General features: G+C 52.5%; 56 protein-coding genes and 1 tRNA gene (2 of these 57 only partly in view). 29 read left to right on the top strand and 28 right to left on the bottom strand.

All coding sequences use genetic code 11. The annotated features are described in order from the left end of the window. Both OGX93_RS15855 and OGX93_RS15850 read right to left on the bottom strand, forming a co-directional pair. On the bottom strand, positions 1-1632 hold the 5' portion of the coding sequence (locus OGX93_RS15855; protein WP_286449023.1) for an acyl-CoA synthetase FdrA. 30 nt of this gene lie to the left of the window's left edge; only the first 1632 of its 1662 coding nucleotides appear in the window; it begins with the start codon at positions 1630-1632; the stop codon falls past the left edge of the window. A 13-nt stretch (positions 1633-1645) separates the two neighbouring features. Beyond that, complete coding sequence (locus OGX93_RS15850; RefSeq protein ID WP_012135031.1) at positions 1646-2869, bottom strand: MFS transporter; 1224 nt, start codon at positions 2867-2869, stop codon at positions 1646-1648. A 337-nt stretch (positions 2870-3206) separates the two neighbouring features. Here OGX93_RS15850 and OGX93_RS15845 point away from each other — a divergent pair, with 337 nt between their 5' ends. Further along, complete coding sequence (locus OGX93_RS15845) at positions 3207-4112, top strand: carbamate kinase (RefSeq protein ID WP_115181176.1); 906 nt, start codon at positions 3207-3209, stop codon at positions 4110-4112. A 132-nt stretch (positions 4113-4244) separates the two neighbouring features. Here OGX93_RS15845 and fbaA read toward each other — a convergent pair whose 3' ends face one another. The 3 genes from fbaA to epd all read right to left on the bottom strand — a co-directional run bounded on the left by fbaA (position 4245) and on the right by epd (position 7689). Next, positions 4245-5324, bottom strand: coding sequence for a class II fructose-bisphosphate aldolase (gene fbaA / locus OGX93_RS15840; RefSeq protein WP_012135034.1), 1080 nt, complete (start codon positions 5322-5324; stop codon positions 4245-4247). 100 nt (positions 5325-5424) lie between these two features. Then, complete coding sequence (gene pgk / locus OGX93_RS15835; RefSeq protein WP_024130932.1) at positions 5425-6588, bottom strand: phosphoglycerate kinase; 1164 nt, start codon at positions 6586-6588, stop codon at positions 5425-5427. A gap of 81 nt (positions 6589-6669) precedes the next feature. After that, on the bottom strand, positions 6670-7689 hold the full coding sequence (gene epd / locus OGX93_RS15830; RefSeq protein WP_012135037.1) for an erythrose-4-phosphate dehydrogenase: 1020 nt from the start codon (positions 7687-7689) through the stop codon (positions 6670-6672). Positions 7690-8063: 374 nt separating this feature from the next. Between epd and OGX93_RS15825 the strand changes: the two genes are divergently transcribed. The 5 genes from OGX93_RS15825 to OGX93_RS15805 are packed head-to-tail and all read left to right on the top strand — an operon-like array spanning position 8064 to position 11166. Then, complete coding sequence (locus tag OGX93_RS15825; protein ID WP_012135038.1) at positions 8064-8489, top strand: PPC domain-containing DNA-binding protein; 426 nt, start codon at positions 8064-8066, stop codon at positions 8487-8489. 25 nt (positions 8490-8514) lie between these two features. After that, on the top strand, positions 8515-9093 hold the full coding sequence (locus tag OGX93_RS15820; protein ID WP_012135039.1) for an ECF transporter S component: 579 nt from the start codon (positions 8515-8517) through the stop codon (positions 9091-9093). After that, positions 9093-9800: an energy-coupling factor transporter transmembrane component T gene (locus tag OGX93_RS15815; protein ID WP_012135040.1), complete on the top strand. Its 708-nt coding sequence runs from the start codon at positions 9093-9095 to the stop codon at positions 9798-9800. Before OGX93_RS15820 ends, OGX93_RS15815 begins: the two co-directional genes overlap by 1 nt. Next, positions 9788-10465 (top strand): energy-coupling factor ABC transporter ATP-binding protein, encoded by a 678-nt coding sequence (locus OGX93_RS15810; RefSeq protein WP_286449024.1) that lies wholly within the window; start codon positions 9788-9790, stop codon positions 10463-10465. Before OGX93_RS15815 ends, OGX93_RS15810 begins: the two co-directional genes overlap by 13 nt. Further along, a complete protein-coding gene (locus tag OGX93_RS15805; protein ID WP_134769081.1) occupies positions 10459-11166 on the top strand; it encodes an ABC transporter ATP-binding protein in 708 nt (235 codons plus the stop codon). Before OGX93_RS15810 ends, OGX93_RS15805 begins: the two co-directional genes overlap by 7 nt. Here OGX93_RS15805 and OGX93_RS15800 read toward each other — a convergent pair. The 7 genes from OGX93_RS15800 to tkt all read right to left on the bottom strand — a co-directional run bounded on the left by OGX93_RS15800 (position 11099) and on the right by tkt (position 18780). Next, entirely contained in the window at positions 11099-11833 is a 735-nt protein-coding gene (locus OGX93_RS15800) for a nucleoside/nucleotide kinase family protein (RefSeq protein ID WP_115625893.1), read from the bottom strand. The two genes, OGX93_RS15805 and OGX93_RS15800, sit on opposite strands and share 68 nt — an antisense overlap. After that, a complete protein-coding gene (locus OGX93_RS15795; RefSeq protein WP_047461374.1) occupies positions 11830-12339 on the bottom strand; it encodes an MltR family transcriptional regulator in 510 nt (169 codons plus the stop codon). Before OGX93_RS15795 ends, OGX93_RS15800 begins: the two co-directional genes overlap by 4 nt. Before the next feature lie 15 nt (positions 12340-12354). Further along, a complete protein-coding gene (gene glpX / locus OGX93_RS15790) occupies positions 12355-13326 on the bottom strand; it encodes a class II fructose-bisphosphatase (RefSeq protein WP_058668073.1) in 972 nt (323 codons plus the stop codon). Then, positions 13323-14600, bottom strand: a complete 1278-nt coding sequence (locus OGX93_RS15785; protein WP_286449026.1) for a zinc-binding dehydrogenase — start codon at positions 14598-14600, stop codon at positions 13323-13325. Before OGX93_RS15785 ends, glpX begins: the two co-directional genes overlap by 4 nt. Positions 14601-14624: 24 nt before the next feature. Then, positions 14625-16007, bottom strand: a complete 1383-nt coding sequence (locus OGX93_RS15780) for a PTS mannitol transporter subunit IIBC (protein WP_012135047.1) — start codon at positions 16005-16007, stop codon at positions 14625-14627. Between the two features lie 27 nt (positions 16008-16034). Further along, positions 16035-16475 (bottom strand): PTS mannitol transporter subunit IIA, encoded by a 441-nt coding sequence (gene cmtB, locus OGX93_RS15775; protein WP_286449028.1) that lies wholly within the window; start codon positions 16473-16475, stop codon positions 16035-16037. Between the two features lie 313 nt (positions 16476-16788). After that, positions 16789-18780: a transketolase gene (gene tkt, locus OGX93_RS15770; protein WP_024130933.1), complete on the bottom strand. Its 1992-nt coding sequence runs from the start codon at positions 18778-18780 to the stop codon at positions 16789-16791. Positions 18781-19057: 277 nt separating this feature from the next. On the opposite strand from tkt, the gene loiP reads away from it, so the two are divergent. Next, complete coding sequence (gene loiP, locus OGX93_RS15765; RefSeq protein ID WP_104868205.1) at positions 19058-19816, top strand: metalloprotease LoiP; 759 nt, start codon at positions 19058-19060, stop codon at positions 19814-19816. Positions 19817-20353: 537 nt separating this feature from the next. Then, entirely contained in the window at positions 20354-21622 is a 1269-nt protein-coding gene (locus OGX93_RS15760; protein ID WP_012135053.1) for an OprD family outer membrane porin, read from the top strand. A gap of 39 nt (positions 21623-21661) precedes the next feature. On the opposite strand, the gene speB is transcribed toward OGX93_RS15760, so the two are convergent. The 4 genes from speB to yqgG form a co-directional block, all read right to left on the bottom strand. Then, positions 21662-22582 (bottom strand): agmatinase, encoded by a 921-nt coding sequence (gene speB, locus OGX93_RS15755; RefSeq protein WP_012135054.1) that lies wholly within the window; start codon positions 22580-22582, stop codon positions 21662-21664. Between the two features lie 230 nt (positions 22583-22812). After that, a complete protein-coding gene (gene speA, locus OGX93_RS15750) occupies positions 22813-24789 on the bottom strand; it encodes a biosynthetic arginine decarboxylase (protein WP_024130934.1) in 1977 nt (658 codons plus the stop codon). 8 nt (positions 24790-24797) lie between these two features. Then, positions 24798-24929, bottom strand: coding sequence for an acid stress response protein YqgB (gene yqgB / locus OGX93_RS15745; RefSeq protein WP_047463939.1), 132 nt, complete (start codon positions 24927-24929; stop codon positions 24798-24800). 97 nt (positions 24930-25026) lie between these two features. Beyond that, the gene (gene yqgG / locus OGX93_RS15740; RefSeq protein WP_269475138.1) at positions 25027-25164 is read right to left on the bottom strand and encodes a small protein YqgG; all 138 of its coding nucleotides are present in this window, start codon (positions 25162-25164) and stop codon (positions 25027-25029) included. A gap of 415 nt (positions 25165-25579) precedes the next feature. Between yqgG and metK the strand changes: the two genes are divergently transcribed. From metK to ruvX, 8 genes are all read left to right on the top strand, one after another. Continuing rightward, positions 25580-26734: a methionine adenosyltransferase gene (metK, locus tag OGX93_RS15735; protein WP_012135057.1), complete on the top strand. Its 1155-nt coding sequence runs from the start codon at positions 25580-25582 to the stop codon at positions 26732-26734. A gap of 416 nt (positions 26735-27150) precedes the next feature. Continuing rightward, positions 27151-28545 (top strand): galactose/proton symporter, encoded by a 1395-nt coding sequence (gene galP, locus OGX93_RS15730; protein ID WP_012135058.1) that lies wholly within the window; start codon positions 27151-27153, stop codon positions 28543-28545. Positions 28546-28703: 158 nt separating this feature from the next. Further along, positions 28704-29201: a SprT family zinc-dependent metalloprotease gene (locus tag OGX93_RS15725; protein ID WP_058668076.1), complete on the top strand. Its 498-nt coding sequence runs from the start codon at positions 28704-28706 to the stop codon at positions 29199-29201. A gap of 94 nt (positions 29202-29295) precedes the next feature. Next, positions 29296-30003, top strand: coding sequence for a deoxyribonuclease I (gene endA / locus OGX93_RS15720; RefSeq protein ID WP_286449030.1), 708 nt, complete (start codon positions 29296-29298; stop codon positions 30001-30003). Between the two features lie 77 nt (positions 30004-30080). Continuing rightward, complete coding sequence (gene rsmE, locus OGX93_RS15715) at positions 30081-30812, top strand: 16S rRNA (uracil(1498)-N(3))-methyltransferase (RefSeq protein WP_049010798.1); 732 nt, start codon at positions 30081-30083, stop codon at positions 30810-30812. A gap of 12 nt (positions 30813-30824) precedes the next feature. Continuing rightward, the gene (gene gshB / locus OGX93_RS15710; RefSeq protein WP_047461353.1) at positions 30825-31772 is read left to right on the top strand and encodes a glutathione synthase; all 948 of its coding nucleotides are present in this window, start codon (positions 30825-30827) and stop codon (positions 31770-31772) included. 176 nt (positions 31773-31948) lie between these two features. Then, the gene (locus OGX93_RS15705; RefSeq protein WP_012135063.1) at positions 31949-32512 is read left to right on the top strand and encodes a YqgE/AlgH family protein; all 564 of its coding nucleotides are present in this window, start codon (positions 31949-31951) and stop codon (positions 32510-32512) included. Then, entirely contained in the window at positions 32512-32928 is a 417-nt protein-coding gene (ruvX, locus tag OGX93_RS15700) for a Holliday junction resolvase RuvX (protein WP_071257864.1), read from the top strand. Before OGX93_RS15705 ends, ruvX begins: the two co-directional genes overlap by 1 nt. 93 nt (positions 32929-33021) lie before the next feature. On the opposite strand, the gene OGX93_RS15695 is transcribed toward ruvX, so the two are convergent. Then, the gene (locus OGX93_RS15695) at positions 33022-34002 is read right to left on the bottom strand and encodes a type IV pilus twitching motility protein PilT (protein ID WP_110493835.1); all 981 of its coding nucleotides are present in this window, start codon (positions 34000-34002) and stop codon (positions 33022-33024) included. A 17-nt stretch (positions 34003-34019) separates the two neighbouring features. Here OGX93_RS15695 and OGX93_RS15690 point away from each other — a divergent pair, with 17 nt between their 5' ends. Genes OGX93_RS15690 through hemW form a run of 5 tightly spaced genes read left to right on the top strand, consistent with a single transcriptional unit; the run spans position 34020 to position 37326 of the window. Then, positions 34020-34724, top strand: coding sequence for a YggS family pyridoxal phosphate-dependent enzyme (locus tag OGX93_RS15690; protein WP_049010785.1), 705 nt, complete (start codon positions 34020-34022; stop codon positions 34722-34724). Between the two features lie 18 nt (positions 34725-34742). Next, positions 34743-35309 (top strand): YggT family protein, encoded by a 567-nt coding sequence (locus OGX93_RS15685; protein WP_012135068.1) that lies wholly within the window; start codon positions 34743-34745, stop codon positions 35307-35309. Further along, the gene (gene yggU, locus OGX93_RS15680; protein ID WP_012135069.1) at positions 35306-35596 is read left to right on the top strand and encodes a DUF167 family protein YggU; all 291 of its coding nucleotides are present in this window, start codon (positions 35306-35308) and stop codon (positions 35594-35596) included. The genes OGX93_RS15685 and yggU overlap by 4 nt, the downstream gene beginning before the upstream one ends. Positions 35597-35603: 7 nt before the next feature. Then, positions 35604-36197 (top strand): XTP/dITP diphosphatase, encoded by a 594-nt coding sequence (locus tag OGX93_RS15675; protein ID WP_286449032.1) that lies wholly within the window; start codon positions 35604-35606, stop codon positions 36195-36197. Then, positions 36190-37326 (top strand): radical SAM family heme chaperone HemW, encoded by a 1137-nt coding sequence (hemW, locus tag OGX93_RS15670; protein WP_060815921.1) that lies wholly within the window; start codon positions 36190-36192, stop codon positions 37324-37326. Before OGX93_RS15675 ends, hemW begins: the two co-directional genes overlap by 8 nt. Before the next feature lie 118 nt (positions 37327-37444). Here hemW and ansB read toward each other — a convergent pair whose 3' ends face one another. The 4 genes from ansB to trmB form a co-directional block, all read right to left on the bottom strand. Then, a complete protein-coding gene (ansB, locus tag OGX93_RS15665; RefSeq protein ID WP_049010789.1) occupies positions 37445-38491 on the bottom strand; it encodes an L-asparaginase 2 in 1047 nt (348 codons plus the stop codon). 182 nt (positions 38492-38673) lie between these two features. Further along, on the bottom strand, positions 38674-39393 hold the full coding sequence (locus OGX93_RS15660; RefSeq protein ID WP_012135073.1) for a YggN family protein: 720 nt from the start codon (positions 39391-39393) through the stop codon (positions 38674-38676). Positions 39394-39445: 52 nt separating this feature from the next. Continuing rightward, entirely contained in the window at positions 39446-39772 is a 327-nt protein-coding gene (locus tag OGX93_RS15655; protein ID WP_012135074.1) for a YggL family protein, read from the bottom strand. After that, complete coding sequence (gene trmB / locus OGX93_RS15650) at positions 39772-40491, bottom strand: tRNA (guanosine(46)-N7)-methyltransferase TrmB (RefSeq protein ID WP_024130937.1); 720 nt, start codon at positions 40489-40491, stop codon at positions 39772-39774. The genes OGX93_RS15655 and trmB overlap by 1 nt, the downstream gene beginning before the upstream one ends. 161 nt (positions 40492-40652) lie before the next feature. Between trmB and mutY the strand changes: the two genes are divergently transcribed. The 4 genes from mutY to OGX93_RS15630 all read left to right on the top strand — a co-directional run bounded on the left by mutY (position 40653) and on the right by OGX93_RS15630 (position 44657). Then, complete coding sequence (gene mutY, locus OGX93_RS15645) at positions 40653-41705, top strand: A/G-specific adenine glycosylase (protein ID WP_286449034.1); 1053 nt, start codon at positions 40653-40655, stop codon at positions 41703-41705. Between the two features lie 28 nt (positions 41706-41733). Further along, positions 41734-42009: an oxidative damage protection protein gene (locus tag OGX93_RS15640; protein WP_012135077.1), complete on the top strand. Its 276-nt coding sequence runs from the start codon at positions 41734-41736 to the stop codon at positions 42007-42009. A gap of 97 nt (positions 42010-42106) precedes the next feature. Further along, positions 42107-43189 carry a membrane-bound lytic murein transglycosylase MltC gene (gene mltC, locus OGX93_RS15635; protein ID WP_110493834.1) on the top strand — a complete coding sequence of 361 codons (1083 nt, stop codon included), beginning with the start codon at positions 42107-42109 and terminating at the stop codon, positions 43187-43189. Between the two features lie 211 nt (positions 43190-43400). Further along, the gene (locus tag OGX93_RS15630) at positions 43401-44657 is read left to right on the top strand and encodes a nucleoside permease (protein ID WP_275147571.1); all 1257 of its coding nucleotides are present in this window, start codon (positions 43401-43403) and stop codon (positions 44655-44657) included. Between the two features lie 72 nt (positions 44658-44729). Here OGX93_RS15630 and OGX93_RS15625 read toward each other — a convergent pair whose 3' ends face one another. Continuing rightward, complete coding sequence (locus tag OGX93_RS15625; RefSeq protein WP_153259019.1) at positions 44730-46865, bottom strand: ornithine decarboxylase; 2136 nt, start codon at positions 46863-46865, stop codon at positions 44730-44732. Between the two features lie 427 nt (positions 46866-47292). On the opposite strand from OGX93_RS15625, the gene OGX93_RS15620 reads away from it, so the two are divergent. Both OGX93_RS15620 and OGX93_RS15615 read left to right on the top strand, forming a co-directional pair. Continuing rightward, the gene (locus tag OGX93_RS15620; RefSeq protein WP_012135082.1) at positions 47293-48000 is read left to right on the top strand and encodes a DUF554 domain-containing protein; all 708 of its coding nucleotides are present in this window, start codon (positions 47293-47295) and stop codon (positions 47998-48000) included. 105 nt (positions 48001-48105) lie between these two features. After that, positions 48106-48181, top strand: a tRNA-Phe gene (locus OGX93_RS15615). Positions 48182-48316: 135 nt separating this feature from the next. Here the strand turns inward: OGX93_RS15615 and OGX93_RS15610 are convergent. The 6 genes from OGX93_RS15610 to OGX93_RS15585 form a co-directional block, all read right to left on the bottom strand. Continuing rightward, positions 48317-48811 (bottom strand): helix-turn-helix transcriptional regulator, encoded by a 495-nt coding sequence (locus OGX93_RS15610; protein WP_286449037.1) that lies wholly within the window; start codon positions 48809-48811, stop codon positions 48317-48319. Between the two features lie 62 nt (positions 48812-48873). Then, positions 48874-51570 carry an autotransporter outer membrane beta-barrel domain-containing protein gene (locus OGX93_RS15605; RefSeq protein WP_286487814.1) on the bottom strand — a complete coding sequence of 899 codons (2697 nt, stop codon included), beginning with the start codon at positions 51568-51570 and terminating at the stop codon, positions 48874-48876. A 422-nt stretch (positions 51571-51992) separates the two neighbouring features. Beyond that, on the bottom strand, positions 51993-52847 hold the full coding sequence (locus tag OGX93_RS15600) for a helix-turn-helix domain-containing protein (protein ID WP_286449042.1): 855 nt from the start codon (positions 52845-52847) through the stop codon (positions 51993-51995). A 190-nt stretch (positions 52848-53037) separates the two neighbouring features. Further along, the gene (locus OGX93_RS15595) at positions 53038-54174 is read right to left on the bottom strand and encodes an HlyD family secretion protein (protein WP_230009919.1); all 1137 of its coding nucleotides are present in this window, start codon (positions 54172-54174) and stop codon (positions 53038-53040) included. Positions 54175-54176: 2 nt separating this feature from the next. After that, on the bottom strand, positions 54177-54533 hold the full coding sequence (locus tag OGX93_RS15590; RefSeq protein WP_071257857.1) for a DUF3302 domain-containing protein: 357 nt from the start codon (positions 54531-54533) through the stop codon (positions 54177-54179). A 155-nt stretch (positions 54534-54688) separates the two neighbouring features. Continuing rightward, positions 54689-55342: a DUF3313 domain-containing protein gene (locus tag OGX93_RS15585; protein ID WP_153259011.1), complete on the bottom strand. Its 654-nt coding sequence runs from the start codon at positions 55340-55342 to the stop codon at positions 54689-54691. A 566-nt stretch (positions 55343-55908) separates the two neighbouring features. On the opposite strand from OGX93_RS15585, the gene evgA reads away from it, so the two are divergent. Further along, a complete protein-coding gene (evgA, locus tag OGX93_RS15580; protein ID WP_441302675.1) occupies positions 55909-56532 on the top strand; it encodes an acid-sensing system DNA-binding response regulator EvgA in 624 nt (207 codons plus the stop codon). Between the two features lie 23 nt (positions 56533-56555). Continuing rightward, positions 56556-57671 carry the 5' end (the start) of a response regulator gene (locus OGX93_RS15575; RefSeq protein ID WP_286449045.1) on the top strand. It continues 2043 nt past the right edge of the window, so the window shows 1116 of its 3159 coding nt (coding positions 1-1116); the start codon lies at positions 56556-56558; the stop codon falls past the right edge of the window.

Raw genomic sequence — 57671 nt, 5'->3', positions numbered from 1 at the left:
ACGGGCGTTGCCACCGGCAACGGGCGCCCACTGATAATGCACAACCGGCGTACCGCTGCTTTGCAGATCCAGCGCGAAGCTGCGCAACCCGGCGTTGATGACCTGCACGCCATCAAGAAGCGCGCTATGTGCTTGCGGTATGCCGCACTCCTGACGGCATGTAAGACTGATGGCGAGCAGGACGGCTTCTTCCAGCGTTTCCACCACCGCAATCCCGGCCTCGCGAAGTTTTTCCGCCTGCCCGCTGCGCCCCTGCGGGTCGGCATCAGTACCGGTCAGGGTGGCAATCACCACCAGCGGCGCGGCGCGTTTGGCGCGCACTTGCTCTATCGCCTCGACGACCGCTCCCGCCGGGTCGGCACAGGCGCCATAGCCCAGCACCACATCCAGCAGCAGCACGCCCACCGTCGGCATTGCGGTCAGTTTTTCAATTTCAATACTGCGGGTTGTTGGATCAATCATCGGATGAGGTCTGCCCAGGGTGTAACTGTCATCACCAAGGTCGACAATGCGATGGCCGCCAGCCTCCAGCATCACGCCCTGATCGTGGCTTTCGCTGACGGGGACGCCCAGCCCGGCGGAGAGCAGCATAGCGGCTTCGGCTGCCAGCGTGCCCCCGGCGTACAGGCCATAAATACCTTTCCCTGCCACTTCCGGCTGAATCCGTCGCTGTTGCGCCACGCGCATCAGCAGCACCGCCAACTGAGCGGCATCCGACAAGGAGTTCGCCAGCCAGACGTTACCTTCACGGCGCTGTTCCGGTTGACGCCCGAGGAACAACGCGACCACCGGTTTCCCCACGTTTTGCATGGCCGCAATGATGCGGGTTCGCACCTGCGGCGACGGCGGTTTGGAGACAAAAGCAATCACCCGCGTGGCGTCATCCGCAGCCAGCATGTCGAGCGCGGTCAGCGCGCTGATGCCGCCCACTTCCGCGCTCAGGTCGCGCCCGCCCAGGCCTATCGCATGGCTGATTCCCTGCTGATGCAGCGCAATCTGCGACGTCACTTCCTGAATCCCCGTCCCCGATGCGCCAATTACGCCAATCCCGCCTTCAGGCAGTACGTTGGCAAAAGCCAGCGGACTTCCGGCAATCATCGCCGTGCCACAGTCAGGCCCCATCACAATCAACCCCCGCTCGCGCGCCATTGTTTTCAGCTCGACTTCCTGTTCCAGCGGCACGTTATCGGAAAACAGCATCACGTTTTTATTCGCCAGCAGCCCCTCTCTGGCAACCGATGCGGCATATTCCCCGGCAACGGAAACTAACAGCAGATTGGCCTGGGGTAATTTTTGACATGCGCTCTCCCAGCGGCGCGCTTTGATCAACTGGTGCGAGCTGCCCGAGGCATTCGTCATTGCATTCAGTTCTTTCTCCAGTTGCTCACGAATCAAATCCAGAATGCCGGGCTGTTCGCCTTCGGTTCGCACCGCCACGCAAATATCGTTTGGCGTGGCATCGGCAAAATCGTCATGCCAGAACCCGGTTGAATCCAGCATCGACTTATTCGCTGGCGTGCCCATCATCACCGAGACCCGATCAACTTCCGGGCGTTCACTGAGTTTTCGGGAAATAATCATCAGGCTGACGGAGTCCTGAAAACTTCCCTTTTTAATAAAGGCGTAAATCATTACCGCTACCTCTTTATGTGCGTTTTTCTTTTAAAAACAACATGGCGAATAAACCGACAGCCAGCAGCGCGGCTGAAACATAGAAACTGGAAGCCAGACTTCCGGTGATATCACGCGCCGCGCCTGCAATAATGGGTGCCAGAATGGATGAACTCATGCCGATAAAATTAAATAAACCAAATGCCGTGCTGTAATTATTTTCATCGACGCTATCCGCCACCAGAGCGACCAGTACCGGGTCCAGCGCCAGTTTTCCGACAAGGCCATAAACGCACAGAGCGATAATGACGCCGGTCATATTTGGCATCCAGATAATTGACAGCATGCTGAGAATGGCAACGGGCACCAGGAACATAATTAATGGTTTACGCTTACCCAGTTTGTCAGACAGGCTGGAGAATAACAGCGCGCCAGGAATTGAAATCCACGCCACCAGCGAAGAAATAAATCCGGTTTCACTGCCCGCGATGCCACGTTCACTTTGCAGATAATAGGGAAGCCAGGTCAGAATAACGAAGAAACCAAACAGGCTACAGAACACCATAATATAGGTGATAATTAAATTACGGTTTTTCAGAAGGTCGCTGAAATTCCCTTTTTTTACCGGTTTGCCATCGGCTTCGGCCGTGCGCTTCTTCTCTTTCACAAACAACCAGATCGCAATCCCAACCAGCACGGAGGGGATCGCCATCGCGTAAAATGGCATACGCCATGAATACCCCTGGTCGTACACCAGCCAACTGGAGGTCATCAGGCCCAGCGCAATACCAAAGGCCATCCCGCTATTGATGATTGCGCTGCCCAGCGAGCGGTATTTTTTGGGGATCTGCTCGGAAGACAAGCCATACTGCGGGCCATAGTAAGTCCCTTCTCCCGCTCCCGTTACCACGCGGGCAAACAGCAGCGTATACCAGCTTTTCGCCCAACCGGTGACGGCGGTGAATACGCCAAAAAGAATAAACCCCGGCACCAGCACTTTCTTTTTGCCGATCTTATCGCCCAGAATGCCTGCAGGAACCTGAAGCAAAGCATAAGAAAAATAGAAAACTGAATTAAGAATACCTAATTGCGTACCACTTAAGCCAAATTCTTTTTCCAGCTCTCCCATTACCGGATTGAGTATCGTGCGGTCAGCGTACATAAAAATCCACCCTAACCAGAACAGGAAAACGGTGACCCACCAGGCCGGTATTCCTCTTTTATTCGTGACCTCAGTCACTTCATATGATCCAGACATAAGCAATCTCCCGGTAATATTTACCGCTGAACACCTCATGCTATCTGACATGATACGTGAGGTTTGATGTTTTAACTGAGGCTACCTTATCGGGGGAAAAATCCATTTCATTTGAACAAAATCACACAAAATCCATTGTTATAAATTCCTGGGAACTGACCGCTGCATTATTAAAAAAAGTCTAATAATCATTTTTAAAACAATTTAAATAAAAGAGATAAAAACGCCAAGGATTAGCGAGATATTTTTGTGGGTAAATGAGCTGTCGGTTACATCACATTATGAAAATAACAAGACGATATTTTTACCGCGAGATATTTCGCACAATGAGGTCATCATGAAAAAGAAAATCGTTATTGCCCTTGGCGGCAATGCGTTATTACAGCGCGGAGAAATTCTTAGCGCGGAAAATCAGCAGCGTAGCATTCAGGTATTCGCCAGAATGGCATCCGTACTGGCCCGGGATTATCAACTGGTGATTGTTCACGGCAACGGCCCGCAGGTGGGTCTGCTGGCGTTACAGAATGCGGCCTGTACAGACTCCCCCGCCTGGCCACTGGATATTCTGGTCGCCGAAAGCCAGGGAATGATCGGTTTTGCTATCGCTCAGGAACTGGCGTCATGCACCGGCGGCGCGCCCGTCACAACGCTGATGACCCGTGTGGCGGTCGATCTGCGAGATGACGCCTTTGCAACGCCCGGCAAGTATATCGGCCCGGTATATCAACCGGCGCAGCAGGCGGAGCTGGAAGCGCGCTACGGCTGGCAGATGAAAGCCGATGGCAACTATATTCGTCGGGTTGTTCCCTCTCCGACACCATTAAAAATTCTCGACAGTGACGCAATACAAACGTTGATAGATGCCGGACATACGGTAATTTGCTGCGGTGGCGGCGGCATTCCGGTTATCGCACAAGACGAGGGATACCAGGGAGTCGAAGCGGTCATTGATAAAGATTTAACGGCCTCGGTGCTGGCGCAGTCTCTCCACGCCGATCATCTGTTGATCCTGACGGATGCGGACGCTGTGTATGAGAACTGGGGAACGCCACAGGCGCGCGCGCTGCGCCATGCAACGGTAGAAGAACTGGCGCCGTTTGCCGCCCCCGATGGTGCGATGGGCCCCAAAGCCGCAGCGGTGATGCAGTTTGTTAAACAGACCGGGAACACTGCGTTTATCGGCGCGCTAAAAGATGCGCCACAGATTCTGGCGGGGGAAAAAGGCACCTGTGTGACGCGGTAAACTTTTTTTGCCGGATGGCGACGCGAAAGCGTCTTATCCGGCCTACGGGAAGCATGGTTGCCAATCGTAATCGCCATCCGGCAAAAAAAATGGCTTCCCGAAGGAAGCCATTTTTACAATCAGCAGGCTGAATTACAGAACGTCAATCGCGTTCAGTTCTTTGAAAGCCTGTTCCAGACGCGCGATCATGGAAGTCTGGCCGGCACGCAGCCATACGCGCGGATCGTAGTATTTCTTGTTCGGCTGATCTTCGCCTTTCGGGTTGCCCAGCTGACCCTGAAGATACGCTTCGTTATCTTTGTAATACTTCAGAACACCTTCCCAGGTCGCCCATTGGGTATCGGTATCGATGTTCATTTTGATTACGCCGTAGCTTACGGAGTCTTTGATTTCCTGAGCAGTAGAACCGGAACCACCGTGGAATACGAAGTTCAGGCTGTTGTGCGGCAGGTTGTGTTTCTTAGAAACATATTCCTGAGAGTCGCGCAGGATGGTCGGGGTCAGAACCACGTTACCCGGTTTGTAAACACCGTGTACGTTACCGAAGGAAGCCGCGATGGTGAAACGCGGGCTGATTTTGCTCAGCTCAGTGTATGCGTAATCAACGTCTTCCGGCTGGGTGTACAGTGCAGAAGCGTCCATGTGGCTGTTGTCCACGCCGTCTTCTTCACCACCGGTGCAACCCAGTTCGATTTCCAGAGTCATGCCCATTTTGGCCATGCGCGCCAGGTATTTGGAGCAGATTTCGATGTTCTCTTCCAGAGACTCTTCAGACAGGTCGATCATGTGAGAAGAGAACAGCGGCTTACCGGTCGCAGCGAAATGTTTTTCACCCGCGTCCAGCAGACCGTCGATCCACGGCAGCAGTTTCTTCGCGCAGTGGTCGGTGTGCAGAATTACCGGAACACCGTAGTGTTCAGCCATCTGGTGAACGTGATGCGCGCCAGAGATAGCGCCCAGGATTGCCGAGCCCTGAGGAACGTCGGTTTTCACGCCTTTACCCGCGATAAAGGAAGCGCCACCGTTGGAGAACTGGACGATGACCGGCGCTTTAACTTTCGCAGCGGTTTCCAGAACGGCGTTGATGGAATCGGTGCCCACGCAGTTAACTGCTGGCAGAGCAAAGTTGTTTTCTTTTGCTACCTGGAACACTTTCTGTACGTCATCACCAGTAATTACGCCTGGTTTTACGAAATCAAAAATTTTAGACATGTTTCGTTGTCCTGTATCGTCGGGCCTTAGAAAAAACACGAGCCGCCCTGAATGTCAGCACGGCAATAAATCAACGGGCAGGAATCCCTGCCCGTAACGATTACTTCTTAGCGCGCTCTTCGAGCATTGCTACTGCTGGCAGCACTTTGCCTTCCACGAATTCGAGGAATGCGCCACCGCCAGTGGAGATGTAGGAGATTTTGTCAGCAATGCCGAACAGGTCGATTGCCGCCAGAGTGTCGCCGCCGCCTGCGATGGAGAACGCTTCGCTGTCTGCGATCGCGTTGGCAACAATTTCGGTGCCTTTACGGAAGTTCGGGAATTCGAACACGCCAACCGGGCCGTTCCACAGAATAGTTTTCGCATTCTTCAGGATGTCAGCCAGTTTCTCAGCGGAGGTATCGCCCAGATCCAGAATCTGCTCGTCGTCTTTGATATCGTTAACAGATTTCAGGGTCGCGGTAGCGGTTTCGGAGAACTCTGTTGCTACGCGTACGTCAGTTGGAACCGGGATATCACAGGTGGTCAGCAGACGTTTCGCTTCGTCAACCAGGTCAGCTTCGTACAGGGATTTGCCCACATTGTGGCCCTGAGCGGCAACGAAGGTGTTTGCGATGCCGCCGCCAACGATCAGCTGGTCAGCGATTTTGGACAGGGAGTCCAGAACGGTCAGTTTGGTAGACACTTTAGAACCGCCAACGATAGCCACCATCGGGCGAGCCGGTTCTTTCAGCGCTTTACCCAGCGCATCCAGTTCTGCCGCCAGCAGCGGACCTGCGCAAGCGACGTCGGCGAATTTACCGATACCGTGGGTAGAAGCCTGGGCGCGGTGCGCAGTACCGAAAGCGTCCATCACGAATACGTCGCACAGCGCAGCGTATTTCTTAGACAGGGCTTCGTCGTCTTTCTTCTCGCCTTTGTTAAAGCGAACGTTTTCCAGAACCACCAGTTCACCGGCGGCCACTTCAACGCCGTCCAGGTAATCTTTTACCAGGCGAACCGGATTGGACAGTTTGTCTTTCAGGTAGTTAACAACCGGCAGCAGAGAGAATTCTTCGTTGTACTCGCCTTCGGTAGGACGACCCAGGTGGGAAGTAACCATCACTTTCGCACCCTGTTTCAGGGCCAGTTCGATGGTCGGCAGGGAAGCGCGAATACGCGCGTCGCTGGTTACTTTCCCTTCTTTAACTGGAACGTTCAGATCCGCACGGATAAAAACACGTTTACCAGCAAGATCCAGATCGGTCATCTTAATTACAGACATGGTGAATCCTCTCATTGATTCATAAAGTTTTGCAGACGTCATGCGCTTCATCCTTTTGAAGGATTTTGCGCATGGAATGTCCTACTTGAAACCAACTGCGGCCATCGCTAACGTCGTGTCGAGCATTCGGTTAGCAAAGCCCCATTCATTATCGCACCAGACCAATGTCTTGATCAGGTGGGCGCCACTGACCCGGGTCTGGGTGCCATCAACGATGGCGCTATGCGGGTCGTGGTTGAAATCTATCGAGACCAACGGCAATTCCGTATAGTCAACTATACCATGAAATGCCCCATGTGCTGCTTTTTGCAGCAACTGGTTGACTTCATTGGCTTTTACCGGCTTTTTCACCGTCACGCTTAAGTCGATCGCCGTCACATTTATGGTCGGTACGCGTACCGCAATCGCCTCAAAACGGTCGTTGAACTGCGGGAAAATTCGCGTAATGCCCGCCGCCAGTTTGGTATCAACCGGAATAATCGACTGGCTGGCGGCGCGGGTGCGTCGCAGATCGGAATGGTACGCGTCGATCACCTGCTGATCGTGCATGGCGGAGTGGATCGTCGTGACGGTTCCCGACTCAATGCCGTATGCATCATCTAACAATTTAATGACGGGGATGATGCAATTCGTGGTACAGGACGCATTCGATACGATGCGGTGTTCCGCACGCAATTGCTCCTGGTTCACGCCAAACACGACGGTGGCGTCAAGATCGTGGCTGCCGGGATGTGAAAAGAGCACTTTTTTCGCGCCAGCGGCAAGATGCGCCTCGCCGTGTTCACGATTACCGTACACGCCCGTGCAATCCAGCACGACATCAATACTCAGTTCGCGCCAGGGCAGCGCATCCAGCGTTCGCTCGTGCAAAATGCGAATCGTGTCGTCACCGACGATGAGCTGCTCGCGCTCCTGGCGAACATCCCATGCAAAACGTCCATGGCTGGTGTCATATTTCAACAAATGCGCCATGCCCGCAGCATCCGCAAGTTCGTTGATTGCCACCACGCTGATTTCCGCCCGGCGTCCTGATTCATACAAAGCACGAACCACGTTACGCCCGATGCGACCAAAGCCATTAATCGCTACGCGTACGGTCATAGGTCTCCTGCAAGGCTATCCCGATTCAGATGAGGCAGACAGAGTAATCCAGCAAATCGTCGAGGAAAACCTTACCTGTCGCAAACTGCGACTGATTGATTATTTGTCGAACATTTAATCGACTGAAACGCTTCAGCTAGAATAAGCGAAACGAGGAATAAAAGGAATGATTGTCCAGTCAAAGAAGCCAGTTATCTGACCTGCATCACACTTTCGCCCCCTTCAGCGCCCAATTTATTCCATATTCCAGAATGGCGAATAAGCGTAGCAATATCTTTTCGTTGCCGCGTCACAAATCCTGATTTATATCAGGAAGTACGTGAGCCAGCGTCTATATTATCAGCGCTACGTCCGAGTCTCGGAGTCCCCAAACCATGACAATGCCGCCAGTTCCCTCATCTGCCGCACGCTTTTATGCGCTGCGCCTGCTTCCCGGCCAGGAAGTTTTTTCACAACTACACGCGTTCGTCCAACAGCACCAACTGCGCGCCGCGTGGATAGCCGGGTGTACCGGCAGCCTGACTGACGTCGCGCTGCGATTCGCCGGGCAAGAGGAAACCACCCTGCTCACCGGAACGTATGAGGTCATCTCCCTGAACGGCACGCTGGAACTCACTGGCGAACACCTTCATCTCTCTGTTTCCGACCCAAAAGGCGCAATGCTGGGCGGCCATATGATGGCAGGCTGTACCGTTCGCACCACGCTTGAGCTGGTCATCGGAGAGCTTAACGCGCTGGCGTTTAGCCGCCAGCCCTGCGCTGTTTCCGGTTATGAAGAACTGGTTATCTCACCCCGTTAACGTTTCACTCAGTAAGAGGTTTTCTATGGCGCGTCGCCAGTTTTCCAGCCAGTCCCTGGCTTTGATCGTGATTGCTATCGCCATCAATATGATCGGCGGACAGCTCATCAGCATGTTGAAGTTACCGGTTTTCCTCGACTCCATCGGGACGTTGATCAGCGCCGTCCTGCTCGGCCCGATTGTCGGCATGTTAACCGGGTTGCTCACCAACGTACTCTGGGGATTATTAACCGATCCCATCGCCGCCGCCTTTGCGCCGGTCGCGATGGTGATTGGTCTGGTCGCCGGTTGGCTGGCGCGTGCCGGATGGTTTCGCACCCTGCCAAAAGTGGTGGCCAGCGGCGTGGTGATTACGCTGGCGGTCACAGTTGTCGCCGTGCCGCTGCGAACCACGCTGTTTGGCGGTGTGACCGGAAGCGGCGCCGACCTGTTTGTCGCCTGGATGCACTCTGTCGGTCAGAACCTGGTGGAGTCCGTTGCGATTACCGTCCTGGGGGCGAATCTGGTCGATAAAATCCTGACCGCGATTATCGTCTGGGTGCTGTTGCGCCAGTTGCCATTACGCACCACGCGCCATTTCCCAACGATGTCGCCCGTGCGCTAATGCACCCTTTTACCTCGTTAACGCTCTGGGCGCTGGCCGCCTGCACCACGCTGCTGCTTCCTGCCGGCATGGCGCTCACGCTGTACAGCGCGGCGACGTTTCTCTGTTTACTGGGGATAAGCGCCACGCGCCCGCGGGCGAAATATGTCGCGTGGCTGATGTTTTCTCTGGGGTTCGGCCTATGGCTGGTACACGGAGGCTGGCTGACCGAGTGGATCAGCGGCCAGCCGCGCGATCCGCAACGCTGGCAACACGCCGTCACGCTCTGGCTACGGATTCTGGCGATAGTCTCCACCTCACAGTTGTGGATGCAGTACGTGCCGGTTCGCCAGTTTATTCGCGCCCTGTTCGCCTCACGCCTGCCGCCGGGTATCGCCTACCTGTTTGCCGGCCCGCTGCTGGTTGTCGAACAGCTAAAACGCCAGCTGTCGATCATTCATGAAGCCCAGCGCGCCCGCGGCGTGCCGCTGGACGAACGTTGGTATCAGCGACTTCGCGCCATGCCTGCGCTTATCGTTCCGTTAACGCACAATGCGCTCAACGATCTGGCGGTTCGCGGCGCGGCATTGGATATGCGGGCGTTTCGTTTACATCGCCGTCGCACCACATTGTGGGCGCCGGAGGACAGCGCCCGGCAACGGGTCGCACGCTACAGCATGATACTGGCGATGCTGGTCGAAACCGGAGTGTGGATATGGTTACGCTAGAGCAGTTCCGTTATCACCCGACACATGCGACGCGCGCCCCGCTGTGCTTCGATTTTCATTACGACACGCCCGGTATCGTGGCGATTTTTGGCAATAACGGCAGCGGAAAAAGTACGCTGGCGCAGTTAATGGCGGGCTGGTTTCCCGATTTTCTTCCCGGCACGATCGACGGCAAAGGCGAACTGTTATGCACGCCCATAGGGCAGCGCTCCCTGGCGGAACACGCGCAAACCATCCAGCTTGTCCAGCAGTCGCCCTGGCTGCAACTTTCCGGCTGTACCTTCAGCGTGGAGGAAGAGATCGCGTTCGGCCCGGAAAACCTTGCGCTCAGAGAAGCGGAGATCCTGCGTCGCGTTGATGCCGCGCTCTCGCTGACGGAATGCCAGCCATTGCGCCATCGCCACCCGGGTACGCTTTCCGGCGGGGAAACCCAGCGCGTGGTGATTGCCAGCGCACTCGCTATGCAACCGAAACTGTTGATTCTTGATGAAGCGTTCAGCCGTTTAACGGCTCAGGCCACGGCGCTGCTGCTGACGCGTTTACAGGACTGGGCGCATACGCAACAGGCGTTAATCATTCTTTTTGAGCGTGACCCCGCCCCCTTTCTCGCCTATTGCGATCGCACATGGCAGTTGCACAACGAAGGATTATCTTTACGATGCTGACGCTAGAACAGGTGACTTTTCGCTGGCCGGGCGCCGCTACTCCCTGCCTTCACGATATCTCACTGACGCTGAACGCAGGGGAATGGCTGGCGCTGACCGGTGATAACGGCGCGGGGAAATCGACGCTTCTGCGCATCATGGCTGGCTTACTCACTCCGTCATCCGGCGACGTGCTGCTTCAGGGAACGCCGATTGCGCAACGCAAAAACCGCGAACGCGCGCAGATTCTCGGCGTGCTGTTTCAGGAAGCGGAAAACCAGCTTTTTCACAGTAATGTCGCCGAAGAGGTCGCTTTTGGCTTGCGGCTACAAAAGTTGCCGCCGACCGAAATTGCGCAACGCACCGCTACGGCGCTGAAATTATGCGCTCTGGAAGAGGTCGCGGATATGCATCCGTTAGATCTTCATACGGCGCAACGCCGTATGGTCGCCGTTGCCAGTCTTGACGTCATGAGACCAGCAATTCTGATGCTTGATGAACCCAGCCGGGATTTTGACGCCCACTGGCTGGCAATCTTTGAAAACTGGCTCGCGGTTTGCCGACAACGGGGAACCAGCGTGGTGGCGATCAGTCATGACGCCGCTTTTACGCAGCGCCATTTTTCCAGGGTGGTTCGTCTGCATAACGGAGCCATTACTGAGGCTCGTCAGGCAACGCCTGCGCAAGACGATACTCGCCCTTTGCCGTCATCTCTAACGTAAGACTCGCAGGTAAGCTGTTTTCCAGCACCCGACAAACGTTAGGCCCGTCGGTACGGTCAAAAAACATCTGCGCCTGCTCTTCGCTCAGCCCTCCTGCCTGTTTACGTGCGATTAAACGGCCGCGCAGCACATCGGCAGGCGCGCGGATAAACAGTGAATAATCGCAATACTGCCGTAGCTCGCGCCAGGACGGCGCGTTATACAACAGCCAGTTTCCTTCAATAATAACGACAGGCGCCGTCACCTGAATGGCATTTTCGACAGGGTCATGCAGTTGGCGATCATATTGAGGCCAGGTTGCATTTTGCTCATGGAGCTGACGTAAATTACTCGCCAGTTTTTCAACGTTAAAGGTTTCAGGCGCACCTTTAGCGGCGCGCAGTTCATGCTCATCCAGCCAGCAATTATAATGATGGAAGCCATCCATCGGCAGCGTCTGGATCGTCGGTAATTCTGGATCGTTACGCGACAGATATTCCCAGAAGGTGGTGAGCGTTGACTTTCCTGTTCCTGGCGGGGCGCTCAGAAAAATAACGGTGCGGCGCTCAGGTGTTTTCGCGTTTAATGTTGCCAGATGCCGTAACAGCGGTTTATGGACATTTTCTACTTCATCGTCATCATACCAGGCGTCAGTCATCAGCCCATTAATCTGGAGCGATATTTTCACGGTGTTAATTCCCTTAATATCGTCGTTACCGCTAAAGCCAGCCCGGTTTTGATCATGGTGACAAAACGTATTTCTGAATAGATGGCGAAATCGGCAAACTTCATTGATTTCAACGAATTGTAGAGTGTGGCATTCGTCGTTATGCTATTGACGTTACTCATAAAATCCCAGGTGATATCATCAGAAAAACGGGGGATTTCACGCTGTTCACGTAAATACTGATAAAACTGAGAGAAGTGAATCACATCGGCATACAGCCATTTATCCATTTTTCCCAACGCATAAATCAAACGTATTGCCACATCAATGTCATCAAGCGGGCCGCTTTGAGCCAGTAACGGCTTCACTGCATATTCGACGATTTCTTCATCGTTATTGACGAATAATGACGGCAGAAAATTTTTGATGGCCTGCAACAGGATGTCATTTGCGGTTGCCATAAACGAAAGTAAATTATCCTGAGCGTCCAGTTGCTCAAGTACATCATCTTCTGTCAACGTCGTCATGCGTTTCTCGATAAATCACCAGCAATGCAGAGAGTCTATTATATTACACGTTCGATCGATGCCGCCGATCAGTAATGTTTGCGTACTGACGCCATTTTCCGTTTTCTGCACGCCATGTAACAGATCGCCTCCCGTTACGCCCGTTGCTGAAAACAGAATATCCTGGCTTCCCACGAGTTCATCCAGCGTATAAACCCGGTTCACCGCTACCCCCATTTGCTTACAGCGGCGTAACTCATCGTTCGCGATCAATCGGTGTTCCGCCGTTTCACCTTTCGCCTGACAAAAGTCAATCAACTCAGCCTGCATATCACCATCAAGCGCCTTCACGGCGCAGGCTGATATCACCCCTTCCGGCGCGCCGCCAATAGCGTACATCACATCGAACGGATGATGTTGCTGGCAGGTTAATACGCTGGCGGCGACATCGCCATCCGGCAAGGCAAACACCTTGACGCCAAGCTGCGCGGCCTGCTGAATAACCGCCTGATGGCGCGGTTTATCCAGCGTCGCCATACGCAACGACGTGAGCGGCTTATTCAGCGCAGCGGCAATATTACTCAGGTTCTCTTCCAGCGATAACGCGAGGTTAATCGCCCCTTTCGCCTGACGGTTAACCACCAGTTTGCGCATATACATGTCAGGCGCATGCAGCAGGCTCCCCTGCGGCGCCAGCGCCATCACGGACAACGCATTATTCTGCCCCATCGCCACCATGCGCGTTCCCTCAATCGGGTCGACGGCGATATCCACGCTCGGCCCAGTCCCGGTTCCGACCTCTTCACCGATATACAACATCGGTGCATGGTCGATTTCGCCTTCGCCGATAACAATTTTGCCCCGCATGGCAACTTCATTTAATGACTGACGCATGGCTGTCACCGCCAGTCCATCGATTTTGTTTTTATCGCCGCATCCGGTTTGCGGCCAGGCAGCAAGCGCTGCCTGTTCCGTAATCCGAAAAAGCGGCCACGCCAGAGACATCATGCCGCCGCCTCCCCAATATCTACGCCAAACTGCGCCAGCAAATATCTCTCCGCGTTTTCATTCCAGATGCCGTGCGTCTCTTCAACCAAACGCGCCAGCGCTTTGAATAACGGGTCGTTTTTTCCTTTTTCGGCAAAATCGGCGATAGCGGTCAGCGGCATGGTCACGCCGTTATAAATGAGTTTTTTCCCGCCCGGAATATTGGGCAGGTTAAGCACCGTTTCCGGGACGGCATCCAGCCCACCAATGTGCGTTACCATAAATGAAGGCTGTAGTTGCCCTGTGGCGCTCAACGCAATGGCCTCTTTCATGTCATCGGTCGAACCACCGGACGTTCCCACAACATGGGTACTGTTGTAATGCACGTTGTAGAAGTTAAACGGAACCTTAAAATCTTTATCCGTTGGGCCCGCGAAAAAGTTCAGACAACCGTCTTCAGCCAGCAGTGTATCGGCCATTTCCACCACCGCCGGGACGGCGGCATAAACGAAAACGTCATCGAAACCCGCATCTTCCGTTAGCGCACGCAGTTTTGCCGTCGGGTTTTCCATGCCGCAGGTATTCACATAAACAAGCTCAATCCCCTTCGCCGCCGCCAGCTCGACCGGCAGCAGTTTTTTCGCTTGTGACAGACGGGCTTCATCAATATCGACCACCACCACTCGCGAAGGCTGGATACCACCGTTGATGGCATAATCAATGGCGCCGATCCCCATCGGCCCGGCACACGCCAGAAGCGCAATATTACCGCCGGGTTTCACCCCCATGCGGTGCTCATAAACATAAGGCGTCGTGTGGTAGTTCGCATTGTATGCGCCGATAATACAGCACATGGGTTCTGCCAGTGACGCCGCCGCGAAATAGGAGCCGTGATACGGTAAAACACAGCCGAGGTTAATCGCCAGCTCAGGAATAATCATATACGTCGCATTGCCGCCAAAATATTCATAGCTATATCCCGCTGAATATCCGCTGGGCAACCCCATCGCCGGTTGCAACACAAAGCGTTGTCCCTTTTTATATTTATCGGTCAGGTTTTTCCCCACTTCAACAATAATACCTGCACACTCATGACCAGTAATAACCGGGTGATTCTCTAAGTCATCAGGCACACGTTTATGCTCGCTACCTAACGTGGCGGCTTTCCATGTCGATAAACACACGCTGTCTGATATTACACTCACTAACAGTTCATTATCTGTAATTTCAGGCAATTCAAACTCGCGGATGCGAACATCCTGCTTACCATAAATAGCAGCGACTTTGGTCTTCATAGTTACTCCGAAAAATTGATGATGCTAATCCGCGATGAGTTTTTTAAATAATTCATCCAGCAGTGGGTCACCGATGTAATTTTTAATTAACACCGTGGGCTTATTACTCACACGCTTAACGCGGCCCTCAAGGCTGGCATGCGTCACGATAATATCGGCGTCATCAGGAACATTTTCGATAGCATGATGAGCCACCGCAATCACCAGACCGGCTTTCTCCAGACGCTTACGGAATGTCGTTGCTCCCATCGCGCTGGAACCCATTCCGGCATCGCAGACAAAAGCGATACGTTTAATATTCTTATAAGAAAATGCGCCTTCCTGTTTCATTGCTTTCACGGCTTTCGCAGACTCTGCGAAATGGTCTTCTTCATTCTCCGTTTCAACGCTCTTTTCCATTTTCAGGATGATCGAAGTCACGATGAAGGTCACCAGCGTTCCCGCCGTTACACCCGCGATCGTAGCCAGGAAAGATCCTTTCGGCGTCAGCGCAAGGTACGCGAAAATCGAACCCGGACTTGGGCCTGCAACCAGTCCACCGCCTAACAGATTAAACACCCAGGTTCCCGTCATCCCGCCAGCGATCATCGCAATCAGCGTTAACGGTTTCATCAGTACATACGGGAAGTACAGCTCGTGAATCCCCCCCAGGAAGTGGATGATCATCGCTCCCGGCGCGGATTTTTTGCTCATACCACGGCCAAAGAAGGTAAAGCCCAGCAGCAGCCCTAATCCCGGGCCAGGGTTAGAGGCCACCATGAAGAAAATCGATTTCCCCGTCTCCGACGCCTGTTGCATCCCCAACGGGTAATAGACGCCCTGATCAATCGCGTTATTCAGAAAGAGAATTTTCGCAGGTTCGTTAATAAGCGACAGCAGCGGCAGATAACCGGCATGCACCAGCGATTCAATACACTCTTTCACAAAATTATTCGCGATGAGCACTGCCGGGCCAATCACCTCAAACCCCAGCAGGCACAGGAGCATCCCGGCAATCCCCAGAGAGAAGTTATTAATCACCATCTCAAAGCCAGCGGGAATACGCTTGTCCAGCAGTCGGTCGATATGTTTAATCACCAGCCCACCAAGTGGCCCCATGATCATTGAGCCGAGGAACATAGGAATATCCGCGCCTATAATGACGCCAATCGTACCAATTCCCCCCATCACCGCGCCTCGTTTCCCGCCCACCAGATGGCCGCCAGTAGAACCGATCATTACTGGCAGCAAATAGGTGATCATAGGGCCAACTATTTTGGCGAAATGTTCATTCGGTAGCCAACCGGTTGGAATAAATAAGGCAGTAATAAACCCCCAGGCAATAAATGCGCCGATATTGGGAATGACCATTGCAGTCAAAAAGCCCCCAAAAGCCTGGACCTTTGCACGAGCAGACTTGTGTTCCATAATAATATCCTGTAGAGGAGAAATTAATTATGCGCGAGCAATAATATCCGCTAGCTGTTTTTCAGATGTCGCTGTTAACAACTCAGTAAGAATTTCATCTTCACATAATAATTCACTTAACGCCTGAATAGCGCAAATGTGAGAGTCCGCATCTGCGGCGGATAAACCGATTAATAGTTTGATCGGATCATCTTCTGTAAACTTCACTTCTTGCCGGAGGAGTGTTAACGACATCCCCGTTTTTAAAGCACCACATTCAGGACGCGCATGCGGCATTGCGACGCCTGGCGCCAGAATATAATAAGGCCCATTGGTTAATGTGGACTCTTTAATGGCCTGAATATACCGTGAGTTAACATAATCATGAGAAAGCAGAGAGGACATGGAAAAATCAATTGCTTCGCGCCAGTCAGTCGCTGCATTTTTTATTGCTATTGACGATTCAGGGAAATAATCAATCAGCCGCATAAATTATCCTTATTTATATAGGGTACTGCTTATCGTTAAAAACAAAATACTCGCGCGGCAAAGCGAAATCAATCGAGGGGAAAAATGCGAAGAAGGAGAAAGTGTTTTTTTAGAACCCAATAAAAACAGACAGTTAAAAACATAAAAATAAAAAGCAACCATATTTATGTGCTATTTATCACAATTACATCAAATCACTAAATATCAAATATGTGAATTAGATCAAATATAGCCACTTGTCTGAACGAAATTATTTATAATCCCTTTATAAAAAACGGGCCGCCTGAGCGACCCGTTCGGTGTTGTATCGTGATTACAGCAGTTCTTTTGCTTTCGCGACAACGTTATCAACGGTAAAGCCGAACTCTTCGAACAGCAGCTCAGCAGGCGCAGACTCACCGAAGGTGGTCATGCCGACGATAGCGCCATTCAGGCCCACGTATTTGAACCAGTAGTCAGCGATACCCGCTTCCACTGCCACACGAGCGGAAACCGCTTTCGGCAGTACGGCTTCACGGTAAGCGGCATCCTGCTTGTCGAAAGCGTCGGTAGACGGCATGGAGACCACGCGCGCTTTCACGCCTTCGGCAGACAGTTTGTCCCATGCGGCAACGGCCAGCTCAACTTCAGAACCGGTTGCGATGAAGATCAGTTCCGGCTGACCGGCGCAATCTTTCAACACATAACCACCGCGCGCAATGTTCGCCAGCTGCTCTTCGGTACGTTCCTGCTGCGCCAGATTCTGACGGGAGAGGATCAGCGCGGTCGGGCCGTCCTGACGCTCAACGCCGTATTTCCACGCCACTGCGGATTCAACCTGGTCACACGGACGCCAGGTGCTCATGTTCGGCGTTACGCGCAAAGAAGCCACCTGCTCTACCGGCTGGTGAGTCGGGCCATCTTCGCCCAGACCGATGGAGTCGTGGGTGTAGACCATCACCTGACGCTGTTTCATCAGCGCAGCCATACGCACCGCGTTACGGGCATATTCCACGAACATCAGGAAGGTCGAGGTGTACGGCAGGAAACCACCGTGCAGGGAGATGCCGTTAGCGATGGCGGTCATACCGAACTCGCGCACGCCGTAATGGATGTAGTTACCCGCAGCATCTTCGTTGATGGCTTTAGAACCCGACCACAGGGTCAGGTTGCTTGGCGCCAGGTCAGCGGAACCGCCGAGGAACTCAGGCAGCAGCGGCCCGAACGCTTCAATCGCATTCTGAGACGCTTTACGGCTGGCGATTTTCGCCGGGTTAGCCTGCAACTTAGCGATAAATTCATTCGCTTTCGCGTCGAAGTCAGACGGCATTTCGCCTTTCATACGACGGGTAAATTCAGCGGCTTCCTGCGGGAAGGCTTTTGCATAGGCGGCGAATTTCTCATTCCAGGCCGCTTCTTTTGCCTGACCGGCTTCTTTCGCATCCCACTGCGCGTAGATTTCAGACGGGATTTCGAACGGCGCGTATTTCCAGCCCAGCTGTTCGCGGGTCAGTGCGATTTCAGCATCGCCCAGCGGCGCGCCGTGAGAGTCGTGCGTACCCGCTTTGTTCGGGGAACCGAAACCGATGATGGTTTTGCACATCAGCAGGGACGGTTTGTCAGTAACAGCGCGCGCTTCTTCAACCGCGCGTTTAATCGCTTCAGCATCGTGACCGTCGATACCGCGCACAACGTGCCAGCCGTAGGCTTCGAAACGTTTAGCGGTGTCATCAGTGAACCAGCCTTCAACGTGGCCATCGATAGAGATACCGTTGTCATCGTAGAACGCGATCAGTTTGCCCAGCTTCAGCGTTCCTGCCAGAGAGCAGACTTCATGGGAGATACCTTCCATCATGCAGCCATCGCCCATGAAGGCATAGGTGAAGTGATCCACGATATCGTGGCCTGGACGGTTGAACTGCGCCGCCAGTGTTTTTTCCGCAATCGCCATACCGACCGCGTTCGCAATCCCCTGACCCAGCGGGCCGGTGGTGGTTTCAACACCTGCGGTGTAACCCACTTCCGGGTGGCCCGGCGTTTTGGAGTGCAGCTGACGGAAGTTTTGCAGCTCAGACATCGGCAGGTCATAGCCGGTGAGGTGCAGCAGGCTGTAGATCAGCATGGAGCCGTGGCCGTTAGACAGCACGAAGCGGTCACGGTCAGCCCAGGAAGGGTTCTGCGGGTTGTGGTTCAGGAAATCACGCCACAGGACTTCGGCAATGTCAGCCATACCCATAGGGGCACCCGGGTGACCGGATTTGGCTTTCTGTACTGCGTCCATGCTCAGCGCACGAATAGCATTGGCAAGCTCTTTACGTGAGGACATTTTGACTCCAGATCGGATGATGAAGGCCATGCCCTTAACGACTTGACGACAGCGCGTTTTGGGCTACGCCGGAAAAAAGTGCCAACAATGTAACCCAAGCCGCGAGCCATGTACATGGAGCATCCTTTCGCCGCTTCAGAAATCTCCGGATCGTGTTCGCATGTTGCGCAATCTGCTCACCCCCTTGTCGTTCTTTTCTTTATACTTAGCGTGGCGCTGGTTCATCGACACAAGGCGCACTTTTAGAACAATCCTGATTTCGTGCGGAAGAGAAAACATGAAAATTCGCGCTTTACTGCTTGCTATGAGCATGGCGACGGTTCTGACCGGTTGCCAGAATATGGACTCCAATGGACTGCTCGCTTCAGGTGCAGGCGCTTTTCAGGCTTACAGCCTCAGTGATGAGCAAGTAAAAGCGCTCAGCGACCAGGCATGTACGGAAATGGACAGCAAGGCGACGATCGCCCCGGCCAGCAGCGAATACGCGAAGCGACTGAGCAAAATCGCCTCTGCGCTCGGCGACAATATCAACGGCCAGTCGGTGAATTACAAAGTCTATGTGGCGAAAGACGTTAACGCGTTTGCAATGGCGAACGGCTGTATCCGCGTCTATAGCGGCCTGATGGACATCATGACCGATAACGAAGTGGAGGCGGTCATCGGCCACGAAATGGGACACGTTGCGCTCGGCCATGTGAAGAAAGGGATGCAGGTTGCGCTGGGGACTAACGCGGTTCGCGCCGCAGCCGCTTCCGCTGGCGGTATTGTCGGTAGTCTGTCGCAGTCACAGTTGGGCGATCTTGGCGAGAAACTGGTGAACTCACAGTTCTCCCAGCGCCAGGAGTCCGAAGCGGATGATTACTCCTATGAGTTGTTGCGCAAACGCGGCATCAGTCCGGCTGGTCTGGCAACCAGTTTTGAGAAACTGGCGAAGCTGGAAGCGGGACGTCAAAGCTCCATGTTTGACGATCACCCGGCCTCCGCCGAACGCGCCCAGCATATTCGCGACCGAATGGCGGCAGACGGTATTAAATAAAAACGAGAGCAACATGTAGCTCTTGTTAGCTGTTCCGTTCGCCTTATGTTCGTTACCTGTCTGAAACCATAGCATTTGCGAACGTGTTAAGGAGGCTCGTCGCCGCCTCCCTTGCACGTTCACGGGTACTGAGTCTTCAGAGGAATATTGAACATCAGGTGAACGGAAACAATCTTCCTGGCTAAATATTCTCCCGGCAGACAGAATAGCGCTCAAATGGTAATTACCCCATTCTTATAGCGCATAAATTGATAACTTAAGCGCACAGAACGTTAAATATCAGAATATAAACAGTAGCGATATATTCGACGTTTTATTCTCTGATAGAGGATTATTTTAGTATTTATATTCCCCGGCATGTTTTATCACTTCTTTTAACGCCGCAGACAAAATATAAAATAGTCCAGCCCCGATATGACCGGCACGCCAACGGCTGTAAGCCTTTGTCACAAAATGTTTGCAATCAATAATTATTCAGGTAACTATCCGTAACGCAGCAATTCAATTTGATATTATCCATAAAGAGAAGTTCCCTCAGTGAAAAAAGAAATATCGTTAATCGCATTAAGTTTATTCGCCGCATTGCCTGCCATTGCCAGCCAACAATCCGACAGCCAGGGTTTTGTTAATGACAGCCATTTAAATCTCTTTTTACGCAACGCCTGGATTAACCGCGACTATCAGGGTGGCGTACAGGACAAAGCCGAATGGGGCCAGGGCATTGTCGCCACCTTTGAATCCGGCTATACCGAAGGTCTGATCGGCTTTGGCGTTGACGGTATTGCGCAGTATGGCGTGCGTCTGGACGGCGGCCGTGGCCGCAGTGGCGCAGGCGGTATCGACTTCTTCAAACAAGACAGCGACGGCCGCGCGAAATCCGATCTGGCAAAATTTGGCGCAACCGCCAAAATGCGCATCTCCAACACCGTCCTGAGCTACGGCAACCAGCGTCCGCAGCTCCCGATCGTCTACGCCGACGATTCCCGTCTGCTGTTTGAAAGCTTCACCGGCACCATGTTGACCTCCAGAGAGATCGACGGTCTGGAGATTAATGCCGGTTATTTCACCGACGAGCAGCGCAAAAGCGACGACCGCCACAACAGCGGCCTGAAAAGCCTCTCTTTCGGCGGCGCGAGCTACCAGTTTAACGATCAGTTCAGCGGCGCCCTGTATGCCTCGCACGTCGAAGATGTGCTGAACAAACAGTATCTGGGACTGAACTTCAAACAGCCTTTCAGCACCGGACAGCAGCTGGTGCTGGACTTTAACGGCTACAACTCACGTCTGGATTCCGGTTACGCCGATAGCCTGAATACTGGCCGCAGCAACAGCATCTGGAGCCTGGCGGCAAGTTATATCTGGGATATTCATACCTTTAAAGTGGCGTATCAGCAAAGCAGCGGCAGCACCGGTTATCACTACGGCAGCTATCGCGATCAGGGCGGCGTCGGCGATGGCGGCAACACCATCTGGCTGGCGAACTCTTACTGGTCTGATTTTAACGGTGAAGACGAACGTTCCTGGCAGGCGTCATATGGACTGGATTTTGCCGGTCTCGGTTTACCGGGGCTGAGCTGGACAACCGCTTATGTTCGCGGCGATAACATCAAAACATCGGCAACCAGCAACGGCAAAGAGCACGAGTGGTTCAACCAGGTGCAATACCAGGTTCAGGACGGCATGGCGAAAGACCTGAAACTGAAGCTGCGCTATTCCGTATTACGCGTGTCCAGCAACGCCAGCGACTATAACGTCAGCGGCAACGAGATTCGCGCTTACGTGGAATATCCGTTTAACATCTTTTAAGTTAAAACCCCTCTCCTGATGACGGAGAGGGGGAAGCACTTATTCGCCTTTTTTCGCCGCCTGAATGTAGAGCATTTCCAGCGCCAGGGTCGCCGCAGCCAGCGCGGTGATTTCGGACTGGTCATAAGCCGGAGCCACTTCCACCACGTCCATCCCGACGATGTTCAGATCTTTCAGACCGCGCACCAGTTTAATGGCGCGATCGGAAGTCAGGCCGCCGATCACCGGTGTCCCTGTGCCCGGTGCGAACGCCGGGTCCAGACAGTCGATATCAAAGGTCAGGTAGACCGGCATATCGCCAACGATCTGATTAACCTGCGCGATGATGTCATCCACGCCGCGATCGTTCACCTGGCAGGCATCCAGCACGGTGAAACCGTTGTCTTTATCAAATTCAGTACGAATACCAATCTGCACGGAGTGGTTCGGGTCAATCAACCCCTCTTTCGGCGCAGTGTAGAACATGGTGCCGTGGTCAAACTCGCAGCCGTTCGCGTAGGTGTCGGTATGCGCGTCAAAATGCACCAGCGCCATTTTGCCAAAGTGCTTTGCATGAGCGCGCAGCAGCGGCAGGGTCACGAAGTGGTCGCCGCCGAAGGAGAGCATACGTTTACCGGCTGACAGCAGTTTCTCCGCATGCGCCTGCAATTTTTCACTCATCTCGCGCGCGTCGCCAAACGCATAGACCAGGTCACCGCAGTCCACAACGTTCAGGCGCTCGCGCATGTCGAAGTTCCACGGGAAGCGGTTGTGCTCCCAGGCCAGGTTAGTGGAAACCTGACGGATTGCCGCCGGGCCGTGGCGGCCGCCCGCACGACCGGAAGTCGCCATATCAAACGGTACGCCGGTGATAACCCAGTCGGCGTCGCTGTCATAAGGCTGGAAATTCAGCGGCAGACGCAGAAAGCCGAAGGCGTTGGAAACCAGGGAGTTATCGTACTGATGACCTAAAGTGCTCATGTCCTGACCTCTTTTAAAGTCGATACATTAAAAACAGATGAAAAAAAATCCCCTCCGCGTCGTTAAACCCGACGAGGAAGGGATTGATTCGTAAATCGCTTATTGGGGCGAATTATCGCCGTTAATTCATACGGGTTCAAGTGAGTATAGCATTCTGCCGGATGGCGGCTTCGCCGTATCCGGCCTATATTCGTAGGCCCGGTAAGCGCAGCGCCACCGGGCATCAGCGGCTACTCGTCTTCCAGGTAAGTGTACCCGTACAGCCCCGTCTCAAACTCTTCGAGGAACTGCTGTTGCAGCGCATCGTCCAGACCGGTCTGTTTAACCTGATCGCGGAAGTGGGTCAGCAGCGTGTTCGGATCGAGCTGTACGTATTGCAGCATATCCGCCACGGTGTCCCCTTCGTCAGACAGCTCAACTTCCACGCTGCCATCCGGGAAGACAAACACGTCAACCGCTTCGGTGTCGCCGAACAGGTTGTGCATGTTGCCAAGGATCTCCTGATAGGCGCCGACCATAAAGAAACCGAGCATCGGCGGGTTCTCTGGATCGTACTCCGGCATCGGCATAGTGGTGGCGATGCCGTCACCGTCGATGTAGTGATCGATCGCGCCATCGGAATCACAGGTGATATCCAGCAGCACCGCGCGGCGCTCAGGCACCTGATCCAGCCCTTCCAGCGGCAGCACCGGGAACAGTTGATCGATACCCCACGCATCCGGCATTGACTGGAACAGCGAGAAGTTGACGTACATTTTGTCCGCCATACGCTCCTGCAACTCATCGATGATCGGACGATGCGCACGGTTCTGCGGGTCCAGCTGTTTCTGTACTTCGTGGCACATGCTCAGGTAGAGCTGTTCCGCCCAGGCGCGTTCCTGCAAGCTGAACGTCCCGGAAGAGTAGCCAATGTGAATGTCGTGCAGGTCCATCTGGCTGTCGTGCAGCCATTCACGCAGCGAGCGACGGGTGCCCGGTTCGTGCATCTCCTGCCAGGTTTCCCACATGCTCTGCAACGCGCGCGGCGCGTCGTCGGCAGGCGCGGTGGGCACCGTATATTCGTTACGCTCCACGCCGATGATGTTCGATACCAGCACGGTATGGTGCGCAGTTACCGCACGGCCAGACTCGGTGATCACCGTTGGGTGCGGCAGACCATGTTCTTCACACGCGTCGCCAATCGCCCAGATGATGTTGTTGGCGTATTCGTTCAGGCCGTAGTTCACGGAGCAATCAGACTGCGAGCGGGTTCCTTCGTAATCCACGCCCAGACCGCCGCCGACGTCGAAACACTGAATGTTGACGCCCAGTTTATGCAATTCAACGTAGAAACGGGCGGATTCGCGCACGCCGGTGGCAATGTCGCGGATATTCGCCATCTGCGAGCCGAGGTGGAAATGCAGCAGTTGCAGGCTGTCCAGTCGCCCGGCTTCACGCAGGGTTTCAACCAGTTGCAGCACCTGCGTCGCCGCCAGGCCGAATTTGGATTTTTCTCCGCCGGAAGACTGCCATTTACCGGAACCCTGCGAGGCCAGACGCGCACGCACGCCCAGGCGCGGGATCACGTTCAGACGCTCGGCTTCATCCAGCACGATAGCGATTTCTGACATCTTCTCGATGACCAGGTAGACCTTGTGGCCCATCTTTTCGCCGATCAGCGCCAGACGGATGTATTCGCGGTCTTTGTAGCCGTTACAGACGATCACGCTGCGGGTCATTCCGGCGTGCGCCAGAACCGCCATCAGCTCCGCCTTCGAACCGGCTTCCAGACCCAGCGGTTCGCCGGAGTGAATCAGCGATTCAATCACCCGGCGGTGCTGGTTGACCTTGATCGGATAAACGAGGAAGTAGTCGCCGTTATAACCGTAGGATTCACGCGCGCGTTTAAACGCCGCGTTAATGGAGCGCAGACGGTGTTGCAGGATCTGCGGGAAGCAGAACAACGCAGGCAGACGCTGGCCTTGCGCTTCGCGAGCTTTCACCAGTTTGGCGAGATCGACGCGCGCCTGAGGGACGTCAGGGTCCGGGCACACGCTGATGTGTCCCAGTTCGTTGACGTCGTAGTAGTTATTGCCCCACCAGGCAATATTGTAAGTACGCAGCATCTTGCTGGCTTCCTGGGAGCTCATTGCAACCTCCTGCATGGAGCGTAGTACACCCTGTTCGCCTGCTGACGAAGGCGAACCCATAGACATGTCGTCAGACATAGCGAACCTCAAATTTTATTAACAAGTGTAAAACAGTTGACTACTATCGCAATCCGTAGACGCGATAACAACCCATAAACAGACGTATTTTCCAGCAGATAGTGCTGACGCTCCGCCTGCGCGACCGGTTTCTTTTTCATATCATTGTAAAACACGTAACCGAACTTAAGTATGACGGTTCGGCGAAACCACGAGAAAACTCTTGTTTCAACAAGAGCGCCCTTGTTCAGTCTTCCGTTACCGACCGGCTCTGGAGTCCTGAGAAGCGCCGAGATGGGTATAACATCGGCAGGTATGCAAAGCAGAGATGCAGATTGCGGGGGACATGCGCACACCAGAACGGTGCGACAGATTCAGCAGAATACAACGGTTCATTATCTCGTATCACCTCCACGGCCGCCCCGTAAGACAAGCCTCTAAGCCAAAGCAACGTTTTAGCCCGGCTGGAAGTGGCGACACGAGGAATCCGTCGTGTGCTTTTTAGTATGAGCCGCGCGCCGCGTTTTATACCGACAAGAGGGGAAAAATGCAAAGCATAAATGCGCACATTGCCAGCAGTGTCCTGAAAAATTTCCAGTCGTGTTTTCAACGCAACGAGAGTTGATTCAAAAAAAACTGGAAATCGGGTGAAGAAGTGACCTAAAATAGCCATCCAGATGTTAATCCATCCATACTGATTAACACTCAGACTGCCAGTGTCATCAACCTGCAAGCCTTGGTAGAATCCTCTGCTTTGGCTATTCCACACAACAGTTTGAGCTAACCAAATTCTCCTTAGGTGAAATAAAACATGGCAAAACACCTTTTTACGTCCGAGTCCGTATCAGAAGGGCATCCTGACAAAATTGCTGACCAAATCTCTGATGCCGTGCTGGATGCGATCCTGGAACAGGATCCGAAAGCGCGCGTCGCATGCGAAACCTACGTTAAAACCGGTATGGTTTTAGTTGGCGGTGAGATCACGACCAGCGCATGGGTTGATATCGAAGAGATCACCCGTAACACGGTCCGTGAGATTGGCTATGTGCATTCCGACATGGGCTTTGACGCCAACTCTTGCGCCGTGCTGAGCGCTATCGGCAAACAGTCCCCGGATATCAACCAGGGCGTTGACCGTGCCGATCCGCTGGAACAGGGCGCGGGCGACCAGGGCCTGATGTTCGGTTACGCGACCAATGAAACTGACGTGCTGATGCCAGCGCCGATCACCTACGCGCACCGTCTGGTACAGCGTCAGGCTGAAGTGCGTAAAAACGGCACGCTGCCGTGGCTGCGCCCGGATGCGAAAAGCCAGGTCACTTTCCAGTATGACGACGGCAAAATTGTCGGCATCGACGCGGTAGTGCTGTCTACTCAGCACGCTGAAGAAATTGACCAGAAATCGCTTCAGGAAGCGGTGATGGAAGAGATCATCAAGCCGATCCTGCCGTCAGAATGGCTGAACGCGTCGACGAAATTCTTCATCAACCCAACCGGTCGTTTTGTTATCGGCGGCCCGATGGGCGACTGTGGTCTGACCGGTCGTAAGATTATCGTGGATACCTACGGCGGTATGGCGCGTCACGGCGGCGGCGCATTCTCCGGTAAGGACCCGTCTAAGGTTGACCGTTCCGCAGCCTACGCCGCGCGTTATGTTGCGAAAAACATCGTTGCCGCAGGTCTGGCTGACCGTTGTGAGATTCAGGTTTCTTACGCTATCGGCGTGGCTGAACCGACCTCTATCATGGTTGAAACCTTCGGTACTGAAAAAGTGCCTTCTGAACAGCTGACCCTGCTGGTACGCGAGTTCTTCGACCTGCGTCCGTACGGCCTGATTCAGATGTTGGATCTGCTGCACCCGATCTACAAAGAAACCGCTGCATACGGTCACTTTGGCCGCGAACATTTCCCGTGGGAAAAAACCGACAAGGCGCAGCTGCTGCGTGATGCCGCAGGTCTGAAGTAATTTACTGACGTTGTTTTTTTAAGGCCAGCCTCGTGCTGGCCTTTTGTATTTGTGCGCGCATCTTTTGCCCGGCGGCGCTTCGCTTGCACGGGCCTACGGGTTCTGTCGTTTTGGCGTAGCCGTCACCCGGCGATTAATGAAACCGCTTACCCTCCATTCCATAAGCAATGCGTTGAAAATAATCCTTTTGCATGATCGTTTTTCTTCTGACGTTACATTTTTTTCAGTTAAGTCTTAAATGTGCGTATTCGCGATACAAACCGCCTAACTTACTTCTATGTTTTCAAAGCATTAATTACTTTCACCATCAAATGTTAGTGTAAACGATTACACTAACGTGATTCTAATCACATATTTTTGCGGGCCACTCACCTACCCTTAGCATCAACAAAACTGGCAACCCAACCGGAGGCATCATGCCTGACAATAAAAAACAGGGGCGTTCAAACAAGGCCATGACATTTTTTGTCTGCTTTCTTGCAGCCCTGGCAGGATTACTTTTTGGCCTGGATATCGGCGTTATCGCCGGTGCTTTACCCTTCATCACTGACGAATTCCAGATTACCGCGCACACTCAGGAGTGGGTGGTCAGTTCGATGATGTTCGGCGCCGCCGTCGGTGCCGTCGGCAGCGGCTGGCTCTCCTTCAAATTAGGTCGTAAGAAAAGCCTGATGATCGGCGCGATCCTGTTTGTGGCCGGTTCGCTGTTTTCCGCCGCCGCGCCTAATGTTGAGGTGCTGATCGTTTCCCGCGTTCTGTTAGGCCTGGCCGTTGGCGTCGCGTCCTACACCGCCCCGCTGTACCTGTCTGAGATCGCGCCGGAGAAAATTCGCGGCAGTATGATCTCCATGTACCAGTTGATGATCACCATCGGTATTCTTGGCGCCTATCTGTCTGACACCGCGTTCAGCTACAGCGGCGCATGGCGCTGGATGCTGGGCGTGATCATCATTCCGGCCATTCTGCTGCTGATCGGCGTGTTCTTCCTGCCGGACAGCCCGCGCTGGTTCGCGGCGAAACGTCGCTTTATTGATGCCGAACGCGTACTGCTGCGCCTGCGTGATACCAGCGCAGAAGCCAAACGCGAGCTGGATGAGATCCGTGAAAGTCTGCAAGTAAAACAGAGCGGCTGGGCGCTGTTTAAAGAGAACAGCAACTTCCGTCGCGCGGTGTTCCTCGGGGTGCTTTTGCAGGTGATGCAACAGTTCACCGGGATGAACGTCATCATGTACTACGCGCCGAAAATCTTTGAACTGGCAGGTTATACCAATACCACCGAGCAGATGTGGGGCACCGTTATCGTTGGCCTGACGAACGTGCTGGCCACCTTTATCGCTATCGGCCTGGTAGACCGCTGGGGGCGTAAACCAACGCTGACGCTGGGCTTCCTGGTCATGGCTATCGGCATGGGCACTCTCGGCACCATGATGCATATCGGCATTCACTCGCCGTCAGCGCAATACTTCGCCATCGCCATGCTGCTGATGTTTATCATCGGGTTCGCGATGAGCGCCGGCCCGCTGATTTGGGTACTGTGCTCTGAAATTCAGCCGCTGAAAGGCCGCGATTTCGGTATCACCTGCTCTACCGCCACCAACTGGATCGCCAATATGATCGTCGGCGCAACGTTCCTGACCATGCTCAACACGCTGGGCAACGCAAACACCTTCTGGGTCTATGCCGGTCTGAACCTGTTCTTCATCATCCTGACCATCTGGCTGGTTCCTGAAACCAAACACGTCTCTCTGGAACACATTGAACGTAACCTGATGAAAGGCCGTAAGCTGCGCGAAATCGGCGCTCACGACTAACGCTGATAATTAGCGGTAAGTGCCCGATGGCGCAAGCTTATCGGGCCTACTGCCCTCAGTTGAACGCAGCGCGGTTTGTCGGCCGCCATCCGGCAAAACTTAGCGGGGTGAAGCGTCCCTCTTGCAGTCTCCATCACCTCCCATTATCCTCTGTCGTTATGAAAACCTCCCGTCTCCCTATCGCTGTCCAGCAAGCCGTTATGCGCAGCCTGCGGGAAAAACTCGCCCAGGCCAATCTCAAACTGGAACGTCATTACCCGGAACCCAGGCTGGTTTATCAACAACGTGGAACTGCCGCGGGAACAGCATGGCTACAAACCTACGAAATCCGTCTCAATCCTGTGCTATTGATGGAAAACGTCGACGCGTTCGTTAATGAAGTGGTGCCCCATGAACTGGCGCATTTGCTGGTCTGGAAACATTTTGGCCGGGTTGCGCCGCACGGCAAAGAGTGGAAATGGATGATGGAAAGCGTACTGGGCGTCCCTGCCAGACGCACGCATCAGTTTGAACTGCAATCCGTTCGCCGCAATACCTTTACCTACCGCTGTAAATGCCAGCAGCATCAGCTCACCGTGCGCCGCCATAATCGCATCGTGCGCGGTGAAGCCACCTACCGCTGCGTTCACTGCGGCGAACCGCTTGTTGCTGAATAATCGCCAGAATAATCAGGAACTTTTCTGATCTGCCTGATTGCATACAAGAACAACTTTCGCTACGTTGCGGGCTCGTTTTGACACGGAGTTCGTGATGTACCGTAATTTTTCTGTTGCCGCAGCGTTGTTGGCGATGATGCTCTCAGGGCAGGTGCTGGCTACAGGCATCAACAGTTTTTCTCAGGCCAAAACCGCCGGGGTCAAAGTCAATGCCGATGTTCCCGGCGATTTCTACTGTGGGTGTAAAATTAACTGGCAGGGTAAAAAAGGCGTCGTGGATCTCGCCTCCTGCGGCTATAAAGTCCGAAAAAATGAAAACCGCGCCAGCCGCATTGAATGGGAACACGTCGTGCCCGCCTGGCAGTTCGGCCACCAGCGTCAGTGCTGGCAGGACGGCGGGCGAAAAAACTGTGCGAAAGATCCTGTCTACCGCAAGATGGAGAGCGACATGCACAATCTGCAACCCGCCGTCGGCGAGGTGAATGGCGATCGCGGCAACTTCATGTACAGCCAGTGGAATGGCGGCGAAGGTCAGTACGGCCAGTGCGCCATGAAGGTCAATTTTAAGGAAAAAATCGCCGATCCGCCTGCTCGCGCCCGTGGTGCGATCGCCCGTACCTACTTTTATATGCGCGACCAGTACAATCTGACGCTCTCCCGTCAGCAAACGCAGCTTTTCAACGCCTGGAACAAGCTGTATCCGGTCACGGACTGGGAGTGCGAGCGCGACGAACGCATCGCCAGGGTACAAGGGAACCACAATCCATACGTGCAACGCGCTTGCCAGGCGCAAAAGAGCTAACCTACACTAGCGGGAATATTTTTAACCCAGCCCCACGCGATCAGATGGCGTGGGGAGATGACGCGGATTTTTCTATTATGCGCATTCCCCGCATTTATCACCCTGAACCCATCACATCCGGCAGCCAGTTCTCCCTGTGTGAAGACGCCGCCAACCATATCGGACGCGTGCTGCGTATGGGGCCAGGCCAGGCGCTCCAGCTGTTTGACGGCAGCAATCAGGTGTTTGACGCCGAGATAACCAACGCCAGCAAAAAAAGCGTCGATGTAAAAGTGCTCAGCGGCACCCTCGACGATCGTGAATCCCCGCTGCATATTCACCTCGGCCAGGTGATGTCGCGCGGCGAAAAAATGGAATTCACTATCCAGAAATCGATCGAACTGGGTGTAAGCCTCATTACGCCACTTTTTTCTGAGCGCTGCGGCGTTAAACTGGACAGCGAACGTCTGAACAAGAAGCGCCAGCAGTGGCAAAAAATCGCTATTGCCGCCTGCGAACAGTGCGGTCGTAACCGGGTGCCGGAAATTCGCCCGGCAATGGATCTGGAAGCCTGGTGCGCCGAACAGGACGAGGGGCTGAAACTGAACCTTCACCCGCGCGCCAGCGCCAGTATCAACACCCTGCCGCTCCCCGTGGAGCGCGTACGCCTGTTGATTGGCCCGGAAGGCGGTTTGTCGGCAGATGAAATCGCCATGACTGCCCGCTACCAGTTTACTGATATCCTGTTAGGACCTCGCGTTCTGCGTACTGAGACAACTGCGCTCACCGCCATTACTGCGCTACAGGTGCGTTTTGGCGATCTGGGCTAACGGAGAAGAACAATGATCAAGCTCGGCATCGTGATGGACCCCATCGCAAGCATCAACATCAAGAAAGATTCCAGCTTCGCTATGCTGCTGGAAGCACAACGTCGTGGCTACGAACTTCATTACATGGAGATGGCCGATCTGTATTTGATCAACGGTGAGGCTCGCGCACGCACGCGTACCCTGAGCGTAGAGCAGAACTATGACAACTGGTATACGTTCAACGACGAGCAGGATCTGCCGCTGGCCGATCTGGACGTCATCCTGATGCGTAAAGATCCGCCGTTCGATACCGAATTTATCTACGCCACTTATATTCTGGAGCGCGCGGAAGAGAAAGGCACGCTGATCGTCAATAAGCCCCAGAGCCTGCGCGACTGCAACGAAAAACTGTTCACCGCCTGGTTCTCCGACCTGACGCCGGAAACACTGGTCACGCGCAACAAAGCGCAGCTGAAAGCCTTCTGGCAGAAGCACAGCGACATCATTCTCAAGCCGCTGGACGGCATGGGCGGCGCGTCTATCTTCCGCGTGAAGGAAGGCGACCCCAACCTCGGCGTGATCGCCGAAACGCTGACCGAGCATGGCACCCGCTATTGCATGGCGCAGAACTATCTGCCTGCCATTAAAGACGGCGACAAACGCGTGCTGGTTGTTGACGGCGAACCCGTTCCGTACTGCCTGGCGCGGATTCCGCAGGGCGGCGAGACCCGTGGCAACCTGGCGGCCGGTGGTCGCGGCGAACCGCGCCCGCTTACCGACAGCGACTGGGAAATCGCCCGCCGCATTGGCCCAACCCTGAAAGCGAAAGGGCTGATTTTTGTGGGTCTGGATATCATCGGCGATCGTCTGACGGAAATTAACGTCACCAGCCCAACCTGTATTCGTGAAATTGAAGCGGAGTTCCCGGTTTCGATTACCGGAATGCTGATGGATGCCATTGAGGCGCGTTTGCAGAAGTAAATTAGTTGCCGGATGACGACGCCTTCGCGTCTTATCCGGCCTGGAATTTCACCCCACAGGCCGGATAAGACGAAACTGCCATCCGGCAAAGCTATTTTCAGAGGGTGACATCTTCGCGCTTTCCCCACATACTGGACGCTGTTGCTTTTTTGAACCCGGATACAGAACCTCTGACAATGAATTTACAGCATCACTTTCTTATTGCCATGCCTGCTCTCCAGGACCCAATTTTCCGCCGCTCCGTGGTGTACATTTGCGAACACAATGAAGATGGCGCAATGGGGATTATCATTAATAAGCCTCTGGAAAATCTACAGATTGAAGGGATTCTGGAAAAACTGAAGATTACGCCTGAACCGCGCGATCCGGCGATTCGTCTGGATAAAGCCGTAATGCTCGGCGGACCGCTGGCGGAAGATCGGGGATTTATTTTACATACTCCGCCCTCCCGCTTTTCGTCCAGTATTCGTATTTCTGACAATACGGTGATCACCACGTCCCGCGACGTGCTGGAGACGTTAGGCACACCGGAGCAACCCTCTGAGGTGCTGGTGGCGCTGGGTTATTCATCATGGGATAAAGGTCAACTGGAGCAAGAGCTGATGGATAATGCCTGGCTCACGGCCCCTGCCGATCTCAATATTCTGTTCAAAACGCCGATTGCCGACCGCTGGCGCGACGCAGCCAAATTAATCGGAATTGATATTCTGACCATGCCTGGCGTGGCGGGGCATGCCTGATGAGCGGAACCTTACTCGCATTTGATTTCGGCACCAAAAGTATCGGCGTAGCGATAGGACAGCGCATCACCGGCACCGCCCGTGCACTGCCAGCGATAAAAGCGCAGGACGGAACGCCAGACTGGAACATTATCGAGCGTTTGCTGAAAGAGTGGCAGCCGGATGAAATTATTGTCGGGCTACCGCTCAATATGGATGGCACAGAGCAGCCCCTCACCGCTCGCGCCCGCAAGTTCGCCAACCGCATTCATGGCCGTTTTGGCGTACCGGTTACGCTGCATGACGAACGCCTCAGCACCGTAGAAGCGCGCTCTGGCCTGTTTGAACAGGGCGGTTATCGCGCACTCAACAAAGGCAAAGTGGATTCTGCCTCGGCCGTCATCATCCTCGAAAGCTATTTCGAGCAGGGTTATTGAAGCGAATTGCCTGATGGCGCTTCGCTTATCAGGCCTACGGGCACGCTTGTAGGCCGGATAAGGCCATCGGCCGCCATCCGGCACAACCGTTCGCTAAAGCCTGCCCTGCGCCTGCCGCTGTTGCTGACTCTGGGCAAACGTCTGCATCCCCGCCTGTTGGCTGGTCTGAATAACGCCGGGCAACTGGTGGATTTTCCCCTCCCGAATAAGATTGCCAACCGCTGGCGTGTTGATGAGCAGTTCGAATAACGCCACGCGTCCGTCCTGCCTGTCGGTTTCCAGCTTCTGCGACAACACGGCGCGCAGGCTGCCCGCAAGTTGACTGCGTACCGGATCTTTCTCCTGCGCCGGAAAGGAGTCGACCAGCCGCTCTACCGCCTGTGCCGCGCCGCGCGTATGTAGCGTCGCCAGAACCAGATGCCCCGTTTCCGCCGCCGTCAGCGCCAGGCGAATGGTCTCACTGTCGCGCAGTTCGCCTAATAAAATCACATCCGGGTCTTCACGCAGTGCAGCGCGTAACCCGGCGGCAAAGGAGCGGCAGTGTACGCCAACCTCCCTCTGCTGAATCAGGCAGCGCTGGCTGGTATGGCGGTACTCAATAGGATCTTCCAGCGTCAGAATATGACCATCGAGATGCTGGTTGAGGTATTCCACCATTGCCGCCAGCGTGGTGGATTTCCCGCTTCCCGTCGCCCCGGTCACCAGAATCAGTCCGTTCTCGCCGCCAAGGAGCGCGGGTAGCGCGGCAGGCGTCTGGAGCGCGTCCAGTTGCGGGCACGTAGTGGGCAGCAACCGCAGCGCCAGCGATGCGCCCTGCTCGTGATGAAAAGCGCTGGCGCGTAACCGCAGTTCGCCCGGCAGCGACACCGCAAAATCGAGCTGACCATCCGCCTGCCACGCCCGGCGCTGCGCGTCGTTAAGCCATTGTGACAGCAAAACCTCGACATTCGGGCTGCTAAACGGGGCTATTTCCACTTTTCCCCGTTTACGCCAGCGCGCAGGCCATGCGTTGCACAGGTGTAGATCCGAGACGTTATGCTTTACACTAAGGGCCACTATTTCTTCCATATCCATACGAACATCCTCGGAAAATGAACGATATCGCGCATAACCTGGCACATGTCCGGGACAAAATCTCAGCCGCCGCGACGCGTTGCGGGCGGTCTTCAGAAGAAGTTACGCTGCTTGCAGTGAGTAAAACCAAGCCTGCGAGCGCCATCGCAGAAGCCATCGCGGTCGGGCAGCGGGCGTTTGGCGAAAACTATGTTCAGGAAGGGGTAGAGAAAATTCGCCACTTCAAAGAAAGCGGCGTCGAAGGGCTGCAATGGCACTTTATTGGCCCCTTGCAGTCCAACAAAAGTCGTCTGGTGGCAGAGCATTTTGACTGGTGCCATACGATCGATCGTCTGCGTATCGCCGCCCGTCTGAGCGAACAGCGCCCGGCAGGTCTGCCGCCGCTGAACGTGCTGATTCAAATTAATATCAGCGATGAGAACAGCAAGTCCGGGATTCCGCTTACGGAACTGGACGCTCTGGCGGCAAGCGTGGTTGAGCTTCCCGGTATCAGGCTGCGCGGACTGATGGCGATCCCCGCCCCTGAGTCAGATTATGTAAGGCAGTTTGAAGTTGCACGCCAAATGGCTGTAGCATTTGCCGGGCTGAAAACGCGCTATCCTGGCGTTGATACCCTTTCTCTGGGTATGTCGGATGATATGGACGCCGCAATTGCGGCAGGTAGCACGATGGTGCGCATCGGCACCGCTATTTTTGGTGCGCGTGATTACACAAAAAATTAAGGAAAACTGAGGAACGCCATGAAGACGTTGACCTTCCTGCTCTCAACGGTAATTGAACTGTATACCATGGTGCTATTGTTGCGCGTATGGATGCAGTGGGCTCGCTGTGATTTTTACAACCCTTTCTCACAGTTTGTGGTGAAAGCGACTCAACCCATTATCGGGCCGCTGCGTCGTATTATTCCGCCAATGGGGCCGATTGATAGCGCCTCCATGCTGTTGGCATTTATTCTGAGCTTTATCAAAGCGATAGTGCTTTTCATGGTCGTGACGTTCCAGCCGATTATCTGGATCGCCGCCATACTTATCGTCCTGAAAACCATCGGCCTGCTGATTTTCTGGGTACTGCTGGTGATGGCGATCATGAGCTGGGTGAGCCAGGGCCGCAGCCCGATTGAATACGTTCTGCTTCAACTGGCGGACCCTTTGCTGCGCCCGATTCGTCGTCTGCTCCCTTCGATGGGCGGCATCGACTTCTCGCCGATGATCCTGGTTCTGCTGCTGTATGTTATCAACATGGGCATCGCTGAAGTCTTACAGGCGACAGGCAATATGCTGCTGCCGGGGCTGTGGATGGCGCTATGAGTGCCGTTACACCCTGCGCTGACGGTCTGATTTTACGGCTCTATATTCAGCCAAAAGCCAGCCGTGACAGTATTGTGGGTTTACATGGCGACGAAGTGAAAGTCGCCATTACCGCCCCGCCGGTTGATGGCCAGGCCAACAGCCATCTGGTGAAGTTTCTTGGCAAACAATTCCGCGTGGCGAAAAGCCAGGTCGTCATTGAAAAGGGCGAACTGGGCCGCCACAAACAGGTTAAAATCATTCATCCGCAACAGATCCCGCCAGAAATCGCGGCGTTAACTGATTAGGTATCCTATGCAAAAAGTTGTCCTCGCTACCGGCAATGCCGGTAAAGTGCGTGAGCTTGCCTCACTGTTGAGCGATTTTGGGCTTGATGTCATCGCGCAAACCGAACTGGGCGTTGATTCAGCCGAAGAGACCGGTCTGACGTTCATCGAAAATGCGATCCTGAAAGCGCGTCATGCCGCAAAAGCTACCGGTCTGCCCGCCATTGCCGACGACTCCGGCCTGGCCGTTGATGCGCTGGGTGGCGCGCCGGGTATTTACTCCGCCCGTTATTCCGGCGAAGACACCACCGACCAGCGTAATCTGGAAAAACTGTTGCATACCCTGCGGGAGGTGCCGGATGAGAAGCGCCAGGCGCGTTTCCACTGCGTGCTGGTCTACATGCGCCACGCAGAAGACCCGACGCCGCTGGTGTGCCACGGAAGCTGGCCAGGAATGATTACCCGCGAAGCGGCGGGCAATGGCGGTTTCGGCTATGACCCTATTTTCTTTGTTCCGACGGAAGGTAAAACGGCAGCCGAGTTAACCCGTGAAGAAAAAAGCGCGATCTCCCACCGTGGGCAGGCGCTGAAGCTGCTGCTGGACGCCTTACGCAATGGTTAAGCTGCCGCCGCTGAGTCTTTATATTCACATCCCGTGGTGCGTGCAGAAATGCCCGTACTGCGATTTCAACTCGCATGCGCTGAAAGGCGAAGTGCCGCACGATGATTATGTTCAGCACCTGCTGAGCGATCTCGATACCAACGTGGCATATGCGCAGGGACGCGAAGTAAAGACCATTTTTATTGGCGGCGGTACGCCGAGTCTGCTCTCAGGCCCGGCAATGCAAACGCTGCTGGACGGCGTGCGGGCGCGCCTGCCGCTGGCGGCGGATGCAGAAATCACGATGGAGGCGAATCCGGGGACGGTAGAGGCCGACCGTTTCGTTGATTACCAGCGCGCCGGGGTAAACCGTATCTCCATCGGCGTGCAGAGTTTTAGTGAGCCGAAGCTAAAACGCCTCGGGCGCATTCACGGCCCGGAAGAGGCGAAGCGGGCGGCAAATCTGGCGAGCAGTCTGGGGCTGCGCAGCTTCAACCTGGACCTGATGCACGGCCTGCCGGATCAAACGCTGGAAGAGGCGCTGGGCGACCTGCGCCAGGCTATCGCGCTCAATCCGCCGCATCTGTCGTGGTATCAGTTGACTATCGAACCTAACACGCTGTTCGGCTCACGCCCGCCGGTATTGCCAGACGATGACGCACTGTGGGATATCTTCGAGCAAGGCCACCAGTTGCTGACAGCGGCGGGTTATCAGCAGTACGAAACCTCCGCGTATGCCAGGCCGGGTTATCAGTGTCAGCACAATCTGAACTACTGGCGCTTTGGCGATTATCTCGGAATTGGCTGCGGCGCGCACGGTAAAGTGACCTTCCCGGACGGGCGCATCCTGCGGACCACTAAAACGCGTCACCCGCGCGGTTATATGCAGGGGCGCTATCTGGAAAGCCAGCGTGATGTCGAACAGGCCGACAAGCCGTTTGAGTTCTTTATGAACCGTTTTCGGTTACTGGAAGCGGCTCCCCGGGCAGAGTTTACGCAGTATACCGGGCTTGCCGAAGCGGTAATTCGTGAGCAGCTCGACGAGGCCATCGCCCAGGGGTATCTCACCGAATGCGAGCAGCACTGGCAGATTACCCAACACGGCAAGCTGTTTTTAAACTCCCTTCTGGAGCTGTTTCTGGCGGAGTGATGGCGGGTGAAGATGTAGGCCGGATAAGGCCTTGAGCCGCCATCCGGCAAATTGCCTGATGGCGCTGCGCTTATCAGGCCTACAGGGTTAGGGCGATAAGCGCAGCCACCTTCACCGATTAATACTGATTAAACATCGTCTGGATCTGTTGCGGATCTTTGGTTTGCGTCAGCGCCAGTTGCAACAGCACGCGCGCTTTTTGCGGGTTCAACGAACCGGAAGCGACAAACCCGTATTTCGCGTCATCGACTTCAGCATCCTGCGTGGTGGCGCCAGTCGGTACACGAGAAGAACGCACGACAACCGTGCCTTTATGCGCAGCAGTCGCCAGCGTATCGAAAACCGTTTTGTACAGGTTGCCGTTACCCACGCCCGCGCTCACAATCCCTTCGTAACCCGCATCCACCAGCGCTTTCGCCGGCAGATCGGACGCATTCGCGTAGTTATAAATAATCCCGACTTTCGGCAGTTCAGTCAGCTTAGAAACGTCAAACGGCGTGGAAGTGGTGTGCTTGCGCGCTGGCGTACGCTGATAATCAATTTTACCGTTGTGAATGTAGCCCAGCGGCCCGTAATTCACAGACTTGAAGGTGGCGACATCGGTGGTATTGGTCTTGGTAACGTCACGGCCGTCCAGCACAGTGTCGTTCATCACCACCAGTACGCCGCGATTCGCGGACGCTTTATCCGCCGCAGTAACCACGGCGTTATAGAGGTTGAACGGGCCGTCGGCGCTCATTGACGTGGACGGACGCATCGCCCCGACCAGCACTACCGGTTTATTACACTTGACGGTCAGGTCGAGGAAATAAGCCGTCTCTTCCATCGTATCAGTACCGTGGGTGATCACGAAGCCATCGGTGTTATCGCAGTCGGTGTTGATTTTCTTCGCCAGCGTTAACCAGACTTCATCGTTCATATCCTGCGAACCGATATTGACGACCTGCTCACCTTTTACAACTGCAATATCCTTTAACTGAGGCACCGCGTCCACCAGGCTTTCGACGCCAACTTTACCCGCCGTATAATTTGATTTTGTCGCGGAGTCACCGCCACCGGCAATGGTTCCCCCGGTCGCCAGAATAGTGACATTCGGCAAAGCCAGCGCCGCGCCGCTGCAACCCATTACCAGAGCGGCGAGTACCGTTTTCCTGAAAAACTCCATGTTATTTCTCCAGTTACGTGAATTTGACGCATTATCCCAATGTCGAAGATGAATAATGTGACGTCTTCCAATTAACCAGATAAATATCTTTTTACGTTTGTGGTTTTTAGAGATGGATATCAAAACGGCGGGATATGACAACATAAAACGGCACAGCAGGCGCTGTGCCATAGACAAGAGTTTTATTTCAGGCTGCTCACCAGCGCTTTGCGGCTGTCTTCCAGCGTCACAACGCGACTGCACACATCTTTGCCGAACTGCTGGAAGTCTTTTTCCTGATTCTTCCATTCGTTCTGAATCGACGTTTGCAGACCGCCGAGGCTACCCAGCACGCCCTGCAACGGATTACCGCCGCCTTTAAGCACCGCTTTCGCGCCCATTTCGTTAATGCTGTCCTGCAAAATGCCGCCCATCGCCTGATTCACCAGCTGCTGGCCGTCGGCGCGCACCTGATCAATCGCCTTGTAGTGGAAGGTCAGGCCGTCAGTACGATGCTCAATGATGCGGTTCATCTGCTCTTTCAGTTGCGCATCAAGTTTGGTCAATCGACCACGCATATTGCTGCTTTCGCCCACTTCCTGCGCGATGATTTTATCCAGCGCCACGCGGCCTTTCTCGACGCGGCTTCTGGCGCCCTCATCGATCCACGGCAGCGCGCTGCGCAATTCCGCCTGGTAATCTTTCGCCTGTTCGCGCTGCGCGGCGCTAAGGGTGTACTGTTTGCCGTTAAACATCACGTTGCCGTCCGGCGCGATCACCAGGTTGCCGTTTTCGCCTTTTACCTGAACCGTTTGCGGGCTAAGAATCACATCGTCACGCGGAGTGACGCTGCATTGATAATCCGCGTGTGCGGCCATCGCCGTCAACGAAAGAACTGCCGCCAGCAGCGTTTTGCGCATCATAACTTTCCCTCAAGACAAATCGGGCCAGCAAATGCTGGCCCCGTATGCTTTATTAGTCCCACCAAACGTCGAAAAGTTCGCTGGTGCGCACGTCTTCAAGTTTGTGTTCTTCCAGCCACTTACGCACAATCGCCTGATGTTCTTCGGTGCATTTGCCGATTTCCTGCATGCAGATCAGCCCTTCCCAGGACAGATAACCGCTGCCGTCAAACGCCAGTTTATTTGGCTCAATAACGTCATTGATAAAGTCATCGACAATTTTATCAACCTGCTCTTCAGAAGTGCCTTCCGGGAAACGCCATGCAACCGAAAACCCTAATTCCTGGAATTCGTCGATATGCATTTTTTTACGCAGACGACGACTACGGTTCTTTGCCATTATTTCACCCTCTCGAACATTAAGTCCCATACGCCGTGGCCAAGACGATGACCACGTTGTTCAAATTTGGTTACCGGGCGCGATTCCGGGCGCGGTACATAATCGTTACTCTCTGACAGGTTTTTATACCCGTCGATGGAGGACATCACTTCCAGCATATGCTCCGCATAGGCTTCCCAGTCGGTCGCCATATGGAACACACCGCCCAACTTCAGTTTGCTTTTCACCAGTTCGGCAAACGGAACCTGAACGATACGGCGTTTATTATGACGCGCTTTATGCCACGGGTCAGGGAAAAAGAGCTGAACCATCGATAAAGAATTGTCAGGAATCATTTTATGCAGCACTTCAACCGCGTCATGACACATCACACGCAGGTTCCCGACGCCTTCTTCGTGCGCAGACGCCAGACATGCGCCAACGCCAGGCGAATGCACTTCAATACCGAGGAAATTTTGTTCCGGGCGGGCTTTCGCCATCGCCACCAGCGAGGCGCCCATACCAAAACCAATCTCAAGCGTAACCGGCGCGTCGCGGCCAAACAGCGTGGCGAAATCCACCGGTTCTTCGCTGAATTCAACGCCCATCACCGGCCAGTAGTTTTCCAGCGCGTGTTCCTGCCCTTTCGTCAGTCGCCCCTGGCGACGAACAAAGCTACGAATTCGGCGCAACGGGCGGCCGTTTTCATCAAATTCCGGTGAAATGACGTCGTTCTTCATAAAAGTTAAGTCTGCTTGTGATTGAGTTCCGAAAACGGGCATTATCCAAAGTTAGTTGCCGGATGCAAGTAAAGGAAGAGAGTGATCACAGGAAAGTTCCGGTTTACACCTCGTTGCCTCTGTGCTGCAATCTTGCCCCCAGCAATTTTAAAGCGATGACCATGCAAGCGTCTCAATTTTCGGCTCAGGTTTTGGGCTGGTACGATAAATACGGGCGGAAAACCCTGCCCTGGCAAATTGACAAGACGCCCTACAAAGTATGGCTCTCGGAAGTAATGTTGCAACAGACGCAGGTTGCGACAGTTATCCCCTATTTCGAACGTTTTATGTCGCACTTTCCAACGGTGACAGATTTAGCCAACGCGCCGCTGGATGAGGTTCTGCATTTGTGGACGGGCCTCGGCTACTACGCCCGCGCGCGCAATCTGCATAAGGCGGCGCAACAGGTGGCGACGCTGCACGGCGGCCGGTTCCCGGAAACGTTCGACGAGGTCACCGCCCTGCCTGGCGTAGGCCGCTCCACCGCCGGCGCGGTTCTCTCGCTCTCTTTGGATAAACATTTTCCGATTCTCGACGGCAACGTTAAACGCGTGCTGGCACGCTGCTATGCTGTCAGCGGCTGGCCGGGGAAGAAAGAGGTTGAGAAACGGCTGTGGGATCTGAGCGAACAGGTTACGCCTGCCAACGGCGTGGCGCGCTTTAACCAGGCGATGATGGATTTAGGCGCTATGGTGTGTACGCGCTCCAGGCCGAAATGTTCGCTGTGCCCGCTCCAGAATGGCTGCGTTGCCGCCGCGAACGAGAGCTGGTCGCTGTACCCCGGCAAGAAGCCAAAACAGACGCTGCCGGAGCGTACAGGCTATTTTTTGCTGTTGCAGCATAATGACGAGGTGTTTCTGGCGCAGCGTCCGCCGAGCGGCTTATGGGGCGGATTATACTGTTTTCCTCAGTTTGAGGATGAAGGTGGCTTGCGTCAGTGGCTGGCGCAACGGCATATTCAGGCCGATAATCTCAGTCAACTTAATGCTTTTCGCCACACGTTTAGCCATTTCCACTTAGATATTGTGCCTATGTGGCTTCCCGTGTCTTCATTCACCGTGTGCATGGATGAAGGCAACGCGCTCTGGTATAACTTAGCGCAACCGCCGTCGGTCGGACTGGCGGCCCCCGTGGAGCGTTTGTTACAGCAGTTACGTACCGGCGCGCCGGTTTGAGTACCCCGGTCGATAAAGAGGATTTTTTATGAGCAGAACCATTTTTTGTACTTTCCTGCAACGTGAAGCGGAAGGCCAGGATTTTCAGCTGTACCCGGGCGAACTGGGGAAACGCATCTACAACGAGATCTCTAAAGAAGCGTGGGCGCAGTGGCAGCATAAGCAAACCATGCTGATCAACGAAAAGAAACTCAACATGATGAACGTCGAGCACCGCAAACTGCTGGAACAAGAGATGATCAACTTCCTGTTTGAAGGGAAAGACGTGCATATTGAAGGCTATACGCCGGAAGAGAAAAAATAAGCATCTATTGCTGGCAATCTCGTAGGCCGGATAAGGTGCTTGCACCGCCATCCGGCAAAACGATACAACAACAAACACAACACGCACTCCCGGAATGATGAAAAAATTTTTCGCGCTTGCTCTTGTTGCGCCGTTGCTCATCTCCTGCTCCAGTTCGACCAAAAAAGGCGATACCTATAACGAAGCCTGGGTCAAGGATACCAACGGTTTTGATATTCTGATGGGGCAGTTTGCCCATAACATTGAGAATCTGTGGGGGTTCAAGGAAGTGTTGATCGCGGGTCCGAAGGACTACGTGAAGTACACTGACCAGTATCAGACCCGCAGCCACATCAACTTTGACGACGGTACGATCACCGTCGAAACCATTGCCGGAACAGAGCCCGCCGCGCACCTGCGTCGCGCGATCATCAAGACGCTGTTAATGGGCGACGATCCCGGTTCGGTCGACCTCTACTCCGACGTCGATGATATTCAGATCTCCAGAGAGCCGTTCCTGTATGGTCAGGTGGTCGATAATACCGGGCAACCCATTCGCTGGGAGGGACGCGCAACCAACTTCGCTGACTATCTGCTGAAAACGCGTCTTAAGAGTCGCAGTAATGGTCTGCGCATCATCTACAGCGTGACGATCAATCTGGTGCCGAACCACCTGGATAAACGTGCGCATAAATATGTTGGCATGGTTCGCCAGGCCGCCCGCAAATACGGCGTCGATGAGTCGCTGATTCTGGCGATTATGCAAACCGAGTCCTCTTTCAACCCGTATGCGGTCAGCCGTTCCGACGCGCTGGGGCTGATGCAGGTAGTACAGCACACCGCCGGGAAAGACGTATTCCGTTCACAGGGGAAATCGGGCACGCCAGACCGCAGTTTCCTGTTCGATCCTGCCAGCAACATTGATACCGGCACCGCTTATCTGGCGATGCTCAACAATGTCTATTTAGGCGGCATTGATAATCCGACGTCGCGTCGTTACGCGGTGATCACCGCCTATAACGGCGGTGCAGGCAGCGTGCTGCGCGTTTTCTCTAACGATAAGGTTCAGGCGGCAAACATTATCAACAGTATGTCCCCGGGCGATGTGTACCAGACATTAACCACGCGACATCCTTCTGCGGAATCGCGTCGCTATCTGTATAAGGTCAATGCCACCCAGAAATCCTACCGTCGGAAGTAATCTCGCCGTTCCCGCCCCCGATCGCACTGGGGCGGGAAGGCCGAAAAGTGTTAACTCCATCACTCTTTTGCTTTGCAATTAGAAATTGTTTGCAAATATTTGTCACAGGTAACAAAAAATACCCTTTCCTCATTGATAGAATCACATCATATTGCAACGGCAAATGTGCCTTTTAAAACATCCATCCGCTATATGGTGTGAGGAAATTAACATGAATCTTAAGCTGCAGCTGAAAGTCCTCTCCTTTCTGCAGTTCTGCCTGTGGGGAAGCTGGCTTACCACCCTCGGCTCATATATGTTTGTCACCCTTAAATTCGACGGTGCATCCATCGGTGCTGTGTATAGCTCGCTGGGGATTGCCGCTGTCTTTATGCCCACGCTGTTAGGGATTGTGGCCGACAAATGGTTGAGTGCGAAATGGGTATACGCCATTTGCCACGTCGTTGGCGCTGCAACATTGTTCATGGCTGCCGAAGTGACCACGCCAGGCGCCATGTTCTTTGTGATCTTGCTTAACTCGCTGGCCTATATGCCAACGTTAGGGTTGATCAACACCATCTCCTACTACCGCCTGCAATCCGCAGGGATGGACATCGTCACCGACTTCCCGCCTATTCGTATCTGGGGCACCATCGGCTTTATTATGGCGATGTGGGGCGTAAGCTTCTCTGGCTTTGAACTGAGCCATATGCAGCTGTACATCGGCGCGGCGCTTTCCGTCATTCTGGTACTGTTTACGCTTACGCTGCCGCACATTCCGGTTGCCAGACAGCAGAAGAACCAGAGCTGGACTTCAATGCTGGGGCTGGATGCTTTCGCGCTGTTCAAAAACAAACGCATGGCGATTTTCTTTATCTTCTCCATGATGCTGGGCGCCGAGCTGCAAATTACCAATATGTTCGGTAACACCTTCCTGCACAGCTTTGATAAAGATCCGCTGTTCGCCAGCAGCTTTATCGTGCAGCATGCCTCGGTCATGATGTCGATTTCGCAGATTTCCGAGACACTGTTCATCCTGACCATTCCGTTTTTCTTAAGCCGTTACGGTATTAAGAACGTCATGCTGATCAGTATTGTGGCCTGGATGCTGCGCTTTGGCCTGTTCGCTTATGGCGACCCAACGCCGTTCGGTACCGTGCTGCTGGTTCTGTCGATGATTGTTTACGGCTGCGCCTTCGACTTCTTCAACATCTCCGGTTCGGTGTTTGTGGAAAAAGAGGTACGCCCTGAAATCCGCGCCAGTGCGCAGGGCATGTTCCTGATGATGACTAACGGCTTCGGTTGTATCCTTGGCGGCGTCGTGAGCGGTAAAGTGGTGGAACACTACACCCTGAACGGCATTACCGACTGGCAGACCGTGTGGCTGATTTTCGCAGGCTACTCTCTGGTTCTGGCCTTTGCGTTCGTGGCACTGTTTAAATACAAACACGTTCGCGTTCCGACAGGCGCGCAGACTATCGCGCACTAATCTTTACGCCGGATGGCGCTAATGCTTATCCGGCCTACAAGGGAGTCGCCCCGTAGGCCGGATAACGCGAACTTATTTCAGCACATAGCCATACAGCCGTTTAATCCCATCGGCATCAGTCTCGCTGTAAACTCCCTGCAACTCAGGCGAGAAACCGGGCAGCAAATTGACGCCCTCTTCCAGCGCCAGGAAGTAGCGCTGCACCGCCCCGCCCCACACTTCGCCCGGCACGACGCACAGCACGCCCGGTGGATATGGCAGCGCGCCTTCTGCCGCGATACGCCCTTCAGCGTCACGAATACGCACTAACTCAACATCGCCGCGAATAAAAGCGCTATTGGCATCCTGCGGATTCATCGCCACCGCAGGCAGGCTCTCTTTGCGGAACATCGCTTTTTGCAGATCTTTCACGTCAAAACTGACGTACAGATCGTGCATCTCCTGGCATAACTGGCGCAGGGTGTAGTCGCGGTAACGTACCGGATATTTGTTAAAGATGGTCGGCAGCACATCCGCCAGCGGCGTGTCGTCTTCGATATGTTGTTCGAACTGGGCCAACATCGCCACCAATTGCGCCATTTTGGCTTCGCTTTCGGCAGGCGTCAGCAGGAACAAAATCGAGTTGAGATCGCATTTTTCCGGCACGATGCCGTTCTCACGCAGATAGTGCGCCAGAATGGTGGCCGGGATACCAAAGTCGGTATAGCGCCCGGTTTCAGCATCAATGCCCGGCGTGGTCAGCAGCAGTTTGCACGGATCGACAAAATACTGATCCTCCGCATAGCCTGCAAAGCCATGCCATTTCGCCCCGGGTTCAAAGCTGAAGAAGCGTCGATCGCTGGCAATCAGTTCCGTTGGATGATCCTGCCACGGTTTACCGTCCACAAGCGGCGGAATGAATGGCTGAAGCAGTTTGCAGCGGGCGAGTATCGCCTTGCGCGCCTCGATGCCCAGCGCCACGCACTCTGCCCACAGGCGGCGACCGCTCTCCCCTTCATGGATTTTGGCATTGACATCCAGCGCAGCAAACAACGGGTAGAACGGACTGGTGGAAGCATGCAGCATAAAGGCGTTATTCAGGCGCTTGTGCGGGCAAAAACGCGCCTGACCGCGAATGTGGTTGTCCTTTTTGTGAATCTGCGAGGTTTGCGAGAAACCAGCCTGCTGCTTGTGTACCGACTGCGTAACAAAAATTCCCGGATCGTTTTCGTTCAGCTCCAGCAGCAGCGGCGAGCCGTCCGCCATCATCGGAATAAATTGCTCATACCCGACCCAGGCGGAGTCAAACAGGATGTAATCACACAGACTGCCGATTTTGTCGATGACCTGACGGGCGTTGTAGATCGTGCCGTCATACGTCCCCAGTTGAATGACGGCCAGACGAAACGGGCGCGGCCGATCGGCTTTCTGCGGGGCGACCTCGCGGATCTGCTCACGCAGGTATGCCTCGTCAAAACAGTGCTCATCAATGCCGCCGATAAAACCAAACGGGTTGCGCGCGGCTTCGAGATAGACCGGCGTGGCGCCCGCCTGAATCAACGCCCCGTGGTGGTTTGATTTATGGTTGTTACGATCGAACAGCACCAGATCGCCGCGCGTCAGCAGCGCGTTGGTCACAACCTTATTCGCCGCCGAGGTGCCATTCAGCACGAAATACGTTTTATCCGCATGAAAGACTTTCGCCGCAAACTTCTGCGCATGCTTGGCCGATCCCTCATGAATGAGCAGATCCCCCAGCTTTACGTCGGCGTTGCACATATCCGCCCGAAAGAGGTTTTCGCCGAAGAAGTCATAAAAATGCCGACCGGCCGGGTGTTTTCTGAAAAACTCACCATGCTGATGGCCCGGGCAGGCAAAGGTGCTGTTACCCATATCGACATACTGGGTCAGCGTGTCATAAAACGGCGGCAGCAGATTCTCTTCATAACGGCAGGCGGCCGATTCCAGTTCCAGCCAGTCCTGCGCGTTGCCGTTTATCACCGCCTCAACACCGGCAGGCGCATCAACATGATCGTCAGAGAGAATAAACACCGGCAACTGAAAACCGGTGCGTTTAAGCAATGCCAGGATGCCGCTGCGACTATCCGCAACGGTAATGACGACTGCCGCGACATCAGTAAAGTCAGTGCCGTCCAGCGCCACCACATGGCGGTGGGTAGACAGGCGGGAGACCAGTTCACCACTGGCGGCAATATTCATTGATTTCATAAGCGCAAAAACCCGTTTCGGGAGAATAGAAGTCCCGGGCAAAGTAACATTACCCTGCCCCACGAAATGTTGGGTCAAACTGGTCACCAGCTCCGACCGCCAGACATCAGTAAAAGCAGACAGCCTCTGATCTTACTGTTGTCCCGCAGTGAGCGTGCGCTGCCCTCACCGCATGGTGAGAGAATGAAGGGAGATCAAAGAAAGGGGCAATCGTCGCGCAGAAAGGCGAAGTTGAAGGCGATGTAAGGGTAATATGGTCATCCCAGGCTGCCCCGTACAAACAGGAGAAAATTCGCGCAATCATGGCACCTTTCCCCTGGGGGCGCAAGATCAAATCCCGGACATACGCGCCATCGACAAACGCGCATAATACGTGATATTCGGGGCATAATAATGCAATCAGATAAAACAAATAGCAGGAGCGACTGTGGTAATCGGGCCTTTTATTAACGCCAGCGCCGTTTTAGCTGGAGGCGTGCTTGGCGCGCTTCTCAGCCAGCGTTTACCGGAACGGATTCGTGTCTCAATGACCTCTATTTTCGGGCTGGCATCGCTGGGGATCGGTATTTTACTGGTCATAAAATGCGCCAACCTTCCGGTGATGGTTCTGGCGACAATCATCGGCGCGCTTATCGGCGAGTTTTGTTACCTGGAAAAAGGCATCAACACGGCGGTGACGAAAGCGCAGCAACTGATTAAGAAACCGGGGAAGAAAGCCGTCCACGACACCTTTATTCAGAACTATGTCGCCATTATTGTTCTTTTTTGCGCCAGCGGAACCGGCATTTTCGGCGCGATGCATGAAGGCATGACCGGCGACCCGAGCATTCTCATCGCAAAATCGTTTCTCGATTTCTTCACGGCCATGATCTTCGCCTGCTCGCTGGGAGTCGCCGTCGCCGTTATTTCCGCCCCTATGTTGGTTATCCAGCTATTGCTCGCCACCTGCGCGGCCTTAATTTTACCGCTCACCACCCCGGCGATGATGGCAGATTTTAGTGCCGTAGGCGGATTACTGCTGCTGGCGACCGGTCTACGTATTTGCGGAATCAAGATGTTTGCGGTGGTCAATATGCTCCCCGCCCTGCTCCTGGCGATGCCGCTTTCCGCCGCGTGGACCGCGTTTTTTGCCTGAAAATGCGTGCAATACCAACAATCTGGTGATAGATTGTGCAGTCTGCATGGATTTGAAGAAATTTCGTTGACGAAACGAAGCGAATCGGTTTTAATGCGCCCCGTTGCCCGGATAGCTCAGTCGGTAGAGCAGGGGATTGAAAATCCCCGTGTCCTTGGTTCGATTCCGAGTCCGGGCACCAAAATTCATATCAACGGACCTCCACGGAGGTCCGTTTTTGCTATTCCTCTTCCTTTGGCTCATAACTGTCTTCCCCATGTTCACATGAACACCGCCGTTGCCTCTGACAGCGACAACAGCGTTTGCATTGGTCGATTCAAATTGTTAGCGACCCGGAGACAGCTTTGCACCATGCCAGAAACTGGCTCCTTGTTTTGAAACCTGCCTTTTTTCTAATATTCGATTGATGGGTATATACCGTTTTTCTGCTTATTCTTGTCATTAGACGAACTCCTGGCATGCTGTCAGAATATTTCATCAACCGAATGATACCGAGTTCCCTTAATGTTAATTCACTGATGAGCTGGCAGTATCGACATGTTTCATCAGATTTTCTTTGTAGCGTACATTTTAACGCCTCACGAATATCTGAAGTATTATCCTGCAACGATATAGTTCCACAGGAAGATGTTCCCCACGAACTAAGTGGTATAATCACAACATCATCAGATAACTGTCGGCAGTAACATGCAGTGATCAAATCAATATCTTGCACAAATAACATTCTTCTTTGTTCTGTTGCAGGAATAATGGATTTAACCAGTTCATTTAAGGCTGACAGCGCGAATTGATCTAATGGCGTTGTTATCATATTGAAAAAACCTATAGGCTGAAGGCCCCCTATGGGGCCTTTACTGATACGGCGCACGAAAGTTAAAACTCATAGCGCACGCTAATACCGCCACCCGTGTCACGGTAATTATCGATGCCGAAGCGGGAACTCACACCAACCTGTACGCTCAGCTTCTCTATCAGGCTGGCTTCAACACCCAGCTTAGCTTCTCCAATGTCCTTACGGCCCTCGTCGTACAGCGTCACGTCATCCATTCTGACCCCGCTTTTCTCACTGTTATGCAGCCAGTTCGCTGCCAGGTAAGGTTTCCAGACGCTCTCCTTACCGGAGCGATGCTCCATAAAGGCCTTCACGCCCAACCGGGACTGCGTATTATTTTCACCCTTACCAGCTACTCGAGTTCCGTTAGTTTCACGGTGCTCATCCATCGTCACCCCGCTCCACACCACCTGTGCCTGTGGCTGGATGAAGACATCATTATGTTTATCTCCCCACAGATGGAATGTATATCCGCCCTCAACTGAGGCCAGCAGGCCATCCGAGTCATACTTCTCTTTCGCAAGTCCTTTTCCCTGCACTTCGTTGTCATACCACGCATATTGCAGCCATGTGTCGATATACGCGCCAGTACGCTGATCCGCATTCCTGAACCATGTTCCGTATAGCCCAACGCTGTAGCCGCTGACGTTTCCTTCTGAGCGATAACCCGTCAGGGAGGAGTCCGTGGTACTGTGGCTGCTGCCGTAGCCGGCCATCAAACCAGCCCGCCAGATGTCCGTGCCGGTGTAGGTGCCGCTGGCAATATCACCGCCCATCTGGATGACATAGCGATTCTCGTCCGTATTGAGTTGACCGCTGCTGTCCCGGCTGTCAAGGTGTCGCCCTTCCGTACGTATCCACATACTGGTCAGCTTCTTTTCACCAGTGAACGGATCGGTGTACATGCGGTCACCGCCACGGTCCTCAAGCCTGGTCATGAACATCTCATTTGCCGCTGCGAGGTTGGTCATGTAACTACCGGCTTCCGGGCGGGAGATGCTGGTATTCGGGAATACAGGTGGTGACGGTGGTTCTGTCGGATCAACCGGCCCTATTGGGCCCACAGGTTCTGTCGGATCAACCGGCTCTGTTGGATCCACGGGTTCTGTCGGGTCAACCGGCTCTGTTGGATCCACAGGTTCTGTGCTGCTGGTCAGGTACCAGTTATTACTGTTACCTCCATTGCCGCCCTGCACAAGGTTATAATCATAAGCGCCGGCAACAATACGACCGCGCTGGACAAATTGACCATCTGAATTACCATCAACGCGAATAATCTCAATGCCTTCGACAGTTTGAGCGCCTTGCCCACCCAGATTATTTACTGTTACGTAGCTGCTACCGTCTGTATCACCTGTGATATGCATACTATCTGTAATAGAAGCATCGCCTGCCAGCTGAGAATTAAAGACCAGAGTTCCTCCCTGACCATGATAATCACCATCGACAGTCAACGTAGTGCCAGCAGATGAAGCGGCTTCATTCATGTAAATGGTACCATCGTGATAGACAGTACCCACCGTTTGAGCATAACCATTTAGATCGAGAACACCATCTTTACCGATGTTAAAATCAGAACCAGCACTAAATGCGTTATCACTACCAGCGCGTAAATACCCACCATGAAGATTAGTGTTTCCTGTGTAGTCATTACCACCCTGTAAAGTCGTCGAACCACTCCAGATATTTACCGTCCCGTCACCTGTAATCTGGGAAAGAAATTTATAATCATCGCTGGTATGTGAGAAATTGATCATACCAGCTCCATTGCCAAACTTAATAACTCTGGAGTTAACGTAACCTGGGGCGCTGTTGTTACCTATATTCAACACACCGTTACTGCCTTGCTGATCCGCAATCAAAAACTCACTGGTAGTATTTATCTCACCACCATCTGAAACAGTCATTATTGCCGATCCAGATTGAGCAAGAGTCAGGGAGTTAGTACTCAGGGAAGAGTTTTGACCAGAAACATTTATTTCACCATGCCCCCCTAAGACGCCTGACAAAAGACGAAAAGATGTAACAATACCACCATTAGTAATATTAAGTACCCCATCACCTCCTGCCCGCTCACCGACTATCGCTATTGTCCCCGGCCCAAAAATATTGACTCTCGAGTTGTCAACATTAACAACCCCTTGCCCCATCGTGTAACCAATATATAAATAAGTGGTACTGACCTCAGAATTTCGGATATCCAGCTGCCCTGTCCCCCGATTGGTACCCACAAGGATCGCCTCAGTCGACAGACTGGACTCACTAAGAGTGCCATGACCGTTACCATACAGATAACCAATTAACAGATTTTTTGTATTAATTTCTGAAGATACTGCGTTAAGAAATCCAGTATATTCCGTACTCCCGCCGCCAACTGTAATTTCAGAGGCATCGACTGTTGCATTTAAAAGGGAGAGTCTTCCTGTCAAGCTCTCCCCTCCAAGGTCCGGTTCGGCAATGCCTACGCGAAGCGTGTTGGCGACGACGAGCTTCGCATCATTAACGGCAAGGTGATAGTTATTATCAATACTACTGACTGAGATATCATCAGTAATTATTGGAAAGTGTCCATTAGGACCATCTATATATACCTCATCATTTTCGCCAGGCAATATTCCGATATCCCAGTTTTGGCTATCTGACCAGTCACTGGTATTTCCTGTCCAATAGACAGGAGCAGCTTCTGCTCCTACAGACAACACAAAAGAGACAGCACAACTCAGATACTTCTTTTTCACAATTACTCTCACTCCAGACAAAAGAGACGACTATTGCTTGATAGTCATCAATCCGAAAAAAAATTACAGATAATTACTGCAACGACAGCTAAATCATAAATGAAAACATGTCTCATATAATCTGTAGCAATAATATTATAATCTCACACAATTGTTGGATTTAATTGCAGCAACACTTGACATTTTCACTTCTTAGTTATTAAGAACAGTTACAACTCCATTAGCTAACCTGCTGTTGATTAAAACAATAAATCCCTTGATATCTCTGGGTCGCAACAAAGATTGCGGAGATGCTGGACATGACTGTTAAATTTCCGCCCTATTACTCCTGTGATATTTCGTAAAGTAGTCTATTTATGTGTAAAGCTGGCATGAACCAGATACAAAGCACTGTGGTAAAGTATCAAGCCAGTTTATTAATATCAGGATACAGGAATAATATAGCGATATTCAGTAAATCTGTTATGAGTTAAAAAACATTCCAGATCCCAATTACAGTTCCATCCGGTGAATAATTCCGACATACTTTTCATGTTAGCTGACAACGCTATATAGAAAGGGTTAACAAACATTCCCTCTGCATAAAAACAGGCTATTTTATTTGAGTGTAAGCAAAATTCAGCATTCTCCAGTCCAGCAATACCATCAGGTTGTTCTGCTAATCCAACAAAATATTTTATATCTATTTCTCTCTCGCTTCGCCATGAGGGTGAATATTGGGAAGTGGCATAATAATGCTCGGGTGTATATCCCAGATGTTGAAAGAACTTTTTCCTAAAACGCTTCCGCTGATTGAAGTGAGGTTTATCAAAATCAATAGCATCTACACTATAGTTAAAATACTGACCGTATAATCTGATACTGGCATTATCAATCATACTGATAGTTTTAATTTCACATGGAATCTTAAACACTTCGGCCTTTGCAATCGTGTTGCTGACATTTAAAACTCCTTTTCTCCTGAAATCCTGGGGAGAAACCCCAAAAGTATTTTTAAAAGAACGTGAAAAGGCACTTATTGAATTAAACTTTAAAACCTCAGAAACATATCCAATACTAGCTCTGGTAAAACACAGAAATACACCAGCCTTAAACATCCGTCGACCACGAACATATTTTGATAATGAATCACCGGTAGTATCTTTAAATATTTTTTGTAAGTAACTACTGCTATACCCGGATTTTTGACTAAGCAGTTCTATCGTTAACTCTTCGGAAAGGTGATCTTCGATCCACTGCAACAATGCATGCACATGTATTAAATAATTTACATTCATAATACCTCCCATCAGGCAATGAGGTGGCGTAATTATTAGTATAGTTCACTAATCTCCATTTTGATTTTCATTATATTGGTTCCCGATAACAGAGTTCATTAGCCCAGAAACAGATCTCTCAAGTTAGAAAACAAGGATGGCAATGCAACCAAACATAGTAATTACATCCGGTTGCGTTCGCTGATTAATATTAATGATCAAGATAAATATAATGCATCCAGCTTGTCATACGCAAAAGCACCTTACGTAATACGGAAACATGCGAGAAATGTTCCGAATATGCAGCTACCTGCGCAGAAACACCGTCGGGTAACACATCAATATATTCATTATGTTCAAGTTCAATAGTTACCATCACCCCATCCATTGCCGGTGTAACGGTTAGTGCCTGTAGTGTGCCCTCGGCCTGGTAAGCCCCTCCCGGCACAACAGGAAGAATACTCATTAATTTCCCTTCAAACACTTTTCCTGGCAGGGCGTTAAACACGACTTCAGCTTCGTCACCAGGTTTTAGACGCAACAATGAGTTCTGACGAAACTGCGCTACAACCTGTCGTTTCTGTTCCGGGATGAAGACCATCACGGGACGAAGCGGTAATGAAGACGCATATGTGCCGGGCTGAATCAACAACTGAGTGACGTATCCATTTCCAGGGGCCCGGACGATTGTTTGTGCAAGATTATATTTCGCTTCAGCAAGTTGCGCTCTCAGACTAACAATCTGGGACTGTTCGCCATTTACCTTACTGTCCAGTTGACTCTGAATCTGAGCCTGTTCGGCAACAGAAGCTTTTACTACTGCATCCTGAGACAGATAACTTTGTCGGGCATTGTCTATATCTCTTTCAGAAAAGGGATTTACCTTAGCCTGGCTCCCCTTCACATAGCGTTGATAATCTTTATAAAGACGGTCGCGTTCAACTGAGACTCGTATGGTATTTTCCTGAGCTTCAGACAACTGGGCCTTTAGTACCTCAACATTATGGATGGCCGTGACTAAATCTGCCTGTAAACGCTCGACGCGAGACTGATATTTATCAGGCTCAATTTTAAAAAGTACTTCTCCTTTTTTAATTAGTTGATTTGGTTTGTCAATGACTTCAATTACTCTTCCCGTAACCTGAGGGATCACAGGAACAGAAATCACTGCTTTTTGGGCAGTAAATGTATAGGGATGGTTATAGTTCATTAATAAAATAAGCCCACTAACCAGCCCTATACCGCCCAGAGCCGCTGACGAAAGTGTCCACTGATTTACTGGTATCCTGAATAATTTAAAAACTGTCCATGCCAGTGCAATATAGGTCAGTATAATAAGCAAATCCACAATTAAATCTCCGGTGATTCTTTATCTATTTTGTTATGTGTTTTATTTACCAATGTCTCCAGATCTGCAATACGTTTTGTTAATGCGTCTATATCAGGATTTCTTTCAGACTGAGCGGCATTCGCCTGCATGCCCCACCCACGTTCTGGTTGATAGAGCGTGGCCCAGATCCACAAAAAAGGCCAGATGATATGCAGTGTAAACAAGCTAACCCAGCCAGCTGTATGGATCGCGTCAGCATGAGGATGATTACGTTTTTTTGCAATAATATAAGGAATATCATGAATCATGATGACCCCATAAAAAATTATCAGGAATACAAAAAACAGCATTCCTAAAGAGAAATAGTTCAGGAACATACACCCTCACTGAATTATATTTTAAAAATGTAATTAACTACATTATTTCAAATAAATGGATTCTCAGTTTATAGCTAAAGTACTTATGATGGCGCTACAATGAAATGAAATATCTAGGGCCGTAGCCCTGTTCTTGTCTACAATAGAACCCAAAATTACAGGTTGAAAACAGCTGCATCGGAAGCCATTTTATCAATCACCGCTTTCAAATCATCAACTGTAAGTAACTGGTTACTGTTCGGAAGATCTTTACCCTGCCCCTTTCTCAGCACTTTAGCTACGGCATTTCCACTTTGTGAATCAATCAATTCACCTTCAAAGTAGAGTCTGGTTTCCTGAGTCCTGTATCCGCTAATTACCTGTGTTCCTGCCAGCACCATCGCTATCGGGATTACCTCATAAAACTGTAATCCCATATTACTGGTATCAACAGCAGTAATTGCCCCTCTGAAGATCAAGGTGCCAGGGCCTGGTTTATCAACCAGCATAAAGCGCTTTGCGGCAGCTGTTTTCATACTCTGATTAGTGTAATCCAGAATCCCCTGTAGAACAGCTTCACCTACCTGAGTTGATGAGCGAGGCTCAGGATAATAGACAACAGGTTCATAAATAATTTTGGAATAATTTTCCAGATGAGCATGAGAATCGATCCAGCGCATAACTGGCACACCGGTAGTAGAAACGGCTGGTTTCAAGGATGAATAATCCTTCAGGAACCCTGAATATTGCTCTGGTTTTACTCTGTCATTTGCACAACCAGTTAGTAATGATGTTACCACTATGATGGTAGCAACATATTTCATACTCATTATAACCTCCATGAAAATAATCCTGTGTTGTGTGCTTCCCGGTTCAGACTGATTGAACAAATAAAAGAAGAATAGAAAACAGGCATAAATAATAATATATAAAGTTACATAACATAATTACTTTTTTGGGACACAGACACACAGCCCTGAGCCTTTAAAATCATGTATCACATTGATTTAAATGAAATAAATTAATATACACAGATGTTTTCATACCACAAATTCCCATACAAAAAAGTTGAAAATGTAAAATCGAACTTTTCAACATCAGGGAATATCTGATAGCTGGAGAATAATAACTCCCGATATCCCCTGGTAGCCATATCCCGGCTTAATGCCGGATAAATCAAATTCATCTACTCATCTTTTGACAGCGCATCCATTGCAGATGTGGCTGCACCAACGCCCGGCAGAGCCCCAGATCCGCTACCGACCCGTCGATCACAGCAGTATGTCTGGTAGCCAATGACCACCTGAGTCATCGCGATATAAATCCATCTCCCGTCTCGTTTAGGCTATTATCGTTAGTATATATTGTATTCAGAATGACAACTTTCAGGATGAATATGAGTAAGTTACGCACTGCAATTATCGTGGATGATCATCCCCTCGCGCGTCTGGCTATCCGTGGAGTGCTGGAGAAACAGCGCATTACTGTAATCAACGAATATGAAGACGGGACGACTGCGCTGGAAGCGTTAACAAAAACGGCTGCGGATATTGTTGTCGTGGATGTCGAGCTCCCCGGAGTGAATGGCGTTGAACTGGTAGAAAAGCTCAGAGCACGACAGTTCACCGGCGTGCTGATCGTCGTGTCCGCGAAAAACGATCGTTACTACAGCAAACGTTGCGCTCAGGTGGGCGCTAACGCTTTCATCAGTAAAAAACAGGATATGGAAAACATTCTGGCCGCCATTAACGCAGCGCAAAATGGTTATAGCTATTTTCCTTTTTTCCTTGAAGCCCCCTCAGTTGCGTTAACCGATGCACAACGCCTGGAATCCCTCTCGGCACAGGAGATGAAGGTGATGGGCTATATGCTTAATGGTCTTGATAATTCACAAATTGGCGATGCAATGCATATCAGCAGCAAAACGGTCAGCACCTATAAAACACGGTTAATGGAAAAGTTAGGCTGCAAATCACTAATTGAACTGCTCTCATTTGCCCACCAAAATAAGCTGACCTGATGATGAATAAATGGCCCATATTCGTGCTCATAGTTTTATCGATTACCGGGCGTGGCGTTCATGCCCAGGATGAGCTACCCGTTGAGCTGGAGTTGTCGGGCTACAATTACATTACGCCGGTTCCTGTTTATCTGAGTGAGGATGACAAGCGCTGGCTGAAGCAGAAAAAAACGCTTAAGGTTGCGGTTTATCAACCAGAGCAATCGCCCCTCGTGCAGACCACGCTCACAGGACGTTACCGTGGGATGAATGCCGATTATCTTGCGCTGATTCAGCATTCACTCAACACCCACATCAGCGTGACAGCCTGGAAAAATCAGGTATCGGCAATTCATGCGCTGAAAGCGGGCGAAGTCGATATGGTATTGACCGGTCTGGAGAGTCGCCCTTTCACCGAAGAAGGCATTCTGTCCTCGCAGCCGCTGGTACATTCCTGGCCAAATTTAGTGACGTCGTTAGCCAATGTCATGGTTCCCTTGCAGAGTGCGCAAAGCACCCGTGTCGCTACTGTGAATCACTATCCTGATGAGGGGTTTATTCAGCAGTCATTTCCTAACGCAGAGATCATTAATTACCCCACCTATCAGGAAGCGCTCAGCTCCGTCGCGCATGGGCAAAACGCCTGGTTTGTTGGCGACTCACTGACAACCAGCACCTGGCTATCGCAGGAATTTAGCCTCGCGTTGACGACGGTGAAATACTGGCCTGAACCACAGAAAAAAAGCGCTTTTTTATTTTTGCCAACGCAGGAACGTCTGCTGACAATTATGAATAACACGCTCAGCGCCATCGATGAAAATGTACATGGGCAAATAGCCCAGTCAATGATCGATAAAGGCAATCTGTCCTTTCTGTTAGAGCCGCTTAACCTGACCAACCGAGAGAAACAGTGGCTGAAAAGTCATAACACACTGCGTGTCATCATTAACCCGTGGTTTGCGCCTTACACTATGGTCGACAGTAACCAGGAAACGCGGGGCGTGGTGGGGGATATCCTGAATCTGATCGGTCTGCAAACCGGTATGCAGTTTGAAACCATTGTCGTCAAATCGAATGAAGAAATGGTTTCTGAAATGAAGAAAAACAACTGGCATATTGTGCAGGCCGCAACCTACGACTTGAGCCGTGAAAACGCGCTC

Source organism: Citrobacter sp. CK195, assembly GCF_030333365.1.
GTDB lineage: Bacteria > Pseudomonadota > Gammaproteobacteria > Enterobacterales > Enterobacteriaceae > Citrobacter_B > Citrobacter_B koseri.
This window is presented reverse-complemented; position numbering and strand designations above follow the sequence as displayed.

What these genes read in the sequence shown, in the direction of transcription:
- OGX93_RS15850 (WP_012135031.1), bottom strand. Translation starts at nt 2,869, where the DNA reads ATGTCTGGATCATATGAAGTGACTGAGGTCACGAATAAAAGAGGAATA.
- OGX93_RS15845 (WP_115181176.1), top strand. Translation starts at nt 3,207, where the DNA reads ATGAAAAAGAAAATCGTTATTGCCCTTGGCGGCAATGCGTTATTACAG.
- fbaA (WP_012135034.1), bottom strand. Translation starts at nt 5,324, where the DNA reads ATGTCTAAAATTTTTGATTTCGTAAAACCAGGCGTAATTACTGGTGAT.
- pgk (WP_024130932.1), bottom strand. Translation starts at nt 6,588, where the DNA reads ATGTCTGTAATTAAGATGACCGATCTGGATCTTGCTGGTAAACGTGTT.
- epd (WP_012135037.1), bottom strand. Translation starts at nt 7,689, where the DNA reads ATGACCGTACGCGTAGCGATTAATGGCTTTGGTCGCATCGGGCGTAAC.
- OGX93_RS15825 (WP_012135038.1), top strand. Translation starts at nt 8,064, where the DNA reads ATGACAATGCCGCCAGTTCCCTCATCTGCCGCACGCTTTTATGCGCTG.
- OGX93_RS15820 (WP_012135039.1), top strand. Translation starts at nt 8,515, where the DNA reads ATGGCGCGTCGCCAGTTTTCCAGCCAGTCCCTGGCTTTGATCGTGATT.
- OGX93_RS15815 (WP_012135040.1), top strand. Translation starts at nt 9,093, where the DNA reads ATGCACCCTTTTACCTCGTTAACGCTCTGGGCGCTGGCCGCCTGCACC.
- OGX93_RS15810 (WP_286449024.1), top strand. Translation starts at nt 9,788, where the DNA reads ATGGTTACGCTAGAGCAGTTCCGTTATCACCCGACACATGCGACGCGC.
- OGX93_RS15805 (WP_134769081.1), top strand. Translation starts at nt 10,459, where the DNA reads ATGCTGACGCTAGAACAGGTGACTTTTCGCTGGCCGGGCGCCGCTACT.
- OGX93_RS15795 (WP_047461374.1), bottom strand. Translation starts at nt 12,339, where the DNA reads ATGACGACGTTGACAGAAGATGATGTACTTGAGCAACTGGACGCTCAG.
- glpX (WP_058668073.1), bottom strand. Translation starts at nt 13,326, where the DNA reads ATGATGTCTCTGGCGTGGCCGCTTTTTCGGATTACGGAACAGGCAGCG.
- OGX93_RS15785 (WP_286449026.1), bottom strand. Translation starts at nt 14,600, where the DNA reads ATGAAGACCAAAGTCGCTGCTATTTATGGTAAGCAGGATGTTCGCATC.
- OGX93_RS15780 (WP_012135047.1), bottom strand. Translation starts at nt 16,007, where the DNA reads ATGGAACACAAGTCTGCTCGTGCAAAGGTCCAGGCTTTTGGGGGCTTT.
- cmtB (WP_286449028.1), bottom strand. Translation starts at nt 16,475, where the DNA reads ATGCGGCTGATTGATTATTTCCCTGAATCGTCAATAGCAATAAAAAAT.
- tkt (WP_024130933.1), bottom strand. Translation starts at nt 18,780, where the DNA reads ATGTCCTCACGTAAAGAGCTTGCCAATGCTATTCGTGCGCTGAGCATG.
- loiP (WP_104868205.1), top strand. Translation starts at nt 19,058, where the DNA reads ATGAAAATTCGCGCTTTACTGCTTGCTATGAGCATGGCGACGGTTCTG.
- speB (WP_012135054.1), bottom strand. Translation starts at nt 22,582, where the DNA reads ATGAGCACTTTAGGTCATCAGTACGATAACTCCCTGGTTTCCAACGCC.
- speA (WP_024130934.1), bottom strand. Translation starts at nt 24,789, where the DNA reads ATGTCTGACGACATGTCTATGGGTTCGCCTTCGTCAGCAGGCGAACAG.
- yqgB (WP_047463939.1), bottom strand. Translation starts at nt 24,929, where the DNA reads ATGAAAAAGAAACCGGTCGCGCAGGCGGAGCGTCAGCACTATCTGCTG.
- yqgG (WP_269475138.1), bottom strand. Translation starts at nt 25,164, where the DNA reads ATGAACCGTTGTATTCTGCTGAATCTGTCGCACCGTTCTGGTGTGCGC.
- metK (WP_012135057.1), top strand. Translation starts at nt 25,580, where the DNA reads ATGGCAAAACACCTTTTTACGTCCGAGTCCGTATCAGAAGGGCATCCT.
- galP (WP_012135058.1), top strand. Translation starts at nt 27,151, where the DNA reads ATGCCTGACAATAAAAAACAGGGGCGTTCAAACAAGGCCATGACATTT.
- OGX93_RS15725 (WP_058668076.1), top strand. Translation starts at nt 28,704, where the DNA reads ATGAAAACCTCCCGTCTCCCTATCGCTGTCCAGCAAGCCGTTATGCGC.
- endA (WP_286449030.1), top strand. Translation starts at nt 29,296, where the DNA reads ATGTACCGTAATTTTTCTGTTGCCGCAGCGTTGTTGGCGATGATGCTC.
- rsmE (WP_049010798.1), top strand. Translation starts at nt 30,081, where the DNA reads ATGCGCATTCCCCGCATTTATCACCCTGAACCCATCACATCCGGCAGC.
- gshB (WP_047461353.1), top strand. Translation starts at nt 30,825, where the DNA reads ATGATCAAGCTCGGCATCGTGATGGACCCCATCGCAAGCATCAACATC.
- OGX93_RS15705 (WP_012135063.1), top strand. Translation starts at nt 31,949, where the DNA reads ATGAATTTACAGCATCACTTTCTTATTGCCATGCCTGCTCTCCAGGAC.
- ruvX (WP_071257864.1), top strand. Translation starts at nt 32,512, where the DNA reads ATGAGCGGAACCTTACTCGCATTTGATTTCGGCACCAAAAGTATCGGC.
- OGX93_RS15695 (WP_110493835.1), bottom strand. Translation starts at nt 34,002, where the DNA reads ATGGATATGGAAGAAATAGTGGCCCTTAGTGTAAAGCATAACGTCTCG.
- OGX93_RS15690 (WP_049010785.1), top strand. Translation starts at nt 34,020, where the DNA reads ATGAACGATATCGCGCATAACCTGGCACATGTCCGGGACAAAATCTCA.
- OGX93_RS15685 (WP_012135068.1), top strand. Translation starts at nt 34,743, where the DNA reads ATGAAGACGTTGACCTTCCTGCTCTCAACGGTAATTGAACTGTATACC.
- yggU (WP_012135069.1), top strand. Translation starts at nt 35,306, where the DNA reads ATGAGTGCCGTTACACCCTGCGCTGACGGTCTGATTTTACGGCTCTAT.
- OGX93_RS15675 (WP_286449032.1), top strand. Translation starts at nt 35,604, where the DNA reads ATGCAAAAAGTTGTCCTCGCTACCGGCAATGCCGGTAAAGTGCGTGAG.
- hemW (WP_060815921.1), top strand. Translation starts at nt 36,190, where the DNA reads ATGGTTAAGCTGCCGCCGCTGAGTCTTTATATTCACATCCCGTGGTGC.
- ansB (WP_049010789.1), bottom strand. Translation starts at nt 38,491, where the DNA reads ATGGAGTTTTTCAGGAAAACGGTACTCGCCGCTCTGGTAATGGGTTGC.
- OGX93_RS15660 (WP_012135073.1), bottom strand. Translation starts at nt 39,393, where the DNA reads ATGATGCGCAAAACGCTGCTGGCGGCAGTTCTTTCGTTGACGGCGATG.
- OGX93_RS15655 (WP_012135074.1), bottom strand. Translation starts at nt 39,772, where the DNA reads ATGGCAAAGAACCGTAGTCGTCGTCTGCGTAAAAAAATGCATATCGAC.
- trmB (WP_024130937.1), bottom strand. Translation starts at nt 40,491, where the DNA reads ATGAAGAACGACGTCATTTCACCGGAATTTGATGAAAACGGCCGCCCG.
- mutY (WP_286449034.1), top strand. Translation starts at nt 40,653, where the DNA reads ATGCAAGCGTCTCAATTTTCGGCTCAGGTTTTGGGCTGGTACGATAAA.
- OGX93_RS15640 (WP_012135077.1), top strand. Translation starts at nt 41,734, where the DNA reads ATGAGCAGAACCATTTTTTGTACTTTCCTGCAACGTGAAGCGGAAGGC.
- mltC (WP_110493834.1), top strand. Translation starts at nt 42,107, where the DNA reads ATGAAAAAATTTTTCGCGCTTGCTCTTGTTGCGCCGTTGCTCATCTCC.
- OGX93_RS15630 (WP_275147571.1), top strand. Translation starts at nt 43,401, where the DNA reads ATGAATCTTAAGCTGCAGCTGAAAGTCCTCTCCTTTCTGCAGTTCTGC.
- OGX93_RS15625 (WP_153259019.1), bottom strand. Translation starts at nt 46,865, where the DNA reads ATGAAATCAATGAATATTGCCGCCAGTGGTGAACTGGTCTCCCGCCTG.
- OGX93_RS15610 (WP_286449037.1), bottom strand. Translation starts at nt 48,811, where the DNA reads ATGATAACAACGCCATTAGATCAATTCGCGCTGTCAGCCTTAAATGAA.
- OGX93_RS15600 (WP_286449042.1), bottom strand. Translation starts at nt 52,847, where the DNA reads ATGAATGTAAATTATTTAATACATGTGCATGCATTGTTGCAGTGGATC.
- OGX93_RS15590 (WP_071257857.1), bottom strand. Translation starts at nt 54,533, where the DNA reads ATGTTCCTGAACTATTTCTCTTTAGGAATGCTGTTTTTTGTATTCCTG.
- OGX93_RS15585 (WP_153259011.1), bottom strand. Translation starts at nt 55,342, where the DNA reads ATGAGTATGAAATATGTTGCTACCATCATAGTGGTAACATCATTACTA.
- evgA (WP_441302675.1), top strand. Translation starts at nt 55,909, where the DNA reads ATGAGTAAGTTACGCACTGCAATTATCGTGGATGATCATCCCCTCGCG.